The organism is Actinocrispum sp. NPDC049592 (assembly GCF_040675465.1).
Taxonomy (GTDB): Bacteria; Actinomycetota; Actinomycetes; order Mycobacteriales; family Pseudonocardiaceae; genus Kibdelosporangium.
In genome coordinates, this window is the sequence record NZ_JBFAPA010000031.1 from 1 (window position 1) to 56381 (window position 56381).

Annotated in this window: 52 protein-coding genes and 6 pseudogenes (1 of these 58 running past the window's edge); 27 read left to right on the top strand and 31 right to left on the bottom strand. The window is 67.6% G+C overall.

Going from position 1 to position 56381, the window contains the following annotated elements:
- Positions 1-137 (top strand): annotated as a pseudogene (locus AB0J95_RS49385) (4-hydroxy-3-methylbut-2-en-1-yl diphosphate synthase); the annotation flags it as partial.
- Between the two features lie 192 nt (positions 138-329).
- Here AB0J95_RS49385 and AB0J95_RS49390 read toward each other — a convergent pair.
- Positions 330-558 (bottom strand): annotated as a pseudogene (locus AB0J95_RS49390) (hypothetical protein); the annotation flags it as partial.
- A gap of 106 nt (positions 559-664) precedes the next feature.
- Complete coding sequence (locus tag AB0J95_RS49395) at positions 665-1120, bottom strand: RlpA-like double-psi beta-barrel domain-containing protein (RefSeq protein ID WP_364773538.1); 456 nt, start codon at positions 1118-1120, stop codon at positions 665-667.
- A 373-nt stretch (positions 1121-1493) separates the two neighbouring features.
- Here AB0J95_RS49395 and AB0J95_RS49400 point away from each other — a divergent pair, with 373 nt between their 5' ends.
- On the top strand, positions 1494-1904 hold the full coding sequence (locus tag AB0J95_RS49400) for a hypothetical protein (RefSeq protein ID WP_364773539.1): 411 nt from the start codon (positions 1494-1496) through the stop codon (positions 1902-1904).
- 135 nt (positions 1905-2039) lie between these two features.
- Positions 2040-2348 (top strand): annotated as a pseudogene (locus AB0J95_RS49405) (hypothetical protein); the annotation flags it as partial.
- A gap of 52 nt (positions 2349-2400) precedes the next feature.
- Here AB0J95_RS49405 and AB0J95_RS49410 read toward each other — a convergent pair.
- From AB0J95_RS49410 to AB0J95_RS49430, 5 genes are all read right to left on the bottom strand, one after another.
- A complete protein-coding gene (locus AB0J95_RS49410; RefSeq protein ID WP_364773540.1) occupies positions 2401-3267 on the bottom strand; it encodes an acetamidase/formamidase family protein in 867 nt (288 codons plus the stop codon).
- 72 nt (positions 3268-3339) lie between these two features.
- A complete protein-coding gene (locus tag AB0J95_RS49415) occupies positions 3340-3654 on the bottom strand; it encodes an NIPSNAP family protein (RefSeq protein WP_364773541.1) in 315 nt (104 codons plus the stop codon).
- Between the two features lie 25 nt (positions 3655-3679).
- Positions 3680-4165: a nuclear transport factor 2 family protein gene (locus tag AB0J95_RS49420; protein ID WP_364773542.1), complete on the bottom strand. Its 486-nt coding sequence runs from the start codon at positions 4163-4165 to the stop codon at positions 3680-3682.
- Positions 4162-5934, bottom strand: coding sequence for a CocE/NonD family hydrolase (locus AB0J95_RS49425; RefSeq protein WP_364773543.1), 1773 nt, complete (start codon positions 5932-5934; stop codon positions 4162-4164). Before AB0J95_RS49425 ends, AB0J95_RS49420 begins: the two co-directional genes overlap by 4 nt.
- Complete coding sequence (locus tag AB0J95_RS49430; RefSeq protein WP_364773544.1) at positions 5931-7040, bottom strand: FAD-dependent monooxygenase; 1110 nt, start codon at positions 7038-7040, stop codon at positions 5931-5933. Before AB0J95_RS49430 ends, AB0J95_RS49425 begins: the two co-directional genes overlap by 4 nt.
- 157 nt (positions 7041-7197) lie before the next feature.
- On the opposite strand from AB0J95_RS49430, the gene AB0J95_RS49435 reads away from it, so the two are divergent.
- Positions 7198-8112, top strand: a complete 915-nt coding sequence (locus AB0J95_RS49435) for a LysR family transcriptional regulator (RefSeq protein WP_364773545.1) — start codon at positions 7198-7200, stop codon at positions 8110-8112.
- A 60-nt stretch (positions 8113-8172) separates the two neighbouring features.
- Here AB0J95_RS49435 and AB0J95_RS49440 read toward each other — a convergent pair.
- Positions 8173-8517, bottom strand: a pseudogene (locus tag AB0J95_RS49440) (SAM-dependent methyltransferase); the annotation flags it as partial.
- A 17-nt stretch (positions 8518-8534) separates the two neighbouring features.
- Here AB0J95_RS49440 and AB0J95_RS49445 point away from each other — a divergent pair.
- A complete protein-coding gene (locus AB0J95_RS49445; protein WP_364773546.1) occupies positions 8535-9344 on the top strand; it encodes a helix-turn-helix domain-containing protein in 810 nt (269 codons plus the stop codon).
- A gap of 3 nt (positions 9345-9347) precedes the next feature.
- On the opposite strand, the gene AB0J95_RS49450 is transcribed toward AB0J95_RS49445, so the two are convergent.
- Complete coding sequence (locus tag AB0J95_RS49450) at positions 9348-10727, bottom strand: MFS transporter (RefSeq protein ID WP_364773547.1); 1380 nt, start codon at positions 10725-10727, stop codon at positions 9348-9350.
- A gap of 172 nt (positions 10728-10899) precedes the next feature.
- Here AB0J95_RS49450 and AB0J95_RS49455 point away from each other — a divergent pair, with 172 nt between their 5' ends.
- The 11 genes and pseudogenes from AB0J95_RS49455 to AB0J95_RS49505 all read left to right on the top strand — a co-directional run bounded on the left by AB0J95_RS49455 (position 10900) and on the right by AB0J95_RS49505 (position 19495).
- The gene (locus AB0J95_RS49455) at positions 10900-11772 is read left to right on the top strand and encodes a DUF6282 family protein (RefSeq protein ID WP_364773548.1); all 873 of its coding nucleotides are present in this window, start codon (positions 10900-10902) and stop codon (positions 11770-11772) included.
- Positions 11773-11788: 16 nt separating this feature from the next.
- Complete coding sequence (locus tag AB0J95_RS49460; protein ID WP_364773549.1) at positions 11789-12661, top strand: hypothetical protein; 873 nt, start codon at positions 11789-11791, stop codon at positions 12659-12661.
- A complete protein-coding gene (locus tag AB0J95_RS49465) occupies positions 12658-13434 on the top strand; it encodes an aldolase/citrate lyase family protein (protein WP_364773551.1) in 777 nt (258 codons plus the stop codon). Before AB0J95_RS49460 ends, AB0J95_RS49465 begins: the two co-directional genes overlap by 4 nt.
- Positions 13434-14354: a 3-keto-5-aminohexanoate cleavage protein gene (locus AB0J95_RS49470; RefSeq protein WP_364773552.1), complete on the top strand. Its 921-nt coding sequence runs from the start codon at positions 13434-13436 to the stop codon at positions 14352-14354. Before AB0J95_RS49465 ends, AB0J95_RS49470 begins: the two co-directional genes overlap by 1 nt.
- Entirely contained in the window at positions 14354-15106 is a 753-nt protein-coding gene (locus tag AB0J95_RS49475; protein ID WP_364773553.1) for an SDR family NAD(P)-dependent oxidoreductase, read from the top strand. The genes AB0J95_RS49470 and AB0J95_RS49475 overlap by 1 nt, the downstream gene beginning before the upstream one ends.
- Positions 15107-15200: 94 nt before the next feature.
- Positions 15201-15803: an SNF2-related protein gene (locus tag AB0J95_RS49480; protein WP_364773555.1), complete on the top strand. Its 603-nt coding sequence runs from the start codon at positions 15201-15203 to the stop codon at positions 15801-15803.
- A gap of 195 nt (positions 15804-15998) precedes the next feature.
- Positions 15999-16103, top strand: a pseudogene (locus AB0J95_RS49485) (hypothetical protein); the annotation flags it as partial.
- Between the two features lie 361 nt (positions 16104-16464).
- A complete protein-coding gene (locus AB0J95_RS49490) occupies positions 16465-17049 on the top strand; it encodes a TetR family transcriptional regulator (protein WP_364773556.1) in 585 nt (194 codons plus the stop codon).
- Positions 17050-17199: 150 nt separating this feature from the next.
- Positions 17200-18039 carry an SDR family oxidoreductase gene (locus tag AB0J95_RS49495; protein ID WP_364773558.1) on the top strand — a complete coding sequence of 280 codons (840 nt, stop codon included), beginning with the start codon at positions 17200-17202 and terminating at the stop codon, positions 18037-18039.
- Positions 18040-18121: 82 nt separating this feature from the next.
- A complete protein-coding gene (locus AB0J95_RS49500; RefSeq protein WP_364773559.1) occupies positions 18122-19165 on the top strand; it encodes an aldo/keto reductase in 1044 nt (347 codons plus the stop codon).
- A gap of 93 nt (positions 19166-19258) precedes the next feature.
- Positions 19259-19495 (top strand): carbohydrate-binding domain-containing protein, encoded by a 237-nt coding sequence (locus AB0J95_RS49505; RefSeq protein ID WP_364773560.1) that lies wholly within the window; start codon positions 19259-19261, stop codon positions 19493-19495.
- A gap of 28 nt (positions 19496-19523) precedes the next feature.
- Here the strand turns inward: AB0J95_RS49505 and AB0J95_RS49510 are convergent.
- Positions 19524-19915: pseudogene (locus AB0J95_RS49510) on the bottom strand (leucine zipper domain-containing protein); the annotation flags it as partial.
- 301 nt (positions 19916-20216) lie between these two features.
- Between AB0J95_RS49510 and AB0J95_RS49515 the strand changes: the two are divergent.
- A complete protein-coding gene (locus AB0J95_RS49515) occupies positions 20217-21140 on the top strand; it encodes a hypothetical protein (RefSeq protein WP_364773561.1) in 924 nt (307 codons plus the stop codon).
- A gap of 180 nt (positions 21141-21320) precedes the next feature.
- Here the strand turns inward: AB0J95_RS49515 and AB0J95_RS49520 are convergent, their stop codons facing one another.
- The 3 genes from AB0J95_RS49520 to AB0J95_RS49530 are packed head-to-tail and all read right to left on the bottom strand — an operon-like array spanning position 21321 to position 25017.
- On the bottom strand, positions 21321-23555 hold the full coding sequence (locus AB0J95_RS49520) for a xanthine dehydrogenase family protein molybdopterin-binding subunit (RefSeq protein WP_364773562.1): 2235 nt from the start codon (positions 23553-23555) through the stop codon (positions 21321-21323).
- Positions 23552-24529: an FAD binding domain-containing protein gene (locus AB0J95_RS49525; RefSeq protein WP_364773564.1), complete on the bottom strand. Its 978-nt coding sequence runs from the start codon at positions 24527-24529 to the stop codon at positions 23552-23554. The genes AB0J95_RS49520 and AB0J95_RS49525 overlap by 4 nt, the downstream gene beginning before the upstream one ends.
- A complete protein-coding gene (locus tag AB0J95_RS49530; protein ID WP_364773565.1) occupies positions 24526-25017 on the bottom strand; it encodes a (2Fe-2S)-binding protein in 492 nt (163 codons plus the stop codon). Before AB0J95_RS49530 ends, AB0J95_RS49525 begins: the two co-directional genes overlap by 4 nt.
- A 690-nt stretch (positions 25018-25707) precedes the next feature.
- Between AB0J95_RS49530 and AB0J95_RS49535 the strand changes: the two genes are divergently transcribed.
- From AB0J95_RS49535 to AB0J95_RS49545, 3 genes are all read left to right on the top strand, one after another.
- Positions 25708-25872 carry a hypothetical protein gene (locus tag AB0J95_RS49535; protein WP_364773567.1) on the top strand — a complete coding sequence of 55 codons (165 nt, stop codon included), beginning with the start codon at positions 25708-25710 and terminating at the stop codon, positions 25870-25872.
- A 22-nt stretch (positions 25873-25894) separates the two neighbouring features.
- Positions 25895-28651, top strand: coding sequence for an AAA family ATPase (locus tag AB0J95_RS49540; RefSeq protein WP_364773569.1), 2757 nt, complete (start codon positions 25895-25897; stop codon positions 28649-28651).
- 76 nt (positions 28652-28727) lie between these two features.
- Positions 28728-29270 (top strand): RidA family protein, encoded by a 543-nt coding sequence (locus AB0J95_RS49545; protein ID WP_364773571.1) that lies wholly within the window; start codon positions 28728-28730, stop codon positions 29268-29270.
- Between the two features lie 259 nt (positions 29271-29529).
- Here AB0J95_RS49545 and AB0J95_RS49550 read toward each other — a convergent pair whose 3' ends face one another.
- The 8 genes from AB0J95_RS49550 to AB0J95_RS49585 form a co-directional block, all read right to left on the bottom strand.
- Positions 29530-30843, bottom strand: coding sequence for an FUSC family protein (locus tag AB0J95_RS49550; protein WP_364773573.1), 1314 nt, complete (start codon positions 30841-30843; stop codon positions 29530-29532).
- A gap of 30 nt (positions 30844-30873) precedes the next feature.
- Positions 30874-32367 carry an aldehyde dehydrogenase family protein gene (locus AB0J95_RS49555; protein ID WP_364773574.1) on the bottom strand — a complete coding sequence of 498 codons (1494 nt, stop codon included), beginning with the start codon at positions 32365-32367 and terminating at the stop codon, positions 30874-30876.
- Between the two features lie 92 nt (positions 32368-32459).
- A complete protein-coding gene (locus AB0J95_RS49560; RefSeq protein WP_364773575.1) occupies positions 32460-33383 on the bottom strand; it encodes an SDR family oxidoreductase in 924 nt (307 codons plus the stop codon).
- Between the two features lie 44 nt (positions 33384-33427).
- Complete coding sequence (locus tag AB0J95_RS49565) at positions 33428-34168, bottom strand: SDR family oxidoreductase (RefSeq protein WP_364773576.1); 741 nt, start codon at positions 34166-34168, stop codon at positions 33428-33430.
- A gap of 221 nt (positions 34169-34389) precedes the next feature.
- Entirely contained in the window at positions 34390-37152 is a 2763-nt protein-coding gene (locus AB0J95_RS49570; RefSeq protein ID WP_364773577.1) for an AAA family ATPase, read from the bottom strand.
- Positions 37149-38528, bottom strand: a complete 1380-nt coding sequence (locus AB0J95_RS49575; RefSeq protein ID WP_364773578.1) for an MmgE/PrpD family protein — start codon at positions 38526-38528, stop codon at positions 37149-37151. Before AB0J95_RS49575 ends, AB0J95_RS49570 begins: the two co-directional genes overlap by 4 nt.
- Positions 38525-39238, bottom strand: coding sequence for a haloacid dehalogenase type II (locus tag AB0J95_RS49580; RefSeq protein ID WP_364773579.1), 714 nt, complete (start codon positions 39236-39238; stop codon positions 38525-38527). The genes AB0J95_RS49575 and AB0J95_RS49580 overlap by 4 nt, the downstream gene beginning before the upstream one ends.
- A gap of 73 nt (positions 39239-39311) precedes the next feature.
- Positions 39312-39863: a CGNR zinc finger domain-containing protein gene (locus AB0J95_RS49585; RefSeq protein WP_364773580.1), complete on the bottom strand. Its 552-nt coding sequence runs from the start codon at positions 39861-39863 to the stop codon at positions 39312-39314.
- Positions 39864-40195: 332 nt separating this feature from the next.
- Between AB0J95_RS49585 and AB0J95_RS49590 the strand changes: the two genes are divergently transcribed.
- From AB0J95_RS49590 to AB0J95_RS49600, 3 genes are read left to right on the top strand one after another with little or no spacing between them, the layout of a single operon-like run.
- Positions 40196-40648 (top strand): (2Fe-2S)-binding protein, encoded by a 453-nt coding sequence (locus AB0J95_RS49590; protein ID WP_364773581.1) that lies wholly within the window; start codon positions 40196-40198, stop codon positions 40646-40648.
- Complete coding sequence (locus tag AB0J95_RS49595) at positions 40635-41597, top strand: xanthine dehydrogenase family protein subunit M (RefSeq protein ID WP_364773583.1); 963 nt, start codon at positions 40635-40637, stop codon at positions 41595-41597. Before AB0J95_RS49590 ends, AB0J95_RS49595 begins: the two co-directional genes overlap by 14 nt.
- Positions 41594-43765: a xanthine dehydrogenase family protein molybdopterin-binding subunit gene (locus tag AB0J95_RS49600; protein WP_364773584.1), complete on the top strand. Its 2172-nt coding sequence runs from the start codon at positions 41594-41596 to the stop codon at positions 43763-43765. Before AB0J95_RS49595 ends, AB0J95_RS49600 begins: the two co-directional genes overlap by 4 nt.
- On the opposite strand, the gene AB0J95_RS49605 is transcribed toward AB0J95_RS49600, so the two are convergent.
- Entirely contained in the window at positions 43762-44358 is a 597-nt protein-coding gene (locus AB0J95_RS49605; RefSeq protein WP_364773585.1) for a TetR/AcrR family transcriptional regulator, read from the bottom strand. The genes AB0J95_RS49600 and AB0J95_RS49605 overlap by 4 nt on opposite strands.
- 54 nt (positions 44359-44412) lie before the next feature.
- Here AB0J95_RS49605 and AB0J95_RS49610 point away from each other — a divergent pair, with 54 nt between their 5' ends.
- A complete protein-coding gene (locus tag AB0J95_RS49610; RefSeq protein ID WP_364773586.1) occupies positions 44413-45174 on the top strand; it encodes an SDR family NAD(P)-dependent oxidoreductase in 762 nt (253 codons plus the stop codon).
- A 3-nt stretch (positions 45175-45177) separates the two neighbouring features.
- Here the strand turns inward: AB0J95_RS49610 and AB0J95_RS49615 are convergent, their stop codons facing one another.
- The 7 genes from AB0J95_RS49615 to AB0J95_RS49645 all read right to left on the bottom strand — a co-directional run bounded on the left by AB0J95_RS49615 (position 45178) and on the right by AB0J95_RS49645 (position 51076).
- On the bottom strand, positions 45178-45849 hold the full coding sequence (locus tag AB0J95_RS49615; protein ID WP_364773588.1) for an NAD(P)-binding domain-containing protein: 672 nt from the start codon (positions 45847-45849) through the stop codon (positions 45178-45180).
- A gap of 51 nt (positions 45850-45900) precedes the next feature.
- Positions 45901-47358: an aldehyde dehydrogenase family protein gene (locus tag AB0J95_RS49620; RefSeq protein WP_364773590.1), complete on the bottom strand. Its 1458-nt coding sequence runs from the start codon at positions 47356-47358 to the stop codon at positions 45901-45903.
- Positions 47359-47388: 30 nt separating this feature from the next.
- A complete protein-coding gene (locus AB0J95_RS49625; protein ID WP_364773592.1) occupies positions 47389-48012 on the bottom strand; it encodes an isochorismatase family protein in 624 nt (207 codons plus the stop codon).
- Between the two features lie 192 nt (positions 48013-48204).
- Entirely contained in the window at positions 48205-48372 is a 168-nt protein-coding gene (locus AB0J95_RS49630) for a hypothetical protein (protein WP_364773593.1), read from the bottom strand.
- A gap of 598 nt (positions 48373-48970) precedes the next feature.
- A complete protein-coding gene (locus AB0J95_RS49635; protein WP_364773595.1) occupies positions 48971-49573 on the bottom strand; it encodes a TetR/AcrR family transcriptional regulator in 603 nt (200 codons plus the stop codon).
- A gap of 157 nt (positions 49574-49730) precedes the next feature.
- The gene (locus tag AB0J95_RS49640; protein WP_364773597.1) at positions 49731-50648 is read right to left on the bottom strand and encodes an NADP-dependent oxidoreductase; all 918 of its coding nucleotides are present in this window, start codon (positions 50646-50648) and stop codon (positions 49731-49733) included.
- Positions 50645-51076: a nuclear transport factor 2 family protein gene (locus AB0J95_RS49645; protein WP_364773599.1), complete on the bottom strand. Its 432-nt coding sequence runs from the start codon at positions 51074-51076 to the stop codon at positions 50645-50647. Before AB0J95_RS49645 ends, AB0J95_RS49640 begins: the two co-directional genes overlap by 4 nt.
- Positions 51077-51168: 92 nt before the next feature.
- Between AB0J95_RS49645 and AB0J95_RS49650 the strand changes: the two genes are divergently transcribed.
- Both AB0J95_RS49650 and AB0J95_RS49655 read left to right on the top strand, forming a co-directional pair.
- Positions 51169-51972, top strand: a complete 804-nt coding sequence (locus AB0J95_RS49650) for a LysR family transcriptional regulator (RefSeq protein ID WP_364773601.1) — start codon at positions 51169-51171, stop codon at positions 51970-51972.
- A 150-nt stretch (positions 51973-52122) separates the two neighbouring features.
- Positions 52123-52881 (top strand): SDR family oxidoreductase, encoded by a 759-nt coding sequence (locus AB0J95_RS49655; RefSeq protein ID WP_364773602.1) that lies wholly within the window; start codon positions 52123-52125, stop codon positions 52879-52881.
- Between the two features lie 41 nt (positions 52882-52922).
- On the opposite strand, the gene AB0J95_RS49660 is transcribed toward AB0J95_RS49655, so the two are convergent.
- The gene (locus tag AB0J95_RS49660; protein WP_364773603.1) at positions 52923-54443 is read right to left on the bottom strand and encodes a helix-turn-helix domain-containing protein; all 1521 of its coding nucleotides are present in this window, start codon (positions 54441-54443) and stop codon (positions 52923-52925) included.
- A gap of 218 nt (positions 54444-54661) precedes the next feature.
- Here AB0J95_RS49660 and AB0J95_RS49665 point away from each other — a divergent pair, with 218 nt between their 5' ends.
- Positions 54662-55843 (top strand): indoleamine 2,3-dioxygenase, encoded by a 1182-nt coding sequence (locus AB0J95_RS49665; RefSeq protein WP_364773605.1) that lies wholly within the window; start codon positions 54662-54664, stop codon positions 55841-55843.
- A gap of 102 nt (positions 55844-55945) precedes the next feature.
- Here AB0J95_RS49665 and AB0J95_RS49670 read toward each other — a convergent pair whose 3' ends face one another.
- Positions 55946-56381 carry the 3' portion of a RidA family protein gene (locus tag AB0J95_RS49670; protein ID WP_364773606.1) on the bottom strand. Its footprint extends 113 nt past the window's final position, so the window shows 436 of its 549 coding nt (coding positions 114-549); its start codon lies off the right edge, out of view; its stop codon occupies positions 55946-55948.

Below are 56381 nucleotides of genomic sequence, written 5' to 3' on the forward strand. Positions count from 1 at the left end.
CCGGCAACGGCAAGGGCCAGATCTTCGTCAAGGGCAAGGTCATCAAGACCGTGCCCGAGCACCAGATCGTGGAGACGCTGATCGAGGAGGCCATGAGAATCGCCGAGGAGGAAGGTGACCCGGCTCCAGGACGTTGAGATCTCCATGCCACCGCCCACGATCGACGATGCGCTACCCGCTGCGGCCCACGCATTCCGCATCCGCAGAGCACCAAGGGATGGCGTGTGCCACATCAACGACGCGCGCAGCCGCGTCATCTTGATGTCCTGTGCCAGTTCGGCAAAGCGGTGCCGTCGGCGCGCCGCGGCAGGGCATGATCACACTGGGATGCCTTGATACCCGCCGTCGGTCATCACCGGTCGCCCGGCCTGCACATCGGCGATGCCGGAATCGCGATAGACAGTGCGGCCGTTGCGGTTGCCCGGATGCGAGGTCACCGGTGGCGATCACCAACCGGGTGCCGTCGACGGTCGCGACCTGTTCGATGCGGCGCTGACCAGGCTGCAACCCCGTGAACGGGGCAATCCACTCCGACCGGGACGCCGGGATCACCTGCACCCAACCATGAACCGACATCACACCGACTCGCCAGTCACTTTGAGCAGATCGCATACGGTCACATGCGACATGCAGTCAAATGTAAAAGTTTCGAAACTGGGCGACCCTAATCAACAAAATGCCACCTGATGTCAGAGAGGCGACCAAGCGGTGCCCCGGCAAGCTCAGAAAATGCGCTCGGACTGAAATCCAAATCCCTCACGTTACATCCGGCGCACCGGTCGACGACCATGACGGTGGTGCTCTTTCCATTGGAGTTGTTGGTTACGGCGACATGCTTGCCGCAGGGGGTCGCGCCGCCGTCGGTCACGCCGGGGGCGACGGTGACCTCATAGGCGGTCAGCGGGCTGGGGACGGGGCTGGTGGCGGCAGCAAAGCCACAGGCACCCAGACCGAGGTCATACAACTGCGCTTCGACTGGAACCAGTGGGTCGCTTGTGCCCGTGCCTGTTGTCTCCGCTGACGCGGCGGGCACAGTCAGCGTGAGCGCCGCTGCGGCGACCACGGACAGTACAGCGAGACGGGAGAGCCGACGGGCAGACCTAAAGGACAGCATCAGCATGATGATCTCCAAAATTTGTTGCCACATGCCCCGGTTCGCCTGACACGAACGAGACCGGCTGCGGAACTACTACGGTCACCACAAGCCGACGCAGAGTGATCTACCTCACGCACTTTAGGCCGATTGGCCTAGTCCGGCAAGCCCTTCGTTGCGCCAGTCAGAACACGTCGAGAACGTCTGCGGCAAAGAGTGAGTATGTGGACACGAAGAGTAGTTGCCTTGTGTCGTGATACGTCTCTGATCGATGGTTCAGTGTGACGCGCGCTCATGCCGTTGCGTGCGTGTGGACGCAAGGATCCGGCGTAATGGGATCTCGGTAGTCTGCCGTCGCACTTGCCGGAGATGGCCTGGCACCCGATCGAGGACGAGGACGATGAACCCGTTGCCGCTGAGCCGTGTCGCGTTGGTGATCCGTACCGACTTCTCCGACCAGCAGACGTGGGAAGCGATCAGGGCGGCCATCAGCGAGCCCACGCAGGAGGACTTCCGTGCTCATGTCGAGTTCGTGGACGATGACGCCTACCGTGGCCTGACCACGGAGCAACTGCTCGACCTCCTCCCGGACAGCGACACGCGCGCGTTCTTCATGGTCGTCGACGACATCACTGTCCGTGAGCCCGGCAATCCCATCCTCGTCGTCGGTCTGCGGCACGACCGCGGCCGCCTGTTCCGTGCGATTCCGGCTGCGGTGCAGTCGATCGAGAACAACCTGTCGATCTCGAACATGGACTTCGCGGAGTTCGCCGACGCCGTCGACCAGGACGGCGTCTTTCGCGGCTTCTGACCGCTGCGGTTGCTGCTGTCTGCACTACAGCCAGTCGGCGGGGTGGCGGGAATCTGGTGCCTCGCTGACAGGGAGCGGGTCGGTCGGGTGGACTGGCTTTGCCACAGGCACGGTTCGATGACGGCCCAGCGTTGTGTTCACACCGCGCACCTGTCCAGGACACCCATGCTGTGGGTCGGCGTGCTGGCCAATGTCGTGGCGCTGGCGGCAATCCCGCTGTGGGCGACGCTGGCGGACCGCCAGGGCAACACCAACTGGGTCGGTGTCGCCGCGTTCACGGCGGCCCTGTGCATGATCAACGTGATCGCCGTGGCCACCGGCCGCGAGACCTACCGCGTCCCAACCGAGCAACTCGGCGAGAAACCCGAACCCGAGCGAGCCCCGGCCATCGCCAGACCTGACCGGAATGCAGCCGGCCGCCGCGTCGAGCACACGCCGATCTGATCGCGGCAGGTGTTCAGCTGCGACGGGTTTTCTCCTCCCGCCCACGGGTCGATCAGCGGATCGATCCGTGCGGCAGGACGGCGTGCACTCCCCACGTCTCGTTGGCGACCTGGGTGATCCGGAGGTCGACGACTGGGCTGGCGAAGGCGAGCGCGGTCGGCCTGTCCAGGTCGTAGAGCTGCTGTATCCAGGTCGTCATGGTGTCCAGCGCGTCCGCCATGGCTTGGTTGAGGTCGGCGCTGAACCCGAATGTGACGCGGCCTTCCGGGGTCTGCGCGTGGATACCTGGGACCACCGGATCGGCCGACAGTGTGAGGGTCACTCCGGTTGTCATCGAGCACTCGATCGCCGTCCCGGCGACTTCGCCGTGTCCCTGCGCCGCGTGGCCGTCGCCCAGGTGCAGCATCGCGCCGGGCACCGTCACCGGCAGGAACAACGTGGATCCCCCAACGAGGTCACGGCAGTCGATGTTGCCACCGCCGATGGCCCTCGGCGGGATGGTCGAGTGTTGTCCCGGTTCGGCGGGCGGAAGGCCGACAACACCGAGAAATGGCGCGATACCGACAATGTGGCCGAGGTTGCTGGTGGCGGTGTCGCCGTCGATGTCCCACGTCAGCCACACGCCCGGACCATCGGCCACACCCAGTCTGCGGTAGAGCGCGTTGTCCCTTCTGCCCGCGGAGGTCCAGCCCCAGTCCCCGGGAGTGATCGACGTGAAGTGCACCTGCAGGACCGTGCCCGGCTCCGCTCCGCGCACCTCGATCGGGCCGGTCAGGCAGTGCCCGTGCCTCTCCGGGAACATGGTAGGGCCTTGCACCCGCCGTTCCAGGTAGCCCGCGGCGTCGAGCGAACTGACCACAATGGAATCCCCGGAGTCCACCGTCAGCACCGGCGGAGTGTCACGATCGAACACATCCACGGTGGTCTCCCGAGTCGCCGGGAGCTGGTGATCGGCCACGAGTCGTCTCCTGAGGCATGCACGTACGAAGGCCTAGTGGAGCATCGACCCGGCGGTCGGTTCCAGGCGGATGGTGGACTCGTTTTCGCCTGTCAGTGCCGAAACAACGTTTGCCATGGCCGTGCACCCGGGATGCTGATGGACGGCATTCAGGACGCGTTCACGGTCCGCGGTGTCCTCGAACCGCCGGATCCAGACGAAGCTGTCCTCCTCACCGATCACGATGAACGACCCTACGACCTGCATCCCCATCTCCTGGTGCAGCGGAATGACGGTCTCGTCCATGTAGCGGGCCAGTTCCGGGCCGCGTCCGGTGCGGGCGTGCTCGGTGCGGATCTCGTAGAACATCGGCGGTTCTCCTCGGCGGCAGCGGTCAGGACCGGGGTGTGGTGCGTGCGGCGGCAAGTGCGTAGACGTCCGGAGATCCCTCCCAAGGCGCGGTGCGCAGCACGGTCCAGTGCCGGATCAGCCAGCGTCCGCCGAGCTTGCGCAGTTTCAGCCGCCAGTAGCCGCGCATCGTGCAGTGATCGATGACTCCGAGGTCGGCAGGGACGTGGTGGTAGGCGACCATGTGCACGCGGCACTCGGCGTCCTCGCCGGACAACTGCACGACCAGGTTGGTGGCGGCGTGGTGAGTGCAGTCGAAACCATGCAGGGTCGTACGGGCGAGCTCGACGAGGTCGGCGGCAGCCAGGGTCGTCGGTGGCCTGCCGTGGTAGTGGGTCGAGAGATCCAGCGTCACCTCGTCGGCGAACAGGCGCCGCAGAGCGGCCCAGTTCCGGTCGTCCTGGGCGTGGGCGAGACCGGCGACGACATCGGCGATGGCCGCCCGATCCACCAAGTCCTCCAGCGCGCTCATTCGAGCCTCTCGGTTTCCGTCTCCCGCTGTTCGATCAGCGGCAGGATGAGGCGGCTGAGGTGGGCCGGTCCGCGATGGACTTGGTTCACGGCCACGGCCAGGTCGTCCTCGCTGTCGGTGGCGACCGTCCCGCCCGTGTTGGTGTTGCGGTCGTACCGGGGAAAGTTGCTGCTGGACACCTCGAGCCGGATCCGGTGACCGGGCAGGAAGACGTTGGCAGTCACGCACATGTCGATAGTGAGTTCGCAGACCTTCCCCGGCTCCAGGAGCGTGGGGCCGGTAAGTGACTCGCGATAGCGGACGCGCTGAATGCCTTCGCACAGCAGGATCGCCCTGCCGTCGGGATGCACGTCGACGAGTTTGCCGGTGAAATCGGTGTCCGGTGCGGAGGACGAAACGTGCAGCACCAGCGTGACGTGGCCGGTGACCTCCAAGGGACGCTCGAGCACGGCCGTGGTGAAGCACAGCACGTCGTCGCGGGTTTCGACCGGTGTCTGATCGGCCGGTCCGGGATAGGCGCCGGACGCGGCGGCAAGCACGGTGCCACCCAGGCTGGGGACTGGGAGGCGCGGGTCGTAGACGAAGGTGTCGGTCGCGTCCACCGACGGGGTATCGCGGGTCAGGACGCCGTCGCCGGTGGCGGTGTTGGCCCGGCCGCCGGTGATGAAGAAGCTGGTGTACCGGGTGTCCGGCAGCGGCCAGTCGACCTCGTCGCGCCACTGGTCGACGCCCATGACGAAGATCCGGACCCGGTGGGTGCCGTCGGCGGCCTCCGTCCGGCCGCGGACCCAGCGGTCGAAGAACAGCAGGTGTGCTTCGGTGACGCCGGCGGCCTTGATGCTGCCGGCGAGCCCGAACGACCGATCGGGATAGGTGCCGAGGTCGGTGCCGTCGGCGTGCGACCAGGGGCCGATGAGCAGCCGCTGACCGTCACGGGCCTCGGCGCTGCCACCGTGACGGCGCATCATCGTGTACGACCGCACGGTCTCGCCGATGAACACGTCGTACCAACCTCCTACGTGGAGCGCGGGGACCGTGATGCGATGACAGTGGTCGATCGCGGAGATCTCCTGCCAGAAGGCGTCTCGTTCCGGATGGTCGAGCACCTGGCCGAGCCACGGCAGGGACCGGGTCAGCGTGCGTCGGCCGGCGATCGGCAGCGGTTCTTGCAGCGACTGCGGATCGGTCAGGCTTGACATCAATGCTTCGGCGTCGGCGGGGTCACCGTGTCCGTTGGCGAGGTCGCGGCGCAGGTTGCGCAGTGCCGACAGCGTGCCCCAAGTCAGCACGGTGTCCTGCGACAACGCACCACCCGGAGAGCGCCACGGTGCCGCGTAGGGGTCGGCGGAACTCATCACCGGCGCGATCGCCCGCAGCGCCGGTTCATCGTGCGCGGCAGCCTCCCACTGCGTGAAACCCATGTACGAGCCGCCCCACATGCCGACTTCGCCGTCACACCACGGCTGGGCGGCGAGCCACGCCAGAGTGTCAAGGCTGTCCGTCTTTTCGTGATTGTGGGGCACAAAGGTTCCGGGAGAGCGGGACGTGCCACGGACATCCTGTGCCACCACCGCGTATCCGGCCTCGACGAGTGCGAAAACGTTGGGAAGCTTCGGATTGCCGTACAGTCCGGCGTCGTCCTTGCCATAAGGCGTGCGGACCAGCAACGCGGGAAACGGTCCCGGCCCGTCCGGTAGCCACACGTTGGTGGCGAGCGCGATACCGTCACGCATCGGCACCGGCACGTCCACCTCCACCGTGAATGTCATGCCCGCACCCGGTTCTCGCCGGGTGCTGTGATCATCCAGTGGCTGAACGCCGCGTAGTTGCGCGCGAACTCCTGCGGCGTGGACGCGTGTTCCACCGCCGCCGACAGGTCCGCGACGTGGGCGTACCGCGGGATCCGGTCCGCCTCGTAGGCGGCCAGTGCCGCGCGTACGTCGCCTGTCGGAGCCAGCAGGCGGCCGAGTAGCGCAGCGTCCTCAATGCCCAGTGTCGCGCCCGCGGTGATGTGCGGCGACATCGCGTGGGCCGCGTCCCCGGCAAGCGCGACGCGCGCGGAAACCCAGTGTGGCAACGGAGGCACCAGCATGATCTGGTTGTGCAGGATCATCTCCTCGGGCGTCGCGGCGATGAGTTCGGCGAGAATCGTGTTGTTCCCGTCCACTTCCAGGTGCGCGGCGCGTTCCAGGGCCTGCTGCTTCAGCGTACCGGTGAGTGCCGGAGTGTTGAATTGGTTCACCAGCCAGTAAACGCTGCCGTCGTGGGTGCGCACGTAACCACCGCGGCAGCCGTGGGCGCCCAGGATCAGCCGGTCTTCACTCAGGGGCACGCCCGGGTTCGGGATGACCGCGCGCCAGGCATGGTGACCGAGGTGTTGCTGCGCCGGGGTTCCCGGCACCAACCGGCTGCGCACCGTCGAATACGCGCCATCCGCCCCGACGAGCACGTCAGCGTTTTCCTCGCTGCCATTGGTCAACCGGACCGTGAGGTGGTCCGCATGCTCTTCGTAGTCGGCGAATCCGGTGGCGAGGCGAATGTTCTGCCTCCCGACGGCGTCGGCGAGCAGATCGTTCAGCGTCGCCCGGTGCACCAGCAGGAACCGGTGGTCCTCGACACCGAATTCGGGGGTGTCGAGCAGCCGGCCGGCCGCGTCGTGGAAGTACATCTCGCTGGGTTTTCCGATGGCACGCACCTGTTCGCCGACACCGAGGTCGTCGAACACCGTCAGCGCGTTGGCCCAGAGCCCCAGCCCCGCTCCGGCGGCGCGGATTTCCGGTGCGTGCTCGTAGATCGCGACGTCGATTCCGGCGCGGCGCAGTGCGAGCCCGCTCGTCAGGCCCACGATCCCGGCACCGATCACAACGGCCCGCATCACAGTTCACCCCCGGCGCCGCGAGGACGCACTCGGCGGTTTCGACTGTCCATCACGTACTCCTCATGTCTCCCTGTGGGTTCGACGGTAGGGACACATGCCGATTCACTCCAGTGCAACTTTGGTACATAGTCATTTCGCCTGTGATAATCGGCGGGTGGACTACGACCTGAAGCTCATCGAGGCGCTGGACGCGCTCCTCGCCGAGAACAGCGTGACGAAGGCGGCGGAGCGGCTGCACACCTCGGCACCGGCAATGAGCCGCGCCCTGGCTCGGTTGCGGCGTGCCTTCGACGACCCGCTCCTGGTGCGCGCCGGACGCGATCTCGTGCCGACGCCCCGGGCGCTGGAGCTGCGTAGTGACGTGCACGCGGTCACCGCCTTGGCGCGAGCGCTGTTCGCGCCGTCGAGCGTTGCCGATCCGCGAACCGCGGTGCGCATGTTCGACCTGCAAGTCACCGACATGCTGTCCACGACGTTCATCCCGTCGCTCATCGACGACCTGAGGGCTCAGGCGCCGGGGATCTCACTGCGGCTGCGGCCGGAGAACCTCGAGGACACCCCGGCCCTGCGCGAAGGACTCGTGGACCTGGAAATCGGGACCATCCGCGCGGGCGACCCGGCGATCCACTCGGAAACGCTCGTCACCGAGTCGCTGATCGGCGCGGTGCGGCCAGAGCATCCACTCACGAGGGTCAGGACCGTCACGCCGAAGCGGTTCGCCGCGGCCGACCACATCGTCGTATCGCGTCGAGGCCGGGCGCACGGCCCGATCGACGAACGGCTCGCCGATCTGGGCCTGAGCCGGCGCGTGCTCGCCGTGGTCCCCAGTTTCGCGAGCGCGCTGTACCTGGCCCGCGAAACCGACGTCGTCTGCGTCGCCCCGGCCAGGCTGGGACGCTCGATGCTGGACGTACTCGGGCTGCGGACGTTCCCCATTCCCTTGGCACTGCCCGACATCGCGATCGGGATGGCCTGGCATCCCCGCAACCACCACGACCGCACACACGAACTGCTGCGCGAACGCACCCGCCACATCATGGCCACCGCCGGCGGCGCCAAGGTCAAGTGACGCCTCTTCGGTTTCGGTCGTAGGTGCTGAGAATGACCCCGCGGTGCAGCTCGGTGAAGGGGGTTGTGCCACCTGGTGGGTGTTCGCCGCCGTGGGCAGGCCGGACCCGCAGTAGAGGAACTGGTCGACGCCGGCCATCGCGGTGAGTTGGCGGACCACCCGGATCAGCCTCGACCGGGCCAGCAGCGGGGTGGTCGGCTCGATCTCCACGGTCCGCCGGTAGACCTCGCGGTCCACCTCGTAGTGGTCCTTGCCGCCGAGGAACGCGTCGTACAGGCGCGCGAGGCTCGGTTTGGTGGTGTCGACACCCTGGGGGACAGCGGCACCAGTTACGCAGAGGTCCGTTCGGGTAGCCTGACAGTCATTGTTCACGAAGTGAACAGGGATCCCAGGCTCTCGAAACACCGTCCGCGGAGGCTCTCGTGACCAAATCGACCCGGTCGCCGGACGCGGACCGAGCCGACCGCGGTGACCAGGCCGACATCCAGGCCGTGAGCCGGGTCAGCCAGATCCTGTCGCTGTTCGATCCGGCGACGCCGGAGGTGACCGCGAACATGGTCGCCGAGCGGCTCGACCTCAACCGCACCACCGCGTACCGGTACTGCACGTCGCTGGTCGCGGCCGGGCTGCTGGAACGCACCGCCGAGGGCGGCTACGCGCCCGGCCGTCTGCTGGTGCAGCTGGGTGCGTTCGCCATCGGCCACCGCCGGGTCGTCAACCTCGCCCCGCGGCACATGAGAGCCCTCTCCCGCGCCACGCAGACGAGCGCGGTGCTCAGCCTCTGGGGCCTGACCGGGCCGGTGGTCTCCCGGGTCGAGGAGAACACCTCCACCATCGTGGTCGTGTCCGTGCGGGTCGGCAGCCACCTGCCGATGGACACGGCGCAGAGCAAGGTCTTCCTCGCCTACCACGCCGACCAGCTGTCGATGGAACGGCTGATGGCGAACCTGCCCGGCGCGGCCCGGGAGGAGCTGCGCGCCGAGGTCGAGCGCGTCCGCGCGGTCGGCTATTGCACGGCGATGAGCACGCCGGGCGTCGTCGCGCTGGCCGCACCGGTCTTCGATGAGGACGGCATCTGCGCCACTCTCGCGGTCGTCGGCCCGGACAACACGCTGTCGATGTCCGGCGACGCGCCCGAACTGCGCGTCGTGGTGAACACCGCGCGCGAGCTCACCCACGAGCTCGGCGGCCACTACTGGCCGGACGATCTCGGCCGCGCCCGAGAAGGCTGACCGTCAGGACAGCTTCGGGATCGTGCGGTCGTCACTCATGTCGACGTCCTTGGTCTCGGGGCCGAGGAAGCCACCGAGGCTGATCAGCGCACCGGCGAGGACGAGCAGCACGGCCGGGGCGAGGTGCGCGGGCATGATGCCGCCGAGGCGCTGCAGGTAGAACTGGTAGAACGCGGGCGCGATCAGCGCGAGGCTGTACCCGACGCCGTACCCCGTCGAGCGGATGCTGGCCGGGAACCGCTCCGTCAGGTACGCGGCGATCGGTCCGAAGGTGCCCACGGTGAACACGCCGATCGGGACGGCGAACCCGAGCGCCGTGCCCAGGCCGCCGCCGGAGATCATCAGCAGCGAGTAGCAGCCGGTCCCGATCACGAGGACCGCGATCCCGTAGCCGATGTAGAACCGCCGCCGCCCGATCCGCTGCGACAGCAGGCCGAAGAGCGGATAGGACAGCGCCGCGGCCGCGTTGATCACCAGCATGGTCAGGGTGACCTGTTTGCTCGTCAGGTGCAGGTGGGACGCCAGCTGCGCGGGTGTCACGGCGGCCTCGACGTTGGTGGTCAGCCAAGTGCCGGTCATCAGCACGAACACCTGGCCCAGTGCCCTCGGGTAGCGCCTCAGCAGCCGCACGAACGGGAGCTTGTGCTTCTCGCCGGTCAGCGCGGCCGGTGGTTCGTGCACCTGCTTGAGGTAGTAGCGGAACAGCACGGCCGCCAGCAGCGCACCGATCACGAACGGGATCCGCCAGCCCCACTGCATGTAGGCGCTGTGCAGACCGGCGGACGGCACCACCTGCAGTACCAGCAGGGTGATCGCGGCGATCATCACGTAGGCGGCGGGGGAGGTCGAGGTGATCACCGAGGCGTAGAGACCGCGTTTGTGCTTGGGGCTCCACTCCATCGCCAGCGGGATGGCGGTCGTGTACTCGCCGCCCAGGAAGATCCCGTCGATGAACCGCAGCGCGATCAGCAGGCCGATCGACCACGTGCCGATCGTCTCGTGCCCGGGCAGGCACGCGATCGCCAGCGTGACCACGCCGAAGCCGCTGACGGCCACCAGCGTGGTGCGCTTGCGCCCGACGGTGTCGGCGAAGTGGCCGAAGATGATGGCGCCGAGCGGGCGGCCGATGAGCGTCGAGGCGAACACGAGCGACGACAGCAGGGCCGTGGTGGCCGGGCTCAGGTTCGCCGCCTGGAAGTAGATCGCCGCCGGGGCCAGCACGACGATCGGCAGGTAGATGTCGAACTGGTCGACGAAGTAGGCCAGTACGCCGCCGCGCACCGCGGCGCGCACCTTCACGGGGTCCGGATGGTGCGGGGCGCTTGGACCGTCCGCGTCCAAGGCCGCCGGCTGTGGTTCCGCGATGGGGGGCGGTGTGGACATCGTCGTCCTCCCGGATGCGTTCCGAACTGTGTGTTCACGAAGTGAACGACATGTACCGTAAACGCAGGGACTTCCGAGCACAAGGGCGCACATAGGGTTGACAACGACACCTATAGTGAACTTCGACTTCACATTATGAACGAAGGGCGGCCCGATGAGTCAGCGTCCCGCCATGGCCTCCGTCCTGGACGGCCTGGTCGACATGCACGTCCACTCCGGTCCCAGCCCGTTCCCGAGGCGTTTCGACCACGTCGAGGCCGCGCAGGACGGCGCCCGGATCGGGATGCGCGCAATGGTCGCGAAGTCCCACCACCACAACACGCAGATGGACGTCCTGGCGATGAAGGGCCGCCTGGCGGACGTCGCGGCCACGGTCTACGGCGGCATCGCGCTGAACAGCACGGTCGGCGGGCTGAACCCGCACGCCGTGCGGATGTGCCTGCGCATGGGCGGCAAGGTCGTGTGGTTCCCGACGATCTCCTCGGGCAGGCACCTCGAGTGCCACCCCGAGGACGGCGCGTTCCCGACCACCACAGTCCCGCTGACCCTGGACCGCATCGACATCGTGGATCAGGCCGGGGCGCTCAGGCCCGAGGTGATCGAGATCCTCGACGAGATCAAGGAGCAGCGGGCCGTGGTCAACGGCGGCCACATGTACCCCGAGTACATCCGCACGCTGTTCCAGGCCGCGAAGGACCGCGGGATCAAGCGCATGGTCGTCAGCCATCCCGACTATGTGATCGGTGCCGAGCCGGAGCTGTGCCGTGAGCTGATCGATCTCGGCGCGTTCGTCGAGCACGAGGTCGGCATGTACGACCCCGAGGGATCGCAGAAGTGGGACCCGAGGCAGCTGATGACCTGGGTGGAGAAGCTCGGCCCCGAGCACGTCGTGCTGGCCTCCGACTTCGGCCAGGCCGCCAACCCCAAGCCGGTGGACGCGTGGCTGCGGGTCGGTGCGGCGCTGCTCGACCTCGGCCTGCCGGAGAAGGACCTGCGGCGCATGGTCCGCGACAACCCGGCCTACCTGCTCGACCTCGACGCCTGAGGGAAAGGACAGCACGGTGTACGAAAAGGACGATCCCCGCTCCTCGCTCGCGACGGCGACCGCACGCCGGCCGGACGGCGGAGAGGCCATCGCGGTAGCACAGTATTTCGACCTGCGCGAGACCTCGGTCGTGCGTGCCCAGAACGTCATCCTGGCGCACACCGAGGCGCGGGCGGGTGACGATCTCGACAACGGGCTCCTGGAAGGCGAACTCGCCATCGTGGTCACCGGCGCTTCCCCCGCGTTCACGGTGCTCACCGACGACGGCGCCACGAAGATCGGCGAACCCGGCCTCGTCGTCGTCCCGCCCGGCGCGTCGAGGATCAGCGTGCACGGCGAGGGCCCGCTCATCCGGCTGGTCGAAGCCACGGAACCCGCGTGGCGCGGCCGACCGGCGAACGCCGACGCCTACACCGAGGACCACCCGCGTGTGGCGCTGCTGAAACGCTGGCCGGAACCCTTGGGGGACAAGGCCGTCCGGTTCTACCCACTGTCCACAGTGGCGGATGACCCGAACCGGTTCGGCCGCATCTTCCGCACCCGCTCGTTCATGGTCAACTTCATCCCCGAGCAGAACGGGCCACGCGACCCGCACAGGCTCTCCCCGCACACCCACGACGACTTCGAGCAGCTTTCCCTTGCGGTGCAGGGGGAGTACGTCCATCACATCCGCACGCCCTGGCTGGCCGACAGCACCCGGTGGCGCGAGGACGAGCATGTACGGCTGGGCAGCCCATCCGTCGCGATCATCCCGCCGCCGACCGTGCACACGTCCGCGGCGAGCGATCCCGGTGTGAACCAGCTGATCGACATCTTCAGCCCGCCACGCGCGGACTTCTCCGGGAAACCCGGCTGGGTCCTCAACGCCGACGACTACCCGATGCCGTGAAGACGCCGGGACGCACGGGCGGCGGGCTGTTCGGACGTGCCGCCACCCCGGTGGGCACCTGGCTGAAGATCGCGTCGGGGGAGCCGGTCGAGATCATGGCGTACGCCGGGTTCGACTTCGTCGTGGTCGACCTGGAACACGCCCCGCTCGACATGCAAACCGCCTACCGGCTGATCAGCTCCGCCGCCGCCCTTGGCATGACGCCCCTGGTCCGGGTGCCGGACAAGACACCGTCGACGATCCAGAAGATCCTCGACGCCGGCGCCATGGGCATTCTCGTGCCGCACGTCGACACGGTCGAGCAGGCCGTCGCGGTCGGGCAGGCGTGCCGGTTCCCGCCGCACGGTGTCCGCGGCGCGGGCGGTACGAGCCGTGCGGGCGCCTGGGGGCTGCGCCCGAACGCCGAGTACCTCGAGACCGGCAACGACGACGTGTTGTGCATCCCGCAGCTGGAGAGCGTGGAAGCGATCAAAGCCGCGCCGGAGATGCTGGCACTGGACACAGTGGACGCTGTGTTCGTCGGCGCGGCGGACCTGTCGATGTCCATGGGCCTGACGCCGTCCTCGCCGGAGGTCGTGGAGCTGATCGGCTCGGCGATCGAGGCCGCCCACGCCGCCGGCAAACGCTGCGGGCTCGCGTTCGGCAGCGCACCGGTGCGTGCCGCGCGGGCGGTGCGCGAGGGCTGCGGCTTCGTCCTGCTCAGCAACGACACCTCGATGCTGGCCGAGGCCGCGCGCGGGCTGGTCGCGTCGTTCCGGGAGGCGGAGAACTGATGCGGGCAGCCGAAAAGGTCATCATCACCACGGCGATCACGGGTTCGGTCAACATCCCGTCGCAAAGTCCCTACCTGCCGTTGTCCGCCGACGAGGTGGCGGAGGCCGCACTCGAGGCGATCGAGGCCGGTTCGGCCATCGTGCACCTGCACGCCCGGCAGCCGGACGGCCGGCCGACACCCGACCCGGACGTCTTCGAGAAGATCGTCGGACGGATCACCGCGGCGACCGACGCGGTCATCAACATCACGACCGGCGGCGCATCGTCGATGACCATGGAGCAGCGGCTCGCGGCCGCGCTCAGGCTGCGGCCGGAGCTGGCGTCGATGAACATGGGCTCGATGAACTTCGTCTACGCGGGGATCGCGGACAAGGTGACCGAGTGGAAGCACGACTGGGAGAAGCCCTACGTGCTCAACACCTACTCGCACCCGTTCGTCAACACCTTCGACGCCATCGAGCACGCGTTGCGGACGCTTGGCGAGTCCGGCACCCGGTTCGAGTACGAGTGCTACGACATCGGCCACCTGTACACATTGGCCTACTTCGCCGACAAGGGCCTGGCGAGGCCGCCGCTGCTGATCCAGGGTGTGTTCGGCGTCCTCGGCGGTATCGGCGCCGACCACGCGAACCTGGAGCACATGGTGCGGATCGCCGACAAGCTCTTCGGCGACGACTACATGTTCTCAGCGTTCGCCGCGGGCCGCGACCAGATACGGTTCGGCACGCACAGCGCCTGGCTCGGCGGTCACGTGCGTGTAGGCCTCGAGGACAGCCTCTGGATCGGCAAGGGCCGGCTCGCCGAGAGCAACGCCCAGCAGGTCAGGAAGATCCGGGCCGTCGTGGCGGATCTGGGCAAACCGATCGCTACCCCCGCCGAGGCCCGCGCGATGCTGGCGCTTCGCGGAAAGGAGGCCTGATGAGCATCCTCACCGGCAAAGTCGTCCTGCTCGTCGGCGCGAGCACGGGAATCGGCGCTGATGCCGCACGAGTCTTCGCGGCGGACGGCGCCCGTGTGATGCTCGTCGCCCGCAGTGAGGAACCCCTTGCGGCGCTGACGAAAGACCTGACCTCAGCGGGACACGACGTGGCGTTCACGACGGGTGACGTCTCCGACGCGGCGAGCGTCGCCGCCTTCGTCGACGCCACGGTCGAACGGTTCGGCCGGCTCGACGGGGCGTTCAACAGCGCGGCGCTGGGCGGATCCGGGCGCCTCGACGCGGTGCCGGAAGCGGACTTCGACCGGATCATGGCCGTCAACGTGAAGGGCACGTGGCTGTGCATCCGCGAGGAAGTCCGTGTGATGCAGCAGCAGGGCTCGGGCTCGATCGTCAACGTCAGCAGCATCGGCGGCTTGCGCGGCAGCTCCGGCATGGGCGCCTACCAGGCCACGAAACACGCGGTCATCGGCCTGACCCGGACCGCCGCCCACGACTTCGGGCCGCTCGGCATCCGTGTCAACGTGCTGGCCCCCGGGCCAACCGAAAGCCCGATGCTCGACGAACTGCGCCGCACGATCCCCGGCGGCGTCGAGGCCCGCATCGCCGCCACCCCCTTGCGAAAACCAGGAACAGGGGCGGAAGTCGGGGCCACCGCGGCGTTCCTGCTGAGCGACCGCGCGAGCCACCTCAGCGGCGTCGTGCTCCCGGTCGACGGCGGGTTCACTGCTTAGCTTGCTATTTGAGGGCGCCACGAGCGCGGAAGGTGAGGTCGATGTAGGTAGGTGACCTTGCTGGATGCGGTGCTGTGCAGGAGATGAAGGTTTTGTGGCCCTTCGGAGCCGTCCCGCGGGGAAGGCTTCAAACCACCTCAAACTGCGTTGGCTGAAGGACACCAGCCTGCTGAAGGTGTCGCTGCGCGGCTACCAGGTGTTCGGAGCCAAGTTCGCGCTGGCCCGCAAACGCGTCATCATCGGCGATGAGATGGGACTGGGCAAGACGATCGAGGCCATCGCGGTGATGGCCAGCCTCGCCGTCGGTGCGCGGCGTGGGTTCCCGGTGGTCTGCCCGGCGAGCGTTGTCGTCAACTGGGTCAACGAGATCGCCAGGCACAGCGCCCTCGTTCCGCACCGGATGCACGGCGCGGGCCGCGACGGCGCGGTCGGCAAGTGGTTGGCACAGGGCGGTGTCGGCGTGACGACGTTCGGCACGTTGCCGAAACTGGTGCTGCCGAAGAGGTTCCGCCCGGCGCCACCGACGCCGTGGTGGGAGCGAAGGCCTTCCGCCGCGTTGTCGCACCGGTGTACCTGCGGCGTAACCAGGAGGACGTGCTGGGGGAGCTGCCGGAGCTGCTGGAGATGGAGGACTGGGTCGAGTTCGGTAAGCAGGACCGAGGTGCGTATCTCGACGCGGTGCGCGAGGGGAACCTGATGGCGATGCGCCGGGCACGCCCCGCGGCTCGGCGAAGCTGGAGCGGTTGCTGGAGATCATCGAGGAGTCGAGGGACAACGGCTGGAAGGTCGTGGTGTTCTCGTACTTCCACGACGTTCTGGGCGCGGTCGCGGACCACGTCGAAGTCTTCGGTCCCTGACCGGCGCGACGTCGGTGCAGGGCCGTCAACAACTGGTGGACGCGTTCACGGCGTGCGAGGACCACGTGGTGCTGGTGGCCCAGATCGAGGCGGGCGGCGTGGGCCTCAACATCCAGGCCGCGTCCGTGGTGATCGGCGCCGAGCCGCAGTGGAAGCCGAGCACGGAGGACCAGGCGATCGCCCGTTGTCACCGGATGGGCCAGGTCCGCAAGGTCCACGTGCACCGGTTGCTGGTCAAGGACAGCGTGGACGCGCGGGTGCGGGAGATCCGCGACCACAAGACCCTGCTGTTCGACCACTACGCGCGCGAAAGCGACACGAAGCACTCGCACGCGAGCGCACTGGACTCAGCGGTGTCGGTGGAGCAGCCGTTCCGGGGCAGGGCTGTCCGGCCCCCTTCCATTGAGCGCAGTCGTGGTGATTCCTGTGCGACAGGGGAAACACGGCCGTTGGAGACATCACCGTTTGCAACCAGGCGGTTGGTTTCGTTAGGTTGGGTGTGTGCCGTACGACTCCGCTGCCACCCGGGCTCGCCTGCTGGACGCGGCCTACCAGGAGTTTTCCAGGTGGGGGCTGGCGGGCGCCCGTGTCGAGCGGATAGCGGCGGCGGCGTCGGCCAACAAGCAGGCGATTTACGCCTACTTCGGTTCCAAGGACAGTCTGTTCGATGCGGTGCTGGCCGACCGGATCAGCGTGCTGGCCGACACCGTGCCCTACACGCCTGAGGATCTGCCGGGCTATGCGGGTGCGTTGTTCGACGCTCTGAACGCCGCTCCTGATCTGCTGCGGCTGACCCGCTGGCGTGGGCTGGAGCGGGATGACGTCGCGCCGGGTGAGGTCGAGTCGCACCTGGAGAAGGCGGTCGCGTTGCGTGCGGCGCTGGGGCTGCCCGACGACCGTACGGCGATCGATGTGTTGGAGATCGTGGTGGCGATCAGCTCGGCCTGGACCACGGTGCCGGCCGGTCTGCGGGCGGTGGGCGGCGAGGATCCGGCGGAGCGGCAGGCCGCGCACCGGGCGATGGTGGTCGCGGCCGTGACGGCGATCTGCCAGTCGGTGACCAGGTTCCCGGTCAACTCCGCGTAATAGTCCGCTGGCTCGTCCTGGCCGGGCTCCCGGCAGATGTGACACAGGGCACGTCGCTGGTTTAAACCAACCGGATGGTTTGACGTCACGCACGGTGGAGGCTACGGTGAAATAAACCATCCGGTTGGATTTAAATGAGGAGTGTCGAGGATGACTCAGTGGTTCGTGACCGGCGCGTCCGCCGGGATCGGGCGGGAGGTGACCGAACAACTGCTGGCGGCGGGGCACCAGGTCGCGGCCACGGCCAGGGATGCGGGCCGGCTCGATGACCTGGCGGCGAAATACCCGGATCAGATCTGGACGGCGGACCTCGACGTCACAGACACGGCGGCGGTGCGTGCGGTCGTCACCCGGGCGTTCGAGGACCTCAGCCGGATCGACGTGGTGTTCTCCAACGCCGGCCGTGGTGCGGTCGGCGCGGCCGAGGAGCTGACCGACGAGGCGATCGCCGAGCAGATCGCCGTCAACATGACCGGCCCGATCCAGCTCGTCCGCGCGGTCCTGCCGTTCCTGCGGGCGCAAGGCGGCGGCCGGATCATCCAGACCTCCACGATGGGCGCGCAGATCAGCGGTCCCGGCGCAAGCATGTACCACGCGTCGAAATGGGGAGTCGAGGGTTTCCTCGAGTCGATCATCGGTGAGGTCGCGCCGTTCGGCATCGGCATCACCATGGTCGAGCCGGGCAGTGTGCGCACCGGGTTCGGGGCGGCACTGTCGGTCGCGCCGGCCAGCCCCGCGTACGCCGGAACCCCGGTCGGCCGGATCCGCCAGTACCTCGATGGTTCGGGCGGCAACTTGACCGGCACGGCACCCGGCGATCCGGCTCGCGTCGCCGCCGCGATCATCACGTCCGCCTCGGTCACCCCAGCCCCGCGCCGGCTGGTTCTGGGCAGCGACGCCTACCAGGCCGTCCACGCCGCCCTGTCCGACCGCCTGCGTGAGGTCGAGGCCGGACTCGCACTGGCTACCTCGACCGACTTCCCGGCTTGACCGCGGCTTGCCGCGGCACCCCCATGGCGGCCTACGACCGCATCCCGGCCGCCGTCACCGACCACGTCCTGGAGAACAGAAAATGAGCCTCACCGACTTCCGCACGCTCGGCCGCACCGGTCTGCGCGTGAGCCCGCTGGCCCTGGGCACGATGACCTTCGGCGACCCGTCCTGGGGCGCCGACGAAGCCACCTCGATCGAGATCCTCGAGCGCTACCTGGACGCGGGCGGCAACTTCATCGACACCGCCAACCGCTACATGGACGGCGAGTCCGAGCGGGTCATCGGCACCTACCTCGGCAAGAACCCCGGCCTGCGCGACCGGCTGGTCATCGCGAGCAAGTTCGCGCTGACCATGGATCCGCACGACCCCAACAACGGTGGCACCGGCCGCAAAGCGATCCGCCGCCACATCAACGAGTCGCTGAACCGGCTCGGCACCGACTACCTCGACCTGTACTGGCAGCACAACTGGGACCGGCACACCCCGCTGGAAGAAACCATGTCCACATTGGACGATCTGGTCCGGGAGGGGAAAGTCCGCTACGTGGGCCTGTCCGACACACCGGCGTGGGCGGTGGCGCGGATGGCCACGCTGGCCGAATGGCGCGGCTGGACCCCGATCGCCGCCATCCAGCTGGAATACAACCTGCTGGAACGCACCTCCGAGGGCGAACTGTTCGGCGCCGCACAGGAGCTGGGACTGGGCATCATGCCGTGGAGCCCACTCGCCAACGGCATGCTCACCGGCAAGTACACGCGGGACAACCCCAACCCCGCCGGGTCCGGGCGTGGCGCGTTCGTCGCCCGCCACCTCACCGAGCGAACCTGGTCGCTGATCGACACTCTCGGCCGGATCGCCGCCGCGCACGACACCACCATCGCGGCCACAGCCCTGGCCTGGGTACGTCAACAACCAATGATCACCTCGACCATCATTGGCGCCCGCACCGTCGACCAGCTCACCGCCAACCTGGCCTCCCTGCAGACCACGCTGACACCCGACGAGCTGGCCGAACTCGACGGACTGACCACCCCCGAGCTGAACTTCCCGGTGCCCTTCCTGAACACCCTTGGCTTCCCGGCACAGCAGGGCGCCACGACGATCAACGGGATGAGCTCTTAGCCAGCGAGGCCCGCATCTGGCAGGCCCTGCCTGGTTCGAAGCGGTTTGGCTCCAAGGAGTAGCTCTTCGACGCGGTGCTCGCCGATCGGTTCGGTGCGGGGCGACACCACGGCGGGCAACCGGTTCGGCGTCTACCGCGGTGACAACCTGGTCGTGCAGACCACCACGGACTCAGGCGGTGGCTGGAACGTCGGCGACACGGCGACGGGGGAATGGCTGCAGTGGAAGGAAGTGCCCATGCAGGGCACGATGAACCTGCGTTTCGCGTGGCCAGCCCCGAACACCGGGGGCCTGTTACGGATCACTGTCGACGGCGCGGAGTGCAGGTAGGTGTACGACACAGCGGGCGATGATCGGGCGGGTGCCGGTTGGTCTCGCCGGTGGGGTCGAGGAACTCTCGACGGTTGAGCCCGAGGTGCGCCAGGTGCTGGCTGACCGTGCGCACCGATATCGTGGCGCCTTCGTCCGCCAGTTCCACAGCGATGCGGCGAACCGGGTGCTTGCCGGAACGACGTAGCTGTTCGATCCGGACGATGACCTCGGCCGGGGTGGCGGTGGGCTGGTGGTGCGGGACGCTGGGCCGATCCAGCAGATCGGCCTCGCCGGACCGGCGGTAGCGGTTGACCCATTTCGAGGCGCATTGGCGGTAGATGCACCTTTCCGCGGCGACATGCGCGATCGGGCGGATTGGCAGCGTTCGACGAGACGGCGGCGGCCTTCGACGGACAGCGAGGCGTTACCGTGGAGCACGGATGGGTCTCTCTGTTCGACGGGACGATCTCATGTCCCACAACAGCTAGGTGTACTGCCCAGGAATGTTGTGAACGTGGCGACGCGTGCGCCTGGCCCGTCCGATCCTCGACATATCTGGACACGTGGCCACAATGGGTGCTCCTTGGTGTGGGGATTTGGTCGCGCAAGAGAAGGTCTGGAGTCTCACATTCCGACGCCGAGGGATTACGTTGTCCGGTGTGCGAATGCGCACGAACCTCATGTGCACACGCAGGCGCGCTCGCCGGCAGAGGCGTCACACGTCGAACAGGGTTCGTGATTGCAGAGCGACAACTGGCAAGCATCTGCCAGCTCGATCGTGATCCGGCGGCTGCTCGCGGGCGTAAGTCTCGTTGGGCTGATCAGTGTCCAGTTCTGTCGTCCGTGGAATGGAGTCGGTGTGAACCTTTCGAAACTTCGGCGCGCAGCCAGCGTCGCCGCCATGGTGTTGCTGGCTGCGGCCGTGCCTGCCAATGCAGCGTCTGCCATCCCTTGCCCGTCGCAGACTTGCCGGCTCGTCGCGAGCGGGATGGACCAGGGCTTTGGAGCCGCGGAGTTCGCCGGCAAGGCCTATGTCGGCTACATGAACGGTCAGCTGCGCAAGGTTGATATCGCGACCGGTTCGAGCGCCGTACTGGCCAGTGGATTGGGCAATCTCCGCGGTGTAGCGGCTGACACCACTGGCGTGTATGTCGCCGATTGGAACGGGCGGGTGCTGCGTGTCGATGCCGCCAGCGGCGCCGCGCAGGTGATCGCGTCTGGGCTGACCCATCTGCAAGGCGTGACCAGACACAACGGTGTCACGTATACAGTCGGCGGGAACACGCTGTGGCGCGTCGATTCGGGCGCTCAGGCCGTCACCACGGGGTTTTGGATGGCCATGGACGTGGCCATCGACGGTGACCGAGCGGTGGTCGCCGACCTCGGTGGACCGATCCGCCAGGTCGACCTCGCCACCGGGAAAGTGTCCACTTTGGTGTCTGGATTCTACGAACCGACGCACATCGCTGTCACCGACAACGGCACGATCTACTTCATGGAAGCCGCCTCCATCCTGCACCGGATCGAGGCGGGCAGCACCCAGGAGCGCACAGTTGGTGATCTGCGCGACGTGTCTGTCTCGGACTTCAGCCTCGATCGTTTCGGCAAGGCGCTGATCACCGACTACAGCAGCGGTGGCCGTCTGTGGCGGATGACCGTGTGATCGTGGCCTGCTCGTAGGTCTCGCCGGCAACGCGGTGCTTCGCTTGGCCCACCGGCCGGATGCGACGACGGTCCGGCTGGTGGGCGCGCCGAATGATTCACGACCGGACAGCAGCCGCGTACACGCGATGCCCGCCATGTGAACATGACCGTCGCATATGGATAGTCGTAGTTGACCGTGTCAGCCCCTGCGGAGGAGCCGCTGCGGAGTGATCGGCAGGTCGCGTACCCGCACGCCGATGGCGTCGTAGACGGCGTTCGCCACTGCTGCTGCGGTACCGGTCGCGGACAGCTCTCCAATGCCCTTGGCGCCCAGAGGTCCGGCGTGTTCGTCGAACTCGTCGATGAAGGCGATGTCGATGGCGGCAGGGATGTCGGCGTTGACCGGCAGCGCGACACCGGCCAGGTTCTGCGAGTGCCACCGCCCGAGCGCCGGTTCGAACGTGCTGGCCTCCAGCGCGGCCATTCCCCAGCCCCACACGATGCCACCGATCATCTGGGACCGGGCAGTGCGCTCGTTGACAATGCGGCCGGCGCTGTAGACGCCGGTAGCGCGGCGCAGTCGTAGCAGCCCTAGTTCCGGGTCAACGGCGACTTCGACGAACACCGCACCGAACGTGCGGGTGGCGTACTCAGCAGGCCCGGCGTCCGCGGGCACGCCGCCGGGTAGCGCGAAGGATCCCTCCACGGCCACCTCACCGCCGTGGAGAGCCATCAACGCGGTGAACGGAATGTCCTCGTCCGTGCGGCTGAACGGCACCCGTTGGCTGCCGTCGCGGCGCAACCGCCCGTCGGCGCAGGACACCTCGTCGGCGGGCCACCCGGCGATGCGGGCCAGTTCGCCGCGCAACCGCTGCGCGGCGTCCAACACGGCCGCGCCCACTCCGATAGTTGTGCCCGAACCGTAGGTGGGACCGGCGAACGGCAGCCGCGCGTCGCCGTACTTGACCCGGATCTGCTCGGGGCGCAGCCCGAGAACGCTGGCCGCGACCTGGGGGAAGACCGTGCCCGGTCCCTGGCCGATGTCGGTGAAACCCACTTCGAGAGTGACCGTTGCGGTGCGGTCCATGACCAGCCGGGCCTGCGAGGGGAACCGGAACTGGCCCTGGGTCGCGTCGGCCATGCCGCACCCGATGCGCCACTGGCCGTCGACCGTGCCGCCGATGGGCCGCGTCCGCCAACCGAACCTCCGGGCGGCCTCACCGTATGCCTGCACCAGCTTCTTGGACGTCCACGGCTTGCCGGTGGCCGGTTCGGTGTCCGCGTGGTTGATCAGCCGCAGGTCCAGCGGGTCGATGCCGGCCGCGTGCGCCAACTCGTCGATCGCGGAGCCCAGCGCCCAAGTGCCTGGCCCGTCCAGCGGTGACCGCATGAACGTTGGCAGGTTCACGTGGCCGCGCCGCACACGCTGGCTGGTGCTGATCGACGGCGACGCGTACAGGCTGAGCGCGGTCGCCGTGGCGAACTCGACGTAGTCCTCGGTCACGGCGGTGGTGTTGACGGCATCGTGCCGAACGGTGATCAGTGAGCCGTTGCCGGCCGCGCCGAGCGCGACGTCATGCCACATCGCGGGCTGGTAGCCGACCATGGCGTACATCTGCGCCCGCGTCAGCACCAGCTTGACCGGTCGGCCCGGGCCCATGACCCAGGCCACCTGGGCGGCGATGATCTCGTGCGGCCAGACGAACGCCTTCGCGCCGAACCCACCCCCGGTGTGTGGCGAACGCACCAGGACCTTCTCCTGGTCCAGCCCCAGGGCCGCGGCCAGGGTGTCTCGCACAGCGTACACATGCTGGACCGAGTCGGTCACTGTCAGTGTGTCGCCGTCCCATTCGGCGACGATCGCCGAGGGCTCCATCGGGTTGTTGTGCCGGTCGGGCTGGGCGTAGGTCGCTGCCACGTGCACCGGCGCCTCGCGGGGGTCGATCGGTTCGCCGACCTGCTCGGTCAGCGGCATCAACTGGGCGTAACCCTCGGCGGTTGTCGCGTCGCGGACCGGCGCGTCGGCCGGGACGACGAACGGCGCCGGCGCGATGTGCGGCCGTACGAGCGTGGCGGCGTGTTCGGCGTCCTGCAGCGAGCCCGCGAGCACGACCGCCACCGCCTGACCGTGGTAGCAGATCCGGTCGTCTTGCAATGGCAGAAAACGAGTCGCCAATGGCGGCACGCTGACCTCGTCCAGCCGCGGGTCCGGGCGGGGCAGGTCCCCGGGGCCGAGCACGGCAACCACACCGGGCACCGCCAGCGCCGCGGTGGTGTCCAGGTGCGTGAGGGAACCCGCCGGCACTGGCGAGCCGACCAGCACCGCGTGCAACGTTCCGGTAGGTCGGTGGTCCGCGGCGAACATCGCGGCGCCGGTCACCTTCGCTGGCCCATCGAGCCTGCGCACGCCAGTCCCCATCGTGGTCACGTTCATGCCGTCACCGCCTGCCGTAGCGCCCGCGCGACCGCGTTACGGGCGAGGGTGATCTTGTATTCGTTGCCGGGGAGCGGCTTCGCGTCAGCGAAACCGGCCTCGATCGCTCGCTGCGCGGCGGCACTGCCGATTCGGTGCCCGACCAGGAGCCGCTCCGTCGCATCCAGCCGCCACGGCCGCATCGCCACCGAACCAAGCGCGATTCGGGCCCGCCGCACCAGATCCCCGTCGACTTCTAACGCGACTGCCACCGCCACAGTGGCGAACTCGTAGCTAGCCCGCGGGCGCACTTTGAGATACGTCGAGGTTGGCGCGGTGCCGGTGATCTCGATGTCAGTGATGACCTCTCCCGGTCGCAACATGTTGTGTGCAACCGCGTCCTGACTGGGCAGCGTGTTCAACTCCCGAGCCGCGATGCGCCGGCCACCGTCGGCATGACGGGTGACGTAGACCGCGTCGAGCGCGGCCAGCGCGGTGCCCGGGTCCGATGGCTGCACTGCGACACAGTCATCGGTCCAGCCGAAGATGGCCTGGTTGTCGGTGATTCCGTGCCGCGCGGCGCACCCGGAGCCGGGCCGGCGCTTGGTGCACGGCGTCTCGGCCTCGGCCCGGAAGTACGGGCACCGGGTGTACTGCAGAGGATTCCCGCCGATGGTGGCCAAGTTGCGCAGCTGGGCGGAGGCGGCCAGGTGGATCGACTCGCGCAGCACCGGAAACCGTTGTGCCACCCATGGGTGGGCGGCCACGTCGGCCAGCCTGACCAAGGGCCCGATGTGGACGGTTTCGCCGACGAGCGAGATGTCCGCTAGTCCGGGCACGGTTTTCAGGTCCACCAGCGTGGCGGGACCGTGCACACCCAGCCGCAGCCAGTTGACCACCTCGGTGCCGCCGGCGATCAGCATCGAGCCCGGCGCTGTGCTGTGTTCCACCGCCTCGGCCACGGTGCCCACTCGTTCGTAGGTGAACGGGATCATGACCGCATCTCCTTCGCCGCGGTCGCCACGGCGGCGGTGATCTGCGGATAGGCGGAGCAGCGGCAGATGTTGCCGCTCATCCACTCCCGGATCTCACCGTCGTCGCCGACATGCCCCTCAGCCACGCACGCCACCGCGGACATGATCTGTCCGGGAGTGCAGAACCCGCACTGGAACGCGTCGTGGTCCACGAACGCGCGTTGCATCGGATGCAGCTCACCGTCGACCGTCAGACCCTCCACCGTGGTGACCTCGGCGCCGTCAATGCCGGCCAGCAACACCATGCAGGCGTTTGCTCGCCGTCCCCCGACCAGTACCGTGCAGCTGCCGCACTCGCCGCGGTTGCATCCCTTCTTCGCCCCGGTCAGGCCCTGGTTTTCGCGCAGGAAGTCCAGGAGGGTCACCCGCGCGTCATGATCGAGGTCCACCTGCTCGCCGTTGACGATCACCGCTGTCCGCACAGTGTGACCGGGGGAAACTTCGTTCATCGCAACGCTCCTCCACACCGCTCGGATCCAGCCGCCGACCGCCCTCCACTCCGGAGCGCGGTACCCAGGCGGCCGTCATGCACGCGATTACGGTGCCAGGCCAGCGCCGGGCTCGGCATCAGTCGTTTTACTGACGTTCCTGTCCGTGCGTCTGCGCCGGGGAACCAGGCGTCAGCGGAGCGCGCCCACCGCGTTGCGGAGCGCCGTGCCGCGGCTGGTTCCACGCACATGCCCGGTCATCACCACCGTTGCCCGTTCCGGATCGCCTGATGAGATCAGTTGTGCAGCCGCCCAGTGTGCGAACGAATTCGTCGTCGCACACGAGTCCCTGGGCAAGAACATCCTGTCGAGAGCAGCGCGATCGACGCGCTCGTCCTTCCGGCAAGTCCGCCGTGGTGTCGACGCGCGACCATCGCGGTCGGTCCGGAGTTTTGACATGGCGCGGCACGGTGGACGTGTGCCGTGCGTCGGAATCAGCGTGGCGGTCGACATCACCGAGCCGGACACCATTGAACGCACGGCTGGCAAGATCCTGCCAGGTCATCGACGGTTGGCCCCGAAGTAAAGCCGCATACGTCGTCAAACGCGTGGGTACCCCGGGGCTCGGCACTAGGGTCAAGATCGCTGACGATCAGTGATTTTGACTAAGTAGTGATCGGCGGCGATGATGGGCGGTGGGAAGGAGCCGGCATGCCCCTCGAAGCGCACTACAAGCCACTGATCAGCGGCACGTTCACTTCCGAGGCGTGCCCAGCCTGGGCCGCCACGCCTGCTCGGGAGGTCCGTACGGAGACTCCCGACCCGCTGAAGTCCATCGTGCTCGCCGAACAGGTACCGCCACCGTTCCATGCCTGAGTCCACATGCGACGGAACGATGATGGACCTCTTCGATCGCCCGGCTGAACTCGCCTCTCTGGTTTCCGATGCGCGCGCCGCCGCGCAAGGCCGGCCGGGTCTCGTGGTCATCGAAGGTGCGGCAGGACTGGGCAAGACGAAACTTGTCGACGCGTTCGCGGATGAGGTGCGTCGGGCGTTTCCTGGTACGTATGTGCTGCGTGCCCGATGTGACGAGCTGGAGCGGGACTTTCCGTTCGGCGTGGTGCGGCAGTTGTTCGAGCCGCTCGTTGCGGATTGGCCGGAGCAGGACGCGGAACGCATGTTTTCCGGACCGGCACAGCCGGCCACTCATGTGTTCTCCTCGATCCCGTGTGTGGGCGAGGCCAACGCTCTCGGCGACGCGCCACGTACCGTCCTGCATGCGTTGTTCCGGCTGACGTTGCGCATCGCCACAACGGCACCTTTGGTGTTGGTGGTGGACGATCTGCAGAAGGCTGATCTGCCGTCTCTGCGTTGGTTGCGTTACCTGGTCCGCAAAGCCACGCGGTCGCGGATATTGGTAGTACTCACCGTACGCAGCGGTGAGGAAGGTGATTCGTTGCGGATCCTTGACCCTGGACCGGGTTACCGGAATGTGCGGCTGCAACGGTTCTCCGAGCAACAGGTGATCGAGGTGCTGATGGGCCGCCTGCCGGGCCGTCCGGAACCTGAGCTGGTGATGTCTTGTGCTCAGCTGACTGGGGGCAACCCGCTGCTGGTTCAAGCACTGATCACATCGATCTCCGCCGGCCTCGATCCCCTGTCCGGGCCGGTGGTCACCCGATTCGCTGGGTTCGTCCAAGCATGGCTGGCCACGGTGCCTGAACGGACACGGGAGTTCGCCGCCGCGCTGGCGATACTCGGCTCAGCCGAAGATGGCACCGTTGTGGGAAAGCTTGCCGGGCTGGACGACAGCGCCAGCGTGCGCGCAGAGGATCAGTTGCGCGACCTCGGATTGCTGGCGTCCTGCACAGAACTGCGGTGGGCGCACCCACTCGGCCGTGAGGCAGTGCTCGGCGGGTTGGAGATCGGCTGGAGGCAGCGCGCGCACCTGAGAGCCGCCATGCTGTTGTACGACGCGAACGCTGATGCAGAACGCATATGCGCTCACCTGCTCAATGTGCCGGCGCCACAGGCACCGTGGGTGGCTGCCACGCTGCTGTGCGCCGCGAGGGATGCGGCGATTCGTGGCGCGCCGGACGGTGCCGCGCGTTATCTGACGAGGGCACTTGAGGAACAGCTGAGCGATCAGGAACGGCATGCTGCTGAGTTGGACCTCGGGCTGGCCGAAGCGGTCCAACGCCCAGCGGTCGCTTGGCGCCGTCTCACAGTCGTGCTGGACCGAGTGCGTGATCCCGCGGTGCAGGCAGCGGCCGCCGAAGTGCTCGCCGACGTGTTCCTGCGTGAGGGACGGCCTGCGGATGCTGAGGCGGTGCTCACCCGGATCTCGGCCAAGCTGGCCTCGGACGATCGCGAACTCGCGCTTCGGCTTGATGCCGTCCGACTCGCCGGGCAGGTCGTCTACGGCATCGGCGAGTCCATGTTGCACGAGGTCGACGAAGCGGAAACCGCGCTGTCCGGCGAAACGCCCGGAGAACGTGCGGTGCTCGCTGTCCTGGCCGCTGTCGCGACCGTCGCGCCAGGATGGGACGCCGAGCGAGTCGCTGCTCTGGCCGAACGCGCGCTGGCGCCCGGAGTGGCGGATCTGCCTCCGTTCGCGGCGCAGCACGCGGTCCGCGCGCTGGCGCTGGCAGGTTCAGCCGTGAACGCGGCTCGGTATTGCGACGAAGCCATCCGTCATGCGCGCCGCACCAGGGCTGTGCTGGGACTTGTCACCCTCATCGACGCACGGTCGCGTATCGCGTTGCAGACAGGCAACTTGGCTGAGGCGCTCAAGCTCAACGAGGAGGTGATGGTCAACCTGCCGCTCGAGCACTGGGGCAGGTTACGGCTCATCCCCCTCGCGACCAGGATGGCCATATTCGCCGAGCGCGGTGAGATCGAAACAGCTGGCCGTCTGGCCGATGACCTGATGGACGCGTCCGCCGGGAACGTGGTGGATGTCCGGTTGGACTGCGCGTTCACCCGGGCCGCGCAGGGCCGTAACCGGGAAGCCCTTGCGTTGGCGTTGGACTACGCGAAATCCTGTCCATGGCCGGAGCGTTCGTGGCAGCTGCTCGCCGCGCGATCGCACGCAGAGCTCGGCGAAACCGAGGCAGCACAACGATTGGCGTCGCAGGCGTGGGAGCACGCCCGCGCATGGGGCACGGTCAGGGCAATCGGCATGGCACTGCGCGCCCGTGGCGAGGCGGCGTCCGGGCAGGCAGCGCTGGACCTGTTGTCTCGTTCGGCCGAGGTTCTCGACAGTACGGAGACCCGGCTGGAGTTGGCGAAGTCGTTGCTGAGCCTGGCGGCCGCGCAAGCAGGTCGTGGCCGGTCGAGCGTCGCCCGCCGCACGTTCGAGGCCGCTTGGGCGGAGGCCGAATGGTGCTCGGCCCGCGGAATCGCTGACACTGCGCGCGCTGGGATGACGGCCGCCGGAGCACGACCGCGGTCCCGCGCTGCGACAGGAGTCGATGCGCTGACCGTCGGCGAGCGGCGTGTCGCCGACCGGGCCGCTGCCGGACAGACCAATCGTGACATCGCCGCAGCGCTTCACCTCACACTCAGAACGGTTGAGACCCACTTGACCGCCGTCTACCGCAAGCTGGGGATCAGCGGCCGCGCACAACTTTCCGGCATTCTGCCGCCGCCCTGATGGTCCGGCTTCTCGTGGTTCATCTCGTGGTCGTACCACGATTCGCGGGGGTCGTTCCGCGCAGCAGCATGGTCCTATGTCGATTCGGGAGAACGTTCCGGCCAGGACGCGGCGGCTGCTCACCCGTGCCGCGTCGACCGCCCTCGTTGTGGCTGCGGTGAGCATCCTGCCCGCGGCGGCGTCCAATGACGACGCACAGCCTCAGGCACATCCTGGTGGCAACCACGTCGTGGGTGAGCCTTGGCCAGCTGATGCGAACCCGCCACTGCTGTATCAGACCCACGAAGTGCGTAACCCACGTGGGATCCTCTTCGTGGCAGGCCAGACCCCGAAGAGCCCGGACGGCAAGACCTATGTGCACCTGTGGGACATGCCCGCACAGATCGACCGGGATTTCGACCAGGTCGTGGAGCAGGTCCGCAAGGCGGGCTACCACCCTTCGGACATCACGCAACTGCGGTACTCGACCACCGATGAAGACCTGTTCGTGAAGAACTTCGACCGGGTCGCGGCCCGGCTGCGGACGGAGGGCATCATGCCCACGAGCGCGGCGATCGGCGTGGAGCGGCTGGCTCAGCCAGGTGTCCTGCTGGAGATCGAGGCCATCGCCGCCCGTTGACCAGTGGCGGCGGAGCCGTATGCCGTTTCCCGTCCTTCGAATCTGGTAGGGCCCGTCGCTGATGGCAGTTCGGCGTGAGGTTGAGGAAGTGTCGAGAAGGTGAGTCCTGTCAGGTCACCGCCGCCATCGAAGCGCCGTGAGTGGACAGTCCTTGGTCACGTGACGAGCTGATCGGCCAGCATGGCCATGTCCTCGTGCCGGGCGGATCGACGACGACGTCGGTTCGCTCCGCGGAAGCCGGCTGGCGAGAACGGTTGTCTCATCCAGTACGGCTGACGGCTCGCACGAGATCGGCGGCCTGCGCACTGACCTGAGCTGCCCATTGCAGCGCTGATGCCGTCGCGCTGCGGACAGCTCTGCGTTCGCCGCTCACTCGTGAGCGAACGAGATCGAGGCGGCTGCTGTGAAGGCACAGCGCGTGCAGTTCACGGTCGAGGCTCGTTGGACTGGCTGCCAAGGTTGCATTGATGGCGTGGAGTGTCGCGGTGCTGCTGGCAGTGAGTTGGCGTTGGGCCCACCGCTTCGTGATGACGAGACTGGCCAGGAGCGCGCAGGTGCAGCCGATGGCGGTTTCCAGCAGGCGATCGGTCACGAGGCCAGGCAGGGCCTCGGCTCGCCCGGTGTGTGCGATGAGGAGCGCCAGCGGGGTGATGAACACCAACGCGATGGCATAGCTGCGGATGACGACGAACTCCGCGCCGAACATCAACGATGCCAACAAGACGGCGATGAGGTACGGATCGGGGCTGCTGAAAAGTATGGCGGCAGCCACAGCGACTCCGGCGCATGAGCCGAGTAGATAGTGCGTGACGCGCGTTCGCACGGCTACGCCGTGGCTGCCGGTGCCCATCGCCGCCGCGGCTGCGGCCATCGCCCAGTAGGGGCGGCTGGTTCCCAATGCGGAGGCGGCCGCATTGGCGAGGACGCCGGCGACGAACACCGTTCCGCCTACTCGGGCGGCCATGAGCAAGGCAGGGGAGTGTCGGATGTGGAACTCCCACCACTCCCGTAGGGACAGTCGCGGTGAGGACGCCGTGACAGTGGTGCGTCGTAGGAGAACCGTGCGCACTGCGGTTTCCACGACGGCGATGACGACGCATCCACAGCCGGAGGCCAGAACGAGCAGGGCGTTTCGGGCCGTGTGGCCGGAAGGCAACCCGGTGGCCACCGCAGTGGCGATCACGATCACCGACATGCCCGGGGGTGGGACCGCCAGGGCGGGAACGAGGACGGTAGTGATCGCCGCGCCGACGGCGGTGCAGACCACGGCCCAGAAGTGATGTGGGCCAAGCAGTCCGGCTACCAGGACCGCGAGAGACAGGCTCAGCGTGATCCCGGTGAGCATGAGGGCGGCGCGCCGCCCCACGTCGCGCGGGGCGTATTGGGACGTGAAGCAGCCGAGGACGGCGACGAGTCCCCAATCGGGCCGATCGGCTGCGACGCCAACGGCCACGGCGAGACCTGTGCAGACACCCGTTCGGGCGGCGGGGATCAGCCGAGGTGGGCCCGCGCTTCCTACCAGGGCGCGGACCCACCGCCTGCCCGCCTTGCCAGCCTGTGCGACGGTCGTCATGTCGTTCTCCTCAGGCCGATGGCCGGGCGATCAGAACGGGTACGGCGTGTGCCGGTCGGCGACGGTGATCCAGCGGGTCTCGGTGAAGAACTCCACCCCCCAGTCGCTGCCGAAGTGACCGAAGCCGCTGTCCTTGACGCCGCCCACCGGCGCTTCTGGTTCGTCGGCGACGGACTGGTCGTTGACGTGGACCGAACCGTGTTCCAGCCGCCGGGCGACCGCGAGACCACGGCCGGCGTTCTCCGTGTAGACGCCGCTGCTCAAGCCGTATGCCGTGTCGTTGGCCAATGCCAGCGCCTGCTCGTCGTCGTCAACAGTGTGGATCGTCGCAACTGGACCGAAGATCTCCTCGGAGTAGATCCGCATCTGCGGGGTGATTGCGTCCAGCACCGTCGGCGGGTGGTACGCGCCCTCTGGTTTGCCGCCGCCGTACAGGACACGCGCTCCCTTGGCCACAGCGTCCGCGACCAGACCGGCGACCCGCTCGGCTGCCCGCGCGTTGATCATCGGTCCGACGATGGTGTGTTCGTCGTTGGTGTTGCCCCGGTCCAGTGCACGGACCTTGTCGACGAACTTCGCCGTGAACTCGTCCACCACGGCGCGGTGGACGATGACCCGGTCGACGCACAGGCAGATCTGCCCGGCGTTGAGGAACTTCGCCAGGGCGACGCCGTTGGCCGCGTGGTCCAGGTCGGCGTCATCCAGAACCAGGATCGGGTTCTTGCCGCCCAGTTCGAGCATGACCGGCTTGAGCTCGCGCCCGGCGATCGAGCCGACGATGCGCCCGACCGCTGTCGAGCCGGTGAAGTTGACGCGCCGGACGCGCTTGTCGGAAATGAGCGCGTCGACCACCGCTGGGGCGTCCGCCCGGTCATTGGTGATGACGTTGATGGCACCGGCGGGCACACCGGCGTCGCGCAGCACGTCGGCAAGGAAGTACCCGGACGTGAGCGGGGCGTCCTCGCTCGGGCGGATGACCACGGGGTTGCCGGTCGCGAGCGCGACCGCGACCGCGCGGGTGCACAGGATCAGCGGTCCGTTCCACGGCACGAAGGCCACCACCACGCCCGCAGGTGCCTTGACCGCCATGGACCACTGCCCGGGGACGTCGGTCGACAGCAGCGTGCCGCTCGGCCGCGTAGCCATCGTGGCGGCTTGGCGCAGGAGCGTGGCCGACATGGAGATGTTGAACTCGGCCCAGGTGCGGGTGCCCGCGGTCTCCTGGCGCATGAGCTCAGCGAACTGCCCGGCCCGTTCGACCAGCAGGTCGGCGGCGCGCTCAAGGATGCCTCGCCGCTCGGACGGAGCAGTGCCGGCCCAGGTCTCGAAGGCGGCGTGGGCAGCGTCGACCACACGGGTGACGTCGGCGACGTCCGCGGCGGGAAAGCGCGCGTACACCTGCCCGGTCACGGGGTTCAGGTCGTCTGTCGTGCGGCCGGACAGCGCTTGGAGTTCGCTGTCACCGGCGAGGAAGCCACGGGTGATGACAGTGCTGTTCTGGGCGGGGACATCGGTGGCGGTCATCGTCTCCTCCGGGAGATGCAGGCGGGATCGTGGGGTAAACGGATCGGGTGGTTTCGGGCGGGCCGGGGCGTACCGGCCGCCCGAACACGGCGTCACGCCGAGGTGGCCGTGAGGCCCGCGTCGGTGTCCAATGCGGGGCCCAGCAGGTCGGCAAGTCCCACGCGCTCGTAGAACTGGCTGCGGATACGGTCACCCAGGGCGTTGACCTCTTCCGCGCCGTCGTTGGCCGGGTCGATGTGCACCCGGAACGGCCGCTGCCCCTTGGGCAGACCGACGACCCGGGTGATCTGGCGTGCGACCTCGGCCGGGTCGGCGTCGGGCGGGGACAGCTCGGCGAGCTTGGCGGCCACCTGGTCCATCAGACCGGCGTACAACGTCTCGTACTCGGCGGCGATCGCCTTGTCGGCGGGGTATCCGGCGTGGGCGAAATGGTTGGTGCCCCGGGTGAACGAGCCCGGCACGATGATGGTCGTGTCGACGCCGAACCGGGCGAGTTCGGCGGCGTAGCTGACCGCGAGCGAGTCCTCCGCGGCCTTGGCCGCGAAGTAGGGCGCGAGGTACGGGGGAGTGCCGCCGCGGGTCGAGCTGGAGCCGACCCAGACAACCAAACCGTCACGCTGCGCTCGCAGATGTGGCAGTACCGCCCGGTTGACCCGTTGCGTGGACAGGACGTTCGTGTCGTACACGGACGCGAGCTGCTCAGGGGTGAACGCCTCCGCCGGGCCGAGCACCATGTGCCCCGCATTGTGGATGATGACGTCGATGCGGTTGGAGCGCTCCAGGACTTGGGCGATCGCGTCGTCCACGGACTCCTGGTCCGACACGTCCATTTCCAGGGCACGCAGATCGACCGAGTTGCTGGTGGCGTACTCCTGCAGTTCCCGCACCGCGGCGGCGTTGCGGCCGGTGGTGCCGCGGATGCCGGCGTACACGGTGTGCCCGGCGCCGGCCAGTTCGCGGGCGGTCAGCGCCCCGAAACCACTGGACGCCCCGGTGATGACGATGGTCCTGGACATGATGTTGCCTCCCTGGGAGTTATCGTTGCGTCTGTTGTGGACAGTCAGGCGATTCCGCCGTTGGCGTAGACGATCTGCCCGTTGACCCAGCGGGCGGGGCCGGCGAGGAACGCGACGACCTCAGCGATGTCCGCGGGCGTGCCGAGCCGCTCCAGCGGGGCCATGCTCGTGAGGTGGTCGATCGTGTCCTGGTCCTTGCCGTTGAGGAACAGTGGTGTCGCTGTGGGGCCGGGAGCCACCGCGTTGACGGTGATGTCGCGGCCTCGCAACTCCCGGGCCAGCGTCAGAGTCACGGCGTCCACCGCGCCTTTGGTGGCGGCGTAGGCGGTGTACGTCGGCAGCGCGAGCTTCACGACCGAGGAGGAGAAGTTCACCAACGCCCCGCCGCGGCGCAGCCGGCGCGCCGCCTGCTGGTTGACCACGAAAGTCCCCCGGATGTTGGTCCGATGCATCCGGTCCAAGTCGGCGAGGTCGAGGTCGACCAGCGGTGAGAGCAGCATGATGCCGGCGGTGTGCACGACGACGTCCACACCGCCGTGGATCCGCTCCACCTCATCGAACAGCGCGGCGACCTGCTCCTCGTCGGCGACGTCCGCGCCGACGCTGGTCGCGGTGGCGCCGGCGGCGGCGAGCGATTCGACAACAGCCTTGGCGCGGTTCGGGTTTCCGGCGTAGTGCACGACGACGGTCATGCCGTCCGCGGCGAGTCGTTGACAGACGTCGCGGCCGATGCCGCCAGAACCACCCGTCACAACGGCGACTCTTGGAGTGTCCGGAGTGGACATGGCGAACTCCTTCCGGTTGTTCGATCCTGTTGACTGCCACAACACTCGTCCACGGTCCGCCGCGCGGGCATCCGTCATCGCACTGACGTGTTCGGGGGGTACGGCATTAGGTCATCGCGGGTGCGCTTTGAGTCAAACGACTGATGCGCGACCGGACGCGGACCGGGCAGAGTGCTCGGTGTGGCACAGAACCGTGACCGGCCCAAGGAGCCGGGGCGCGGTCAGCCCTCCTGAAGTTCGAGGGTGGCCAGTGCGTCCCGCAAAGCCGCCCTCGACGTGATCTTCAGCTTGGGAAAGGTCTTGTAAAGGTGCGAGCCCACGGTGCGGTGCGAAAGGAACAGCTTCGCGCCGATCTCCTTGTTGGACAGCCCGCGCGCCGCCAGCTTCGCGATCTCGAGCTCCTGCGCGGTCAGCTGGTCTCTGGCGTCCCTCGGTGCTCTGGGCGCCTGATGACCTGAGGCTCGCAGTTCCGTGTGGGTTCGCGTGACCCATGGATGCGCGCCGAGCCGTTGGAACACCTCAAGCGCGGAAAGCAATGGTCTTCGCGCGTCCACGACCATCCGCATCCGGCGTAGCCGCTCGCCGTAGGCCAGTTCGATCCGTGCCCGCTCGAACGGCCACGATTCGGACGAGGGCGTGCTCAACGCCGCGCGGAACAGTTCGATCGCCTCATCGTCCGCGGCGACGAGAGCTGTCGCGCCCCGCTGGAGCATCAGCATCCGTGGGGAGATGGCACCGACATCTGCGTCCCGCATGGCCTGCACGTGGGCGCGAGCGTCCGCCGTGCGGCCCAGCCTGGTGGCCAACTCGACAACGTCGTACATCACCCAGGTGGCGTGCGGCACGTGTGAGGCGAGCACACCAGGCGGGCTCACTGCGGTGGCGTGTTCGTAGGCACGTTCCAATTCGCCTTGCCCCAGCGCGGAAAGCGCCTCGGAGTGGTGTGCGAACACCTCCGCGCTGTGAACGCCGCGCGGTGCCGCCCAGCCCAGGGTTTTCGCCGCCCATTCCGACGCGACGTCGTGCTGTCCACGCACCGCGGCCACCAGGCCCTTGTGGTACCAGAAGTACCACGAGAAGAAGGGGAACCCAGTGGCGGCGCACACTTCGAGCGCTTCGTCGGCCAGTGCTTGCTGCTCGTCCCAACGCCCGTTGAGGTACGCGTCCAGGCACAGGTGCTTCAGCGCTCCGAGATACCGCCGGGCCGGGCCACCCTCACGGCCTTGCCGCACCGTCGCCCAGGACTTCTCGCGGCAGTCGGCGAGGCGGTCGATGTAGACCGATGCGGTGGCGATGCGCACCGCCCGGGTGGGGTCGGGTTCGGTGACCAGGCTGGCGTAGATCGCTGGTGCGTCCGGTTGCGACATGACAGCGGTCCGGACCGGGTCGGGGAACGTCATGCTCGCGTACGCGAGCACGTCCGGAGGAGCGGGTTGCATCCGGTCCAGCATGCGATGGAACGGCTCCCAGAGCTCTGGCCGTCCCCCGAACCAGCAGAGCAACAGAAGGGTGTGCATGGCCTCGACGAGAGACCCGTCGGAAGCGGAGTACCCGTGTGATCCGTGCTCGATCGCGGCGACCAGCAGGCGGTGCGCGGTCGCGACATCACCGTCGTCGTTGAGCATCAGGAACACCGCGGCACAGGCGGCCAGCAGTGAGGTCGACAGATCGGGCTCGATGCGCCGGGCGTCCGCGAGCAGGTTTTCCGCCGCCTGGAGGTCACCGTTGATCTCGGCACCGATGTACGCGGCCTCCGCCAGCCGCTTGCTGCGATCGCTGTCGTCCACACTCAGCTCGGCGGCTCTGGTCAATGTGGACACCGCACCGACGGAGTCTCCCCGGCGAAGCATGTCCCGGGCCGCGTCATGGAGTAGCTGCGCGACGGCGGCATCAGGCCCGATGGCAGCCTCGGCCAGGTGCCACGCCCGCCGTTCGACGTCGTGCGGCAGCGCGTCGGCCAGCGACTCGTGCGCCTGTCTTCGCTCAGTGTGAGTGGACGCCTCGACGAGAGCGGACCGGATGAGGGGATGGCGGAAGGTCAGGCGTGCTGTGGCGTCGTCGACGGTGATGAGCTGCACGCGTTCGGCCGCGTCCAGCCCGCCCGCCGCCATGGCGCCGTGACATGCCTTTTCCAACACCCGTAAGTCACCGGTCCCGTCCAGCACGGCGACGAGAAGAAGCTGTCGCGTCGCGTCGGGTAACACGCCGATCCGAGACGCGAACAGGGCTTGTAGCCTCGCCGTCAACGGCAGCACACCGGTCCGCGGCGGGGGCGCGGTGCTCGACACCGCGCCCGGCAGTTCCAGGATCGCGAGCGGATTGCCTTGAGCCTCAGCCAGAAGCCGCTGGCGCAGGCGCGGACGCAGCAGGGGAAAGCGGGCGTCCATCAGGTCGGCGGACGCCGTATCGTCGAGCGGTTCGACCAGGAGCGTGGGCAGGTCACCATGTTCGAAGTACTTGCCGGCCTCGGTGCGCACCGCAGCGAGAAACCCGATGCGGGCACATTTGAGACGCCGCGCGATGAACGTGAGCACGGCGGCGCTGGCCCGATCGACCCATTGCAGGTCGTCAAGGGCGATCAGAACCGGGCGATTGTCTGCCGCGCGACAAAGCAGGCTCAGCGCCGCGTTGCACACCAACAGCCGCTCCGGGGGAGCGCCGGTGCCGAATCCCAAGGCGACCCGCAACGCGTCGGCCAGTGCCGGTGCCAGGTTGTCCACGTGATCCAGCACGGGCAGGAAAACCTGGTTGAGACAAGAGAAACTGACGTCGGCCTCGTACTCCACGCCGGAGGCCCGCAGGACGAGGAACCCTTCTGCCTCCGCATGACGCAGTGCGTCCGCCACAAGGGCGCTCTTGCCGATGCCCGGCTCACCGGCCACGATCAGGCTGGCGCCTGCGTGACGCATCTCGTCGAGGAACGCGTGCAGGCGTTCCCGCTCGTGCTCCCGTCCGAGGAGATGCACACCGTCTTGCTCGATCATTCGATGAACCTTGGTTCAAGCAGCCGGGTCAGCTCGTTGATGTCCGCCATGGTGTCGAGTCGCTCGATGGCGTGCTTGATCCGACTGGCCTGGCCGGGATCGACGACGTCCGCGGTGAGCCCGATGAACTTTCGCTCAAGGTCGTTCTCCGACAGGGGGTTCTCGGCCGCACCGAGCGGAAACTCGACGTCTCGTACGAATGTCGCGCCGCTGTTGGTGGTGACCGTCGTGATGGAGCCGACCGACTGGCGGAGCCCACCCGCGCGTTGGTCGAAGGAGTCGTCCCCCTCGATGGTGATCTTCTCCGCGAGCGAGGCGACGGCCGGTTCGGTGCGGCGGTCATTCATGATGTCGTCGAAGCCGACCTGCCCGCGGTGAGCGGCGACGGCGAGAACGTACTGGACACAGTGGGACCGCAACGGATTGCCGTCGATGACGTGATAGGCCGACCGGGGCGCGCGGATGTGCACGGAGGCGATGTCCTCGGCGGCGACGCCCTCGGAGCCGAGAATGTCCAGCAGTCCGTCGAGGCTGGCCGGAATGAACACGCAGCAGGAGTTGCGTTTGAAGAACAGGTGGCCCACCTCGTGGCGTTCGCCGAGGCCCGCCATGAGCGCGTCCTGGTCCCACTGGCCGGTGAATGCCTTGCCGAAAGGGTACTTGCCACCGAAGACATCAGTTGGCCCGCGGAATCCGGTCGCCGCGAGCAAGGCCGCCTGGACCCCGGCCTGCGCGGCCAGTCCGATGTTCAGCGGGCGTGACTGTTCGGTCGGATCATCAACCCACGACAGCAGTCCGGACGCGCTCGTTCCCGCCAGGCCGAACGCATTGCGGAACTGTTCGTCGTCGAGGCCGAGCAGGAGACCGGCGGCCACGGCACTGCCGAATGCGCCGGCCACGGTCGTCGGATGGAACCCCCGCGCGTATTGAGCGGCGGGGCCCAGGGCGTAGCTCACGCGAGCGGCCACGTCGATTCCGGCCACGATGGCGGACAGGACGTCGGCACCGCGTGATCGCTGGCGTTCACCGACAGCGAGGGCCGCCGGGCCCACCACGGCGATGGCGTGCACGTTCGCGGACGGGTGATGGCTTTCGATGTCGCAGTAGTAGGCCAGCGTCCCGTTGGCCAACGCCGCGGTGGCGGCATTGGTGCGCAGCATTGAGCCGGCAAGTCGCGATTCCGGCGTTCCTCCGGCGTCACGGACCATGTTCTCCAGCAGCGACATGATCGGGTAGCGGCGTGAGGTCGCGGCCAGCAACGCGCCGATGCTGTCGTAGAGCGCGTTCTTTGCCTGCCGGATCACCGGACCGGGGAGTTTGTCGTAGGCGAAGACACCGAGACTCTCGATGAGTTGCCGGGTCGGCGTGATGGTCACAGCTGACTTCCGTTCCGGTGTGGATATCCAAGCAGGGAAGGCAAACCACGCAGGTCTGGCAGTTCGGCGGTGGGCGCAGGCGTTTCCGGTTCGCGTTGCTGGCCCTGCCGGTTGATCCACACCGTCGGAATGCCCATCGGTACCGAGCGGGGGAGATCAACATACTGCGATTGGGCCACGTGCACCGCTTCGTGCGGCTGAACCCCAGCCCGGTCGAGGACCAACTCGAACAGCGCTGGGTCGGGCTTGTACGCCTCGACCACCTCGCCCGTGAAGACGTAGGTGAACGGGTCACCCAGCTTCTTGGCGCTACTCTGGATGATGTCGCGTTGACTGTTGGAGATCGTGGCCAGAGGCACGTGATGCCTGAGTTCGTTGAGGACAGCTACCGCATCGGCGAAGGGCTCGGCCTCGGCCATCACGTCGCCGAGCGCGGAGAGTTCCTTGGGGTCTGCTGGAACGCCGACTTCAGCCAAGGCCGCGGCCATCGTGTGTTCCAGCAGACGGCGGTAGATCTTGAATGGACCTGACACCGCGGGCAACGCATGGCCGTAGTACCAGCGTTCATAGAACGTGCGCACGTCGAGCCGCGCTCCCTTGGCGGCGAGGAACTTCCCGATGTAGGCGCGGAGCCCAGAGTCCCAGTCGATGAGGGTGCCGTAGGTGTCGAAGGTGATCAGCCGGGGCGTCACGGGCAGCGGTGCGGCCATACGTGCCTCCCTGTGTGGCGTCGGTTCGCCTCACGGTAGGCAGCCGGTCTGTCAGTAGTCAATAGCTAATAACTCATGTCGCTTGCTTCTTGCGCTCGCGGTAGGCCGAGACGTGTGCCCGGTTGCCGCAGCCCTTCGAGTCGCAGAACCGCCGCGAGCCCGGCCGCGATGCGTCGACGAAGACATTCGCGCAATCGGTGCCTTCGCAGACTTTCAGCCGCGACGTATCACCATCGGCGATGACAGTCAGCAGGGCGATCGCACAGGTCGTGGCCACCCGTTCGGCGAGTGGGGCCTTGGGGCGGGCGTAGTGCCAGTGCCACGCACCGTCGTGATCGGTCAGTTGTGGCTGGGCCTGCAGTTCGTGGAGTAGCCTGTTGAGGTCTTCGACCGATTTGCGCGCGGCTGGATTGCCGAAGACGAACCGCAACCGTGGCCGCAGGCCGCGCAGCCGCTGCAGGTTGGCGGCCGACAATGGGCGGTCCACCACCCAGCCGCGTCGGCGGAGCAGTTCGGTGGCCTCGACCCCGGATGTCAGAGTGTCCGTTCCGGTCATCACGTCATGACTGTTGATCAGGTCGACCGCGGTCAACACGGCTCGACCCGTGTAATCACTCAACGCCACGTTGACTCCTGACATCCGGACATCTACAGTTCAGTAGTTAAGGTCAGGATACCAATGGCAGCCGGGTGCTGGGTACCACCAGGATCGCCGCGGGTCACTCGGTGCGGCGTCAATTCGCCATGGCCCGTTGTGCGCTTGACCGTTGTTGTTCAGGTCTCTTGCGGTGATGATGGCGGCGCGGTGCGGGCATGTGGCCGCCAGGACATATCGTCATGAACATTGTCGATATAGACAACTTTGCGCAACTTGTCTAACGTGTCGCTCGTAGCTGGTCGGCGGGGCTTCCGCGCCGGCAGTCTTCCGATGTGGACTGTGAGCGGGAAAGAGATCCAGTGGACATCTGTCTTGTGGTCAATGGCAAAGCCGAACAGCTGAGCGCGGATCCCGGCGTCACCCTCCTGGACGCGTTACGTGAGCGCCTGGGCGTCACCGGACCGAAGAAGGGCTGCGACCGAGGTCAGTGCGGCGCTTGCACTGTGCACGTGGACGGTCGGCCGGTGCTGTCGTGTCTCACCCTTGCCGCGACCGTGCGCGAGCCCGTGACCACTGTGGACGGGCTCGCCGACGGAGACGAGTTGCACCCGGTCCAGCGGGCGTTCGTCGAGCAGGACGCCCTGCAGTGCGGGTTCTGCACGTCCGGCCAGATCATGTCCGCGGTCGCCGCCGTCGAGCAGGGCGTGGCGGATGTCCGGGAGTTCATGTCCGGCAACATCTGCCGCTGTGCGGCGTATCCCAACATCGTCGCGGCGGTCGAGCAGGCGAGGCGGGCCGATGCGACCGTTTGAGCTGACCGCGCCCAGCACAGTCGAGGCCGCATTGGCCGGGACCGGCACCTATGTCGCGGGCGGGACGACCCTTGTCGACCTGATGAAGTTGAATGTCCTTACGCCACTGCACGTTCTGGACATCAACGCGTTGCCTCTGCGTGGTATCCACTCGGTGGACGGGCTGCGGTTCGGGGCGCTGGAACGGATGAGTGACATCGCCGCCCATCCCCGCGTGTACCCGATGATCTCGCGTGCCTTGTTGCTGAGCGCATCACAGCAATTGCGCAACATGGCCAGCATCGGCGGGAACCTGTTGCAGCGCACCCGATGTGGTTATTTCCGGGATGTGGCCATGCCGTGCAACAAGCGCGAACCGGGTAGCGGTTGCCCGGCTGCCACGGGTGCGAACCGGATGCACGCCATCCTGGGCACGAGCGACTCGTGTGTGGCGACGCACGCCAGCGACGTGGCAGTTGCCCTGGTCGCGCTTGACACCGAAGTCCGGCTGGTCAGCGCGCAGGAGGCACGGACGGTCAAGCTGGCGGACTTCTACCGCATGCCGGGTGACACGCCTGGCTTGGAGAACGACCTACGGCCCGGTGAGCTGATCACCGAGGTCATCGTGCCTCGCCTGGACTGGGCGCAACAGTCGACGTACGTCAAGGTCAGGGACCGGCGATCCTACGAATTCGCGCTTTGTTCCGCCGCGGTCGCACTCCACATCCAGGACTCGCGCATTGTCGACGCGCGAGTGGCGGTCGGTGGCGTGGCCACAGTGCCGTGGCGACTGCGTCAGGTCGAAGCCGCCCTGCGCGGTGCCCCGCCGACCGTGACCGCCTTCGAGCAAGCCGCTGGTGTTGCCGCTGAAGGCGCGAAACCGTTGCCCGGGAATGGCTTCAAGGTATCTCTGCTGAAGCGGACCATTGTCCGCGCGCTGCTCGAAGTGACTGATGGGAGCCGCACATGACCAGCCGGGTGGATGGCCCGCCGAAGGTCACCGGCCGGGCGAAGTACGGGGCGGACAACAGTCTTCCCGGCATGGTCTACGGACACGTCGTGGTCAGTACCATCGCGCACGGTCAAGTCATGGCCATGGATACCGCCTGGGCCAAAAGCGCACCCGGTGTGATCGACGTGTACTCGCCGTTCAACCCACTGAAGCTGCGCACTGCGACGAGCATGCTGTTCGGACATACGTGGGTTCCCCTGCAAGACGCCGAGGTCGCGCACTACGGCCAGCCGATCGGTTTGATAGTGGCGGAGACGTTCGAGCAGGCCCGGAATGCCGAGTCGCTCATCGATGTCACCTACCAGCCACGCCCGGCCGCCACGTCGTTGCGGGACAGCCTCGACTCGGCCGAGGACGCGCCGCCGACAGCGCAAGGTGAACCGCCAGTCGTCGTCGAACTCGCGTCTGGTGTCGGGTCGATCCAGGAGGCGCTGGCTGCCAGCCCGGTGGTCGTGGAGGCCACGTACTCGACCGCGACGCAGAACCACGCCGCGATGGAGCCACACTCCGCGATCGCGGTGTGGGAGTCCGGCGAGTTGACTGTCCACTGCGGGAACCAGATGGCCGGCATGCAGGCGGCGGAGCTGGCCAGCGCGCTGGACGTCGACGCGTCGTCGGTTCGTGTGCTGAGCCCGTTTGTCGGCGGCGCCTTCGGCGGCAAAGCGCGCGTGTCGGTCGCCGCGTTCCTGGCCGCGGCGGCGGCCAGGGCGCTGAACCGGCCGGTGAAGGTCGTGCTCACGCGGGAACAGGTGTTCACCGCCACCGCGAACCGCCCGGAGACGCTGCAGAAGATCGCCCTCGGCGCGTCGGTGGACGGCACGCTGATGGCCCTGCGCCATGACTCGTGGTCCGGCACACCGATGGACCGGTCATACGTCGAACCGACCTCCCACACGATGACCCCGAAGTCCTACGCGATCCCGAACCTGGCCATCAGCCAGAAGATGGTGCCGCTGAACATCCCGCCGACGTCGATCATGCGGGCGCCGGGGGAGGGGCCTGGCTCGTTCGCGTTGGAAAGCGCGATCGACGAACTGGCCGTCGCGTTGCACATGGACCCGATCGAGCTGCGCCTGCGCAACAGTTCGACCGCTCCGGCGGGGAGCGATCTGCTGTGGTCGAGCAAGCACCTCGAGGAGTGCTACCGCATCGGCGCCGGACGCTTCGGGTGGACGAACCGGTCACCGGAAGGACGCGAGGACGGCGACTGGCTGGTCGGCATGGGCACCGCGACAGCCATGTACCCGGCGATGCGATTCCCGGCCACCGTGATGATCACACTGCGGGCCGATGAGACCGCGGTGGTCTCGACCGGCGGCGCGGACCCCGGAACCGGGCTGCTGACCGTGATGTCGTTGATCGGCGCCGAATCACTGGCCGTCCCGGCCGACCGGATCACCCCTCTGCTGGGCGACTCCGCACTGCCACCGGGTGGCTTGTCCGGCGGTTCGACCGGGACGGCGAGCGTGGCCTCAGCCATCATGATCGCCGCGGCCCAGGTGATCGACGACCTCCTGGGCCTGGCGTCATCGCCAGGAGCTCCTTTCGCCGGCCAGGAGGTCACCTACACGGACGGCCGTGTGCACGCTGACGGCCGGTCAACGAAGTTCGGGGAACTGCTCCGGGAGATGGGCCGCGAGTCGATCACGGCAAGGGGCTCGTCGGCGCCGGGAGAGGAGCTGACCAAGCACTCATTCAGCTCCTTCGGCGCCCAGTTCGTCGAAGTCCGCGTGCACAAGCTGACCCGAGAGACCCGCGTGACCCGGATGCTCGGCGTGTTCGACGCGGGCCGGATCATCAACGAGAAAACCGCCCGCAGCCAGATCATGGGCGGCATGATCTGGGGCGTCTCAGCCGCCTTGCACGAACGTCTGGACATCGAGCCGGACGGCCGTCCGGCCAACGGTGACCTGGCCGGCTACCTGGTGCCGGTGAACGCGGACATCCCGGATGTCGATGTCCACTTTGTGCAGTATCCGGACACTCTGCACAACCCCAGTGGGGCCAAGGGCCTCGGCGAGGTAGGCACAGTCGGGATGGCCGCTGCCGTGGCCAACGCCGTCTACAACGCCACTGGCATCCGGGTTCGCCACATCCCCATCACCATCGAGGACCTTCTGGACTAGCGGTGTTGTCCCTGACTTCGACAGATCAGCTGTGTGGCGCGCCTGACCCGTTCCCGGAACTCGTCACGAGTGGCCGCGGACGATTTCCAGGTCAGCGCGGCGGCGTAAAGCAGGTCCATGACGTCCTGCGCCGTGCACCGGGCGGTGAGCAGGCCGGCAGGAGCCTGGTTCTTGATCTGTGCGGTGATCGTCGCTTGGGCTTTGTCCTGGTAGTCGCCGAACATGGAGCCCAGCTGGGGTCCGCTGCCGGCCAGAAGTGCGGCCAGGTCACGGGAAACCTGGGACTCGACGTACAGTCCCATGAGCGCGTCGAACGCCTCGACGAGTTTGTCCTCAAAGCTCAGGGTGTCATCGGCGAACCGGGACTCCATGTCCCGCTGGGCACCTTCCATGACGCCCTGCATGGTGGCCCGGTAGAGCTGTTCCTTGTTGGGGAACAACAGGTACAGCCCCGGCCTGGAGATCCCGGCCGCCTTGGCCACCGCCTCCATCGACGTCTTGCGGAACCCGAACCGCCCGAACACCGCAAGAGCCGCGTCCAGCACGGCGGCTCGCTTGGGGTGGTCCTCGACGGGCGTTGAACTGCTGCTCACCGGGGTCACGTTAGACGAATGTGGACAGCGCGACAGGTCATGGATGGTGATGTCATGAAACGTGTTTTGATCACTGGATCCGCCGACGGCCTCGGCCGGATGGTGGCGCAGCGGCTGATCGGCCTCGGCCACGAGGTCGTTCTGCACGCCCGTAGCGATGCGCGGGCCCAGGATGCGTTGCGAGCGGCGCCCGGGGCGGCCGGCGCGGTCGTGGGCGACCTGGCCAGCATCGCGGAGACCAGGGCAGTGGCTGACCAGGCGAACGCGACCGGTCGTTTCGACGTCGTCGTGCACAACGCCGGGGTCGGATACCGGGAACGTCGCCGGATCGAGACCGTCGACGGGCTGGCCCACGTGTTCGCGATCAATGTCCTGGCGCCGTACCTGCTCACCGCCGTGGTGGATCGTCCGGACCGGTTGATCTACCTCAGTTCCGGCATGCACCGGGGCGGCGACCCGGACCTGGGCGATCTGCAGTGGGAACACCGGCGGTGGGACGGTATGCAGGCGTATTCCGACTCGAAGCTATGGGATGTCGTGCTCGCGTTCGCGGTCGCGCGGTTGTGGCCCGACGTGCTGTCGAACGCTCTTGAGCCAGGATGGGTGCCCACCAAGATGGGCGGACCGGGAGCGCCGGACGACATGTCGTTGGCACCGGACACACAGGTGTGGCTGGCGACCACGGACAATCCCGGTACCGGCGGCTACTACTACCACCGTAAGCCGAGGCAGACCCACCCGGCCGCTTCGGACCCCACCGTCCAGGACGGTCTGCTCAGGATCTGCGCCGACATCACCGGGGTGGCTTTGACGTAGGCATCAGGCCGATTCCGCTTCGGTCGTGTACACGTGGGGCAGAACCTTGACGGCCGTACGGAATTCGAGGCCCAAGCGGTTCTGGATGCCGATCTGCAGCAACGTGAGCCGCTCCAGGGTACGCGCGGCGGACAGTCCACCGGCGTCGATGGCGCGCAAGCCCGTGCCCTCCAGCGACGCCACTACCGCGCGCTTCGCGTCCTCGTGGTCGGAGGCCACGAAGACATCCAGTGGGACGCCGTCGATCGCGCCGTCGATCAGTACCGGGGCGAAGACGGTATTGAACGCCTTGACCAAGCGGACACCGGGAGCCTTGACGGCGAGTTCTTCGGCGGCAGAGGAGCCCCAGGCTGTGGTGAGGTCGTCGAAAGTGTCGTTCAGCGGGTTCGAGATGTCGACGACCACCGAGTCCGACAAGGGGCCGGCGTGCGTGCTCAGCAGTTCCAACGTCTGCGGGAACCACGTTGCGAACACAACGATGTCGCTGTCGAGCGCTTCGCCCAGCGGGCGTGCGGTGACCCGTCCCAGCGCATCGTCGGTCATCTGCGCCGCGACATCCGCGGCACGATCGGCGTCCATGTCAACAAGAAGGACGTCGGCTCCGCCGACGGCGTAGCGGCGGGCAATGGCGCGGCCCATGTTGCCGGCGCCCACAACGGTGATGGTGTTGTTCATGGGATCTCCTTCCGCGCGGAACGAGCAGGTAAGGAAGTCGACGGCGTCAGCTCATGCGTAGAACGGCGGAGGAACCTGTTCGGCCAGCATGATCGACTTCAGCTGGGTGTACATGTCCAGCGTCTCCTTGCAGACCTCACGGCCCAGCCCGCTGTCCTTGTAACCGCCGAACGGTGAGCCATCGACCAGGTTCACATACTGGTTCACCCACACCTGCCCGGCTTGCAGCCGGTCCGCCGTGCGCATGGCGTTGCGGAGGTTCGACGTGTAGATGCCGGACGCGAGACCGTAGACGACGTCGTTGGCCTCGTGGATCATCGTGTCGAAGTCCTTCCACCGGATCACCGACAGCACCGGCCCGAAGATCTCCTCCTGCGCGATCCTGGTGCTGTTGGCCGTCTCGAAGATGGTCGGCGCGACGAACCAGCCCGCTTGGTGACCGGGCACCTCAACGCGATGCCCGCCGGTGACCAGATTCGCTTCGGTCTTGCCGGTCTCGATGTATTTCATGACGCGCTCGCCTTGCTTCTCAGAGATCAGGCAACTGAGACGCGTGGCCGGGGCGAGTGGCGAGCCGACCCGGATGTGCTGGAACGCGGCGGTCAGCTTCGCCATGAACTCCGGGTAGATCTCATCGTGGACGAACAACCGTGTACCCGCCAGACAAGACTGCCCGTTGCAGAACGTGGCGGCGAACGCGGTGTTGTCGACCACCGCGTCCATATCGTCGATGTCCGGGAAGACGATATTCGGACTCTTGCCGCCCAGTTCCAGCGACACGGGCACCAGCCTTGAGGCGCCCGCGTGCGCGATCATCCGGCCGACCTCGGACGATCCGGTGAAGGCGAGCTTCGCGACGTCCGGGTGGGCGGTCAGTGCCGCTCCGGCCTCCTCTCCGAAACCGGGCACGACGTTCACCACGCCGGGCGGGAAGATCTCCGCCAGCTGCCTGGCCAGTTCCATTGTGGACAATGAGGCGTTCTCATCTGGCTTGAGGACCACGGTGTTGCCCGCGGCCAACGCGGGAGCGAGTTTGAAGCTGACCATGATGGCCGGGACGTTCCATGGGATGATCTGCCCGACGACGCCGTATGGCTCGCGCTTGGCGATCGCCCATCCGCCCGGAACGACGTTGTTCCAGCCGTCGTGAGTCAGGATCGCAGCCGCGAAGAAACGGTACTGGCCAATAGCCTGCCGGTAGTCCTGCGGTAGTTCGAAGACCGTGCGGCCGATGTCACGCGCGTCGATCTCGACGAGCCGTCCCGTGTTCTCCTCCAGCCAGTCGGCGACCTTCAGCAACAGCTTGGCGCGCTCGGCCGCGGGAGTCGCCGCCCACGCGGGGAAGGCGCCCTTGGCCGCGGCGACGGCGGCGTCGATCTCAGCCTTGCCTGATCGGGTAATGGTGGCCAGTTGCCTTCCGGTAGCGGCTTCGGTGGCAGGGAACGTTTCGTCGGTGAACGCGGTGAATTCGCCGTTGATGAGCGGTGAGTAGTGCGGGTCTGTGCTCATCGCAACTGTCGCCTCCGTGATGGGAAGGGGTTACTTGGTGTAGGCGCTGGCGATCTGGCCGACGAGTTTGGCGAACGGCATGTCGAGCGCGGCGTAGACATCGGCAGCGAGAGGGTTGGCGTTGTCGGCGAGTGCTTCGACCATGAGGGTGGAGTAGTCGCTGACGATGACCCCGGCTTGCTGCATCCGCAGCAGGCCGGCTTCGCGCTTGGCTTGCCAGAAGGTGCCGGAGGCGTCGAGGGTGACATAGGTGTCGTAGCCGTCGGCGAGTGCGGCGATGGCGGGGAAGGCGGCGCAGACCTCGAGCGAGATGCCGGAGATGATCAGTTTGGTGCGGCCGGTGGCGGCCACGGCGTCGCGGATGCGTTCGTCGTCCCAGGCGTTGACCGAGCTGCGGTCGACGACCTCCAGGCTGTCGGGGAGCACGTCCGTGAGTTCCGGGATCAGCGGTCCCCACATGGATTGCGCCGCGGTCGTGGTGACCACAAGTGGCATGCCGAACACTTGGGCCGCCTTGGCCAGGCCGGTGACGTTGTGCTTGAGGTCCTGCAGCGAGATGTCCCGGACGCCGCTGTAGAGGCCGACCTGATGGTCGACCAGGAGCACGGCGGCGTTGTCCGGGGTGAGCCTGTCGTGGAAAGCCTTGGTGGTCATGGCACCTCTCCTTCGATAGACCCCTGTGCCTGTTGGAAAATGTGAGTACCGACCGGAGGCCGCACGATGCCGGCGGATCGCCCGACCGGGAGTTCACGACCTCGGTCGCTCCGAGCCGCTTCGCCGGTTCGAGGCGGGAGTCCTGGATGTCCACGAGGATCAGCCCGCGCACCGGCAGCAATGCCGCGGCCATCACCGCCGCCAGTCCGGCCGCACCAGCGCCGAACACAGCGACAGCGCTGCCGCTCCGGATGCGAGCACGTTGAGGACCGCGCCGAGTCCGGTCTGGATGCCGCAACCAAGAGGTGCGAGTAGCGCAGGTGCCACATCAGGTACCACGACGGTGTTGCGTTCCCGCACCAACACTCTCCACGATGCCCGAGCCCTCGTCCGCCCGGGGATCGTCAATCACAACGTCGTTCCACACGAACTGTGCTCGCGATTCGGAGACGGTCATCGCGGTAACGCGTCGCGTCATCGTCGTTCTCCTTCGGCATGCCGACACCAGTCCTGGCTCGAACCGGCCGCGCCGCCGACGCTATAGTCACTAAACTATATAGTCAAGAAAGATGACGACTTGTGGACAATGCGGTGCGGTGATGTCCACAGAACTCGTTGTCACCGCGAACAGCAGTCGCCCAGTGAGAACGTCGACCGCTGCGATCAGAAGGTCTTGGATCGACGTCGACTCTCGTGCGTCGCATCGACCCGATCACGGCGTCACCACGGGCTCCGGTTGGAGCCGACAAGATCACGGCCGATGCTCAGCACGAAACGGCCGTTCGATATCTCCTGGACAACTGCGCGGGGTAGGTCCCAGTACGGGCGTCCAGAATTCGACCGCCATCGAGTCCTCCTCGTCGAGTGATCGTGCACACGAGGATGCGGCGAACGTGGCGTGCCCCGACATGGGCAGACAACTGATAGCGGTACCTACGTGCCCGTCGTCGCAGGAGGGTCAGGCGGCGTCGCGCAGAGCGGAGAGGCCGGCGTCCAAGCCGGCGCGAAGCGGCTCGAGGGACTCGAACGTGTTCATGAGGGCAAGGCCGCCGTGCAGGGCGGCGAAGATCTTCATGCTGAGGAAGCCGGGATCGGTGCCCGGCCGCAGCAGTTCGGCGCCGGCCATACGAGCCAGGCCTGCCTCCAGATAACCGCGCCAGCGCTCCATGTGAGCGATCACCGCGGCGGCGTGGTCCGGATCGGTGCGGGCCAGCTCCGCGCTGAGCGCGCCGATCGGGCAGCCCCAATGCGGCTGCGCCTCGTAGTGCGCGAGGAGCGCGTCGCGCCAGCCCTCCCATGACTCCCAGGAGTCGAGGTGGTCAAGGAACGGGCGCTGGGCCTCGAGCACGCGTTCGGTCTGCAGCGCGGCGACGGCGTCGACCAGGTCGCTCTTGCCGCCTGGGAAGTAGTGGAAGAGCTGGCTTTTGCTCGTATTCGTCGCCCCGCGAATATCGTCAAGGCTCGTACCACGGGCGCCACGCTCAAGGATCAGGTCCGCGGCGGCACGCACGATCCGGCTGCGCGTCGCGATCCCTTTCTCCGTTATCGGCGTCGTCGTCACGTGTCAAACCCTACATCGCTGGACCGTGCAGTCCAGCCAGGTATCAGGTCAGGGCCAAGAGCCGCTAGCGGCGGCTCTTGGCGGAGTCGAGGGCTCGGTGCAGAGGAGGTGCGGCGCACAACCGTTTACGACTCTCTGGGCGGCCATCCGCGCCGGCCTATGACGAACCGGGACCGAGCACGACGATCTTGCCGGATCTGGAGCGCTTCGAGAGGGCGCGTTGCGCGTCGGCGGCGCGGTCGAACGGGAAGGTCTCACCAACTCGGACGGTCAGCGTGCCTGTCTCGGCGAGGTCGGCTACTGCCTGGAAATCCACCCGGTCGAGGCGGCAGAACACCGCGGTGACACCAGGAGATCCGATTTCCGCGATGGAGGCTACGCGGACGCCGGGGTGGGTGGGAGTCGCGCTCAGGGCACCGTTGCCCGCGGTGTCGAGCACGGCGTCCACTGGGAGGTGCCGGATGCGCTCAGTGGCGCCGGGTCCGTAGGTGACCGGTTCGACGCCGAGCGAGCGCAGGTAGTCGTGGTCGCGAGCGGAGGCGGTGCCGATGACCCGCGCGCCGCGAACACGGGCGATCTGGACGGCGAGCGAGCCGACTCCACCAGCGGCACCGTGCACCAGCAACAGCTCTCCCGGCTGGATGTCGAGGGCGTGCACGACGGCCTGGTAGGCGGTCAGCCCCGCGAGCGGCAGGCCGGCGGCCTCGGCGAAGCTCATCGTGGACGGTTTGCGGACGAGGCTGCGCACGTCGGCCGAGACCAGTTCGGCCAGGCCGCCGTGGGCACGCTGCACTTCGCCGCGGAGGTAGCCGATCACCTCGTCACCGGGAGCGAACTCGCCGGCCGCCGGCCCGGCTCGCTCGACCACGCCCGCGACGTCCCAGCCGGGCACGACCGGGAAGTACGTCTCGACCGCTTCGGCAAGCGCTCCGGCCTGCAGCGCCAGGTCGGCGGGGTTGAGTGCGGCAGCGCGGACGCGCACAAGCACCGAGTCCACATGCGTCTTGGGGTCCGGCAACTCGGCGGGTTCGAGGACCTCGGGACCGCCGTAGCGGCGGTAGACCATCGCTTTCATCGCGACACCGGGACGTCCATCAGGACGTGATGGCGGACGATCTTCCATCCTCCGTCGATCCGGCACAGCTCCGTGTCGTAGTACCCGGACTCGATGGGGCGGATCGCCCCGGGCCGGACCTCGAAGACGATGAACTGGGCGTTGAGATGTGCGCCGTCGCCATCGACCTGGACGAGGTGGTCGGTTGTCGTGTGGTGGCTGGACCCGCCCGGCGGGTGCGGAGGCATGAAGTTGGCGACGGCGTACTCGACCCCGGAACCTCCGATGAGGGGCCCGCCCACGGGTTCGTAGTCCCCGGAGGGTGTCTTGGCGTATATCTGGACCACCGCGTCGTCGGTGAACAACGCGCCCTGTGCCTTGCCGTCGCGGCGATCGGTCGCGCGGACGTAGTGGGCGAGGACTTCCTGGACCTCGCGCTCGTCGGTCATCGGCTGTTCCTTCCGTAGCGCCTGTCCCCAGTTGACCAACGCCACGCGCTGAGAGCGATGACCGTTCCGGTACGCGGCGATACCTTGGTGGTATGGATCGGTTGGAGACCCGGGAACTCGAGTACTTCATCGCGGCGGCCGAGGAGTTGCACTTCGGCCGGGCGGCGCAGCGGCTGGGCATCGCGCAGCCGCCCCTTTCCCGTGCCATCTCCCGCCTCGAACGGCGCCTGGGCGTGCGTCTGCTGGCGCGCACGAGCCGTCACGTTGAGCTGACCGCACCGGGCCGGGTCCTCCTCGACGAGTGCCGGAACCTTCTGCGGGGTCTTGACCTCGCGGTACGGCGGACCCAGCAGGCGGCGCAGCCGGGCCGGCTCGTCGTGGCCGCACGCCCGGGCGCCGGTGCCGGGCTGCTGGCCGACCTTGTCCGTGCCTACGACGGGGCCGAGCCCGAGTTCATCTTCACGTCCGACAGTGTCACGGCCGTCCGCGACGGGACGGCCGATATCGCGCTGCTCTGCGTCGGGACGGACGACCTCTCAGGCTTGCGAACCCTTGCCGTGGCCGAGGAACGCCCACTGGCCCTCTTACCGCGCGACCACCCCCTCACTCGCCGCCGGGCCGTGACCATCCACGACCTGAGCGACGACCCCGCATACCAGCCGTGCCCACCGTCCGGTTTGGACGAAGCCCTCGATCGTGTGGCGCTCGGTCTTTTGGTCACGGTCGTCGGTGAGACGGTCGCCGAACGCCTCACGCCGGGGATCGTCGGCCTCCCCGTGACCGACCTCCCGGCGACGACGCTTGCCTTGGGCTGGCTCGAGGACAGTCCACGCGCGGAGGTCGCGGCGTTCGCCCGCGCAGCCCGCCGCGTCGCCCCCGTTTCCGCGACGGCGTGACCACACAACCGCAGCCTGTCAACTAAGGGCGCCGGAGAGCCGCACGTCGCCGGTGTTGCCATGTGGCGAACCCTACGCCACTGGACCGGGCGGTCCAGTGGCGTGTAGCGTGGTGGACCGTATAGTCCATTCCAAGGATGTGGGGACTCATTGAGCGGGCGTTTGAGTGGCAAGACCGCGCTGGTCACGGGCGCGACGAGCAACATCGGGCGGGCGATCGCGATCGCCTTCGCCGCGGAAGGCGCCGCGGTGGCGGTCAGCGGCCGTGACCAGGTCCGCGGTGAAAAGGTCATCGCCGAGATCACCGGCGCGGGCGGCCGCGCGGTCTTCGTCCCGGCCGAGCTGGACGGCACTGCCGAGACGGCACGCCGACTGGCGACCGAGGCCACCGAAGCGCTGGGTGCGGATATCGACGTGCTGGTCAACAACGCGGGTATCTTCCCCGGACCGACCACGGCGGACACCGACGAAGCCACCTTCGACCGGGTCTACGCGGTCAACGTGAAGACCCCGTTCTTCCTCACCGGCATCATCGCGCCGGCGATGGCCGCACGAGGATCGGGAGCGATCATCAACCTCGGTTCGTGGATCGCCCGGCTGGGCATCCCGGTCGCCGCGCTGTACGCGTCGACCAAGGGCGCGATGGAAACCCTGACCCGGATGTGGGCTGCCGAGTACGGGCCATCCGGTGTGCGGGTCAACGCGATCTCGCCCGGCTCGGTCAGCGAGGACGCCGGCAACGACCCGGGCACCGCGATGATGCGGGGCACACCGGCCAACATGAGCGGCACTCCGGACCAGATCGCCAACGCCGCGGTCTATCTCGCCAGCGACGAATCAGCGTTCGTGCACGGCGTCGTGATCGACGTCGACGGTGGACGTACCACCACAGCCGTCATCGCCGGCTGACCGCGAGGGACGCCTCCGCTTCGACGCTTGGCCGGACGGCGTCACTTTGCTGGTGGCTGCAGACGAAGCTGTAGCTCGGCGAGGAACCGGGCGTCCGGGTCGGCCGCGTCGAAGCCGGTCAGCTCGTGGATGCGGTGCAGCCGGTTGCGGAACGTGTTGGGATGCACGTGAAGGTGTTCGGCAGCACGTTTCACGTCGCCGAAGAAATCCAGATACGCCCTGAGGGTTGGCAACAGATCGGTGTGCTGTTCGCGGTCGTGGTCGGCGAGCCGGTCGACCGGTCCGTCCAGCCGGCGGTCTGCGTGCCGCAGCGCGGCGGCGAGTTCGGACAACACGTAGAGGCCCTGGATGTCGGCGAATGCCGCCACAGCGGGCGTTCCGGGATTCTCCAGGAGTATGCGCAGCACGAGATCCGTTTCGTCCTTGGCGGCGCTGACCTCGTCGGGAGAATCGGCGAGCCCGACAGCGACTACGAAGCCACGCCCGTGGCCCATACGCCGCAGAAAGCCTTCAGCGAGCCGTTTTGTGCCCGCTACGGCGTCCACCGTGGACGGCCACGACAAGAGGGCGTATGCGGTTCCCTCGAAGAACGTCGTGACTGTCCGGGCGTGGCTGATGGACAGGTGGAGGGTGAGCGGATCCAGGATGCGGCGGCGGTCGGTGCTGAACTCGACGGCCGGCCGGACGGCCAGGACGGTGAGCCTGGTTGCGGCGACACCGAGTACGGCGGCCGCGCGGTGGCTGTCACGGCCGGAGAACAGGGCCGTCACCACGTCGGCATGGTGGACCGCCGGTCCGGTACGAAGCACTCGGGCGACTGCCTTGGCAATCTGGGCGAAGTCGTTGCGCCGCAGGACGTCGAAGGGTTCTGCCGACGTCGCCCAGAGGTAGCCGAGCAGTTCCCCGCCTGCCCGGACAGCGGTGGCCATCCTTGGTTTCGCCTGCGCGGAAGCGGGTTCGACGAACATCGGCTCGTCTGATGCGGCGAGGCGAGCGAGCACACCGCGGGCTTCGAGCGTGTCGACGAGCCAGTCGGGAGCCTGCCGGTCCAGGATTGCGGCTACTCGTTCGTCGTCGGCCTCGTCCTGCCGGTCCGACCAGGCCAGGACGGTGAGCCTGGTGTCCTCCAAGATGACTGGCGCGTCCAGTAGCGCTGCGGCCGCGTCCAATGTGGAGAACAGGTCACCGGCCGGCGGCCCGTCGGATGTGCTGCGTTCTGCCGATCGCGCGGCGATGACAGAACGTGCGTCGTCGGCTATCCGGGTCCATCCGACCCCGGCCGCGAGTTCAAGCACCGCCACCTGGTGCTCCGCACTGGCCCGCAGCAGGGTTTCACTGACAGGTACGGATGCCCGGAAGACCACGGCGGAATGGCCGCGAAGTAGTGCCGCCTGGTCCGCGACTGCGACCCCTGGAGCGAGCAGCAGTGTTCCCTGCGCGGCGATCGGCGGCTCAGCGGGGTCGTATATGGCCACGTTCCTGATCGGCTGTCCACCGTCGGCGACCACGCGCAGCACTGCACGACCAAGCGCGTCGGCCAGCTCGGCAGCGGTCGGGTGCACGTCGTCTCCTTGTCAGCGTCCGCGAGCGAATGCTACCCACCGGTGTTCACCAGGGGCTTCCCAAAATTTTGGAGGGCGCTGTGCGATTCGCGCGCCTCCGCCGCCCGATGCTGTGCGCGTACACCTATCGCCGCACCACGTCGGGAGCTGATCATGGTTGGCGCGGACTGCCGAACGACACTGGTGCTCCGCCACCCATGTCACGAACGGAGCGGCACATGGCGTTGGCGCGTAGGCCCGAGAGCGACGCGACGGAGGCGATGACCGGCCAACCACAGGTGCACGGCCTCAAGGATTACTCGGTGGACGCGGAACTAGGGTTTCTGCCGGTAGTCGATCCGGTGCCGGCTTTGGACGAGCGATTCGCGCCATGGGAGCGACTGGCAAGGGACATCTCACCGCTGATCATGACCGGACGGTTGTGCGCGGCGGTCGAAACGATGCCTGAGCTGTCCCCCGACGGGCTCGGCGAGCCTGAGCTCGAACGCGCGTACTTGTTGCTTTCGTGCCTGGGCAACGCTTACGTCTGGGCCGAGCCGCAACCGCGGCAGCGGATTCCCGCTGTGCTCGCTGTCCCATGGCATCACGTTGCCACACTGCTCGACCGGCCGCCGGTCATCACGCACTCGTCGATCGTGCTGAACAACTGGCGCAGGCTGACACCGGACGAACCGTTGGGCATGACCAACATCGACACTCAGCTGACCTTTCTCGGTGGAGTGGACGAGAAGTGGTTCTATCTCGCCACGGTCGGCGTCGAACTGGCGGGTGCCCCGGCGTTGCCGCTGCTGGTGGATGCCCAGCACGCGGTCGCGGCGGGCGACGCGGACCGGCTCGCGGTCGATCTGCTTCGGATCGAACCGGTGATCCGGGCGACCACCCGGGCGTTGCTTGACGTGCAACGCTGGTGTGATCCTTACGTCTTCTACCATCGAGTGCGCAGGTATCTCAGTGGCTGGCCGCAGCCCGGCGTGATCTACGAAGGTGTTCACGACGAGCCGTTGGTGTTCGCCGGTGGCAGCGCGGCGCAGAGCGCGTTGATCCAAGCCTTTGACGCCGGGTTGGGGATCTGGCACGATCCCACGCCGGCCGGGACGTTCCTGCGTGGGATGCGCGCGTACATGCCATCGCCGCACCGGCGATTCCTGGCGGATCTGGAATCCGGTCCGTCGGTGTACGACTTGGTCGGCCGACGACTTGACCGTCCACAATTGACAGGGGCCTACACCGCCTGCGTTCACGCGATGAGCGACCTGCGGGCCCGGCATCTTGGCTTGGCGGGGAAGTACATCGGGCGCTTCGAACGTCGTGACCGTGCGGGCAAGGGCACCGGTGGCACCGAGTTCGTCCGGATGCTGGCCACGTCCAGGGATGAGACGCGGGCACGGGAACTCGGATGAGCCGCTGTCGCCGCAGTTCATCCGCATGGCGGTAACGGATCCTGGTGACGCCGCGGCGGCACACCATGGTACGCCGCCGCAGCGTCAGGTTCGGGCATGTCGTCAGTCGAACAGAGCCGCTGTGCCCTGGATCTCCATCAGCGCTTCGGGGAACCAGAGCCGGCTGATCGCGATTACTGCCTGCGCCGGAAAGTTCGGTCCGACCAATCGTTGCCACACGGCCTGGATCTCGTCGTAGTGCGCCTGGAACTGCGGCAAGTCCGTGACGAAAATCGTCAGGCTGACCAGATGCTTCGGCTTGCCACCGGCCTGTCGCACGACGCTGAGCAAATTACGCAGGGCGCGTTCGTACTGGGCCACGACACCGATTTCCCAGCTGCCGTCCAAGTTCTGACCGACTTGACCGGCCAGCAGCACCGTCCGGCGGGCCTCGACCGCGATGCCGTGGGAGAAGCCGAGCGGCGCGGGGATATCGGCCGGGTTGATCACTTCGTAGGAACGCCGGGAGGCTTCAGCCTCGCCGGTCGTCGCCGCGACG

What these genes read in the sequence shown, in the direction of transcription:
- AB0J95_RS49395 (WP_364773538.1), bottom strand. Translation starts at nt 1,120, where the DNA reads ATGCTGATGCTGTCCTTTAGGTCTGCCCGTCGGCTCTCCCGTCTCGCT.
- AB0J95_RS49400 (WP_364773539.1), top strand. Translation starts at nt 1,494, where the DNA reads ATGAACCCGTTGCCGCTGAGCCGTGTCGCGTTGGTGATCCGTACCGAC.
- AB0J95_RS49415 (WP_364773541.1), bottom strand. Translation starts at nt 3,654, where the DNA reads ATGTTCTACGAGATCCGCACCGAGCACGCCCGCACCGGACGCGGCCCG.
- AB0J95_RS49420 (WP_364773542.1), bottom strand. Translation starts at nt 4,165, where the DNA reads ATGAGCGCGCTGGAGGACTTGGTGGATCGGGCGGCCATCGCCGATGTC.
- AB0J95_RS49425 (WP_364773543.1), bottom strand. Translation starts at nt 5,934, where the DNA reads ATGACATTCACGGTGGAGGTGGACGTGCCGGTGCCGATGCGTGACGGT.
- AB0J95_RS49430 (WP_364773544.1), bottom strand. Translation starts at nt 7,040, where the DNA reads ATGCGGGCCGTTGTGATCGGTGCCGGGATCGTGGGCCTGACGAGCGGG.
- AB0J95_RS49450 (WP_364773547.1), bottom strand. Translation starts at nt 10,727, where the DNA reads ATGTCCACACCGCCCCCCATCGCGGAACCACAGCCGGCGGCCTTGGAC.
- AB0J95_RS49455 (WP_364773548.1), top strand. Translation starts at nt 10,900, where the DNA reads ATGGCCTCCGTCCTGGACGGCCTGGTCGACATGCACGTCCACTCCGGT.
- AB0J95_RS49470 (WP_364773552.1), top strand. Translation starts at nt 13,434, where the DNA reads ATGCGGGCAGCCGAAAAGGTCATCATCACCACGGCGATCACGGGTTCG.
- AB0J95_RS49475 (WP_364773553.1), top strand. Translation starts at nt 14,354, where the DNA reads ATGAGCATCCTCACCGGCAAAGTCGTCCTGCTCGTCGGCGCGAGCACG.
- AB0J95_RS49495 (WP_364773558.1), top strand. Translation starts at nt 17,200, where the DNA reads ATGACTCAGTGGTTCGTGACCGGCGCGTCCGCCGGGATCGGGCGGGAG.
- AB0J95_RS49500 (WP_364773559.1), top strand. Translation starts at nt 18,122, where the DNA reads ATGAGCCTCACCGACTTCCGCACGCTCGGCCGCACCGGTCTGCGCGTG.
- AB0J95_RS49520 (WP_364773562.1), bottom strand. Translation starts at nt 23,555, where the DNA reads ATGAACGTGACCACGATGGGGACTGGCGTGCGCAGGCTCGATGGGCCA.
- AB0J95_RS49525 (WP_364773564.1), bottom strand. Translation starts at nt 24,529, where the DNA reads ATGATCCCGTTCACCTACGAACGAGTGGGCACCGTGGCCGAGGCGGTG.
- AB0J95_RS49530 (WP_364773565.1), bottom strand. Translation starts at nt 25,017, where the DNA reads ATGAACGAAGTTTCCCCCGGTCACACTGTGCGGACAGCGGTGATCGTC.
- AB0J95_RS49535 (WP_364773567.1), top strand. Translation starts at nt 25,708, where the DNA reads ATGCCCCTCGAAGCGCACTACAAGCCACTGATCAGCGGCACGTTCACT.
- AB0J95_RS49540 (WP_364773569.1), top strand. Translation starts at nt 25,895, where the DNA reads ATGGACCTCTTCGATCGCCCGGCTGAACTCGCCTCTCTGGTTTCCGAT.
- AB0J95_RS49545 (WP_364773571.1), top strand. Translation starts at nt 28,728, where the DNA reads ATGTCGATTCGGGAGAACGTTCCGGCCAGGACGCGGCGGCTGCTCACC.
- AB0J95_RS49550 (WP_364773573.1), bottom strand. Translation starts at nt 30,843, where the DNA reads ATGACGACCGTCGCACAGGCTGGCAAGGCGGGCAGGCGGTGGGTCCGC.
- AB0J95_RS49555 (WP_364773574.1), bottom strand. Translation starts at nt 32,367, where the DNA reads ATGACCGCCACCGATGTCCCCGCCCAGAACAGCACTGTCATCACCCGT.
- AB0J95_RS49560 (WP_364773575.1), bottom strand. Translation starts at nt 33,383, where the DNA reads ATGTCCAGGACCATCGTCATCACCGGGGCGTCCAGTGGTTTCGGGGCG.
- AB0J95_RS49565 (WP_364773576.1), bottom strand. Translation starts at nt 34,168, where the DNA reads ATGTCCACTCCGGACACTCCAAGAGTCGCCGTTGTGACGGGTGGTTCT.
- AB0J95_RS49570 (WP_364773577.1), bottom strand. Translation starts at nt 37,152, where the DNA reads ATGATCGAGCAAGACGGTGTGCATCTCCTCGGACGGGAGCACGAGCGG.
- AB0J95_RS49580 (WP_364773579.1), bottom strand. Translation starts at nt 39,238, where the DNA reads ATGGCCGCACCGCTGCCCGTGACGCCCCGGCTGATCACCTTCGACACC.
- AB0J95_RS49595 (WP_364773583.1), top strand. Translation starts at nt 40,635, where the DNA reads ATGCGACCGTTTGAGCTGACCGCGCCCAGCACAGTCGAGGCCGCATTG.
- AB0J95_RS49600 (WP_364773584.1), top strand. Translation starts at nt 41,594, where the DNA reads ATGACCAGCCGGGTGGATGGCCCGCCGAAGGTCACCGGCCGGGCGAAG.
- AB0J95_RS49610 (WP_364773586.1), top strand. Translation starts at nt 44,413, where the DNA reads ATGAAACGTGTTTTGATCACTGGATCCGCCGACGGCCTCGGCCGGATG.
- AB0J95_RS49615 (WP_364773588.1), bottom strand. Translation starts at nt 45,849, where the DNA reads ATGAACAACACCATCACCGTTGTGGGCGCCGGCAACATGGGCCGCGCC.
- AB0J95_RS49620 (WP_364773590.1), bottom strand. Translation starts at nt 47,358, where the DNA reads ATGAGCACAGACCCGCACTACTCACCGCTCATCAACGGCGAATTCACC.
- AB0J95_RS49625 (WP_364773592.1), bottom strand. Translation starts at nt 48,012, where the DNA reads ATGACCACCAAGGCTTTCCACGACAGGCTCACCCCGGACAACGCCGCC.
- AB0J95_RS49640 (WP_364773597.1), bottom strand. Translation starts at nt 50,648, where the DNA reads ATGAAAGCGATGGTCTACCGCCGCTACGGCGGTCCCGAGGTCCTCGAA.
- AB0J95_RS49645 (WP_364773599.1), bottom strand. Translation starts at nt 51,076, where the DNA reads ATGACCGACGAGCGCGAGGTCCAGGAAGTCCTCGCCCACTACGTCCGC.
- AB0J95_RS49650 (WP_364773601.1), top strand. Translation starts at nt 51,169, where the DNA reads ATGGATCGGTTGGAGACCCGGGAACTCGAGTACTTCATCGCGGCGGCC.
- AB0J95_RS49665 (WP_364773605.1), top strand. Translation starts at nt 54,662, where the DNA reads ATGGCGTTGGCGCGTAGGCCCGAGAGCGACGCGACGGAGGCGATGACC.